The organism is Actinoplanes lutulentus (assembly GCF_003259845.1).
Lineage (GTDB): Bacteria > Actinomycetota > Actinomycetes > Mycobacteriales > Micromonosporaceae > Actinoplanes > Actinoplanes lutulentus.
The window spans coordinates 1-57,671 of record NZ_QLMJ01000030.1 but is presented as its reverse complement, the minus strand read 5'-3'; the positions used below and the strand labels follow the sequence as shown (position 1 = coordinate 57,671).

At 67.3% G+C, this 57,671-nt stretch carries 52 protein-coding genes and 1 tRNA gene (1 of these 53 running past the window's edge); 29 read left to right on the top strand and 24 right to left on the bottom strand.

Going from position 1 to position 57,671, the window contains the following annotated elements; all coding sequences use genetic code 11:
- Positions 1 to 2,244, bottom strand: the 5' portion of a protein-coding gene (locus tag B0I29_RS43095) for a DUF4082 domain-containing protein (protein WP_220091588.1). It extends 1,515 nt beyond the left edge of the window; only the first 2,244 of its 3,759 coding nucleotides appear in the window; it begins with the start codon at positions 2,242 to 2,244; its stop codon lies off the left edge, out of view.
- Between B0I29_RS43095 and B0I29_RS46470 the strand changes: the two genes are divergently transcribed.
- Positions 2,234 to 2,473 carry a hypothetical protein gene (locus tag B0I29_RS46470; protein WP_220091587.1) on the top strand — a complete coding sequence of 80 codons (240 nt, stop codon included), beginning with the start codon at positions 2,234 to 2,236 and terminating at the stop codon, positions 2,471 to 2,473. The two genes, B0I29_RS43095 and B0I29_RS46470, sit on opposite strands and share 11 nt — an antisense overlap.
- Positions 2,474 to 2,568: 95 nt before the next feature.
- On the opposite strand, the gene B0I29_RS43090 is transcribed toward B0I29_RS46470, so the two are convergent.
- From B0I29_RS43090 to B0I29_RS43075, 4 genes are all read right to left on the bottom strand, one after another.
- On the bottom strand, positions 2,569 to 3,945 hold the full coding sequence (locus B0I29_RS43090; RefSeq protein WP_111654966.1) for an O-antigen ligase family protein: 1,377 nt from the start codon (positions 3,943 to 3,945) through the stop codon (positions 2,569 to 2,571).
- A complete protein-coding gene (locus tag B0I29_RS43085; protein ID WP_146617092.1) occupies positions 3,942 to 4,952 on the bottom strand; it encodes a GumC domain-containing protein in 1,011 nt (336 codons plus the stop codon). Before B0I29_RS43085 ends, B0I29_RS43090 begins: the two co-directional genes overlap by 4 nt.
- A 232-nt stretch (positions 4,953 to 5,184) precedes the next feature.
- Complete coding sequence (locus tag B0I29_RS43080) at positions 5,185 to 7,140, bottom strand: DUF4082 domain-containing protein (protein ID WP_111654964.1); 1,956 nt, start codon at positions 7,138 to 7,140, stop codon at positions 5,185 to 5,187.
- A gap of 204 nt (positions 7,141 to 7,344) precedes the next feature.
- Positions 7,345 to 8,379, bottom strand: a complete 1,035-nt coding sequence (locus B0I29_RS43075; RefSeq protein ID WP_111654963.1) for a glycosyltransferase family 2 protein — start codon at positions 8,377 to 8,379, stop codon at positions 7,345 to 7,347.
- 3 nt (positions 8,380 to 8,382) lie between these two features.
- Between B0I29_RS43075 and B0I29_RS43070 the strand changes: the two genes are divergently transcribed.
- Together B0I29_RS43070 and B0I29_RS43065 are read left to right on the top strand one after the other, a co-directional pair.
- Positions 8,383 to 9,198, top strand: coding sequence for a WecB/TagA/CpsF family glycosyltransferase (locus tag B0I29_RS43070; protein WP_245973193.1), 816 nt, complete (start codon positions 8,383 to 8,385; stop codon positions 9,196 to 9,198).
- Positions 9,195 to 10,178 carry a glycosyltransferase family 2 protein gene (locus B0I29_RS43065; protein WP_111654961.1) on the top strand — a complete coding sequence of 328 codons (984 nt, stop codon included), beginning with the start codon at positions 9,195 to 9,197 and terminating at the stop codon, positions 10,176 to 10,178. The genes B0I29_RS43070 and B0I29_RS43065 overlap by 4 nt, the downstream gene beginning before the upstream one ends.
- 679 nt (positions 10,179 to 10,857) lie before the next feature.
- Here the strand turns inward: B0I29_RS43065 and B0I29_RS43060 are convergent.
- The 3 genes from B0I29_RS43060 to rfbA all read right to left on the bottom strand — a co-directional run bounded on the left by B0I29_RS43060 (position 10,858) and on the right by rfbA (position 14,188).
- Entirely contained in the window at positions 10,858 to 12,336 is a 1,479-nt protein-coding gene (locus tag B0I29_RS43060) for a sugar transferase (protein ID WP_375790579.1), read from the bottom strand.
- Positions 12,337 to 12,683: 347 nt separating this feature from the next.
- A complete protein-coding gene (locus tag B0I29_RS43055) occupies positions 12,684 to 13,301 on the bottom strand; it encodes a dTDP-4-dehydrorhamnose 3,5-epimerase family protein (protein ID WP_111654960.1) in 618 nt (205 codons plus the stop codon).
- Positions 13,298 to 14,188 (bottom strand): glucose-1-phosphate thymidylyltransferase RfbA, encoded by an 891-nt coding sequence (rfbA, locus tag B0I29_RS43050; RefSeq protein ID WP_111654959.1) that lies wholly within the window; start codon positions 14,186 to 14,188, stop codon positions 13,298 to 13,300. Before rfbA ends, B0I29_RS43055 begins: the two co-directional genes overlap by 4 nt.
- A 45-nt stretch (positions 14,189 to 14,233) precedes the next feature.
- Here rfbA and rfbB point away from each other — a divergent pair, with 45 nt between their 5' ends.
- The 5 genes from rfbB to B0I29_RS43030 all read left to right on the top strand — a co-directional run bounded on the left by rfbB (position 14,234) and on the right by B0I29_RS43030 (position 18,044).
- A complete protein-coding gene (gene rfbB / locus B0I29_RS43045) occupies positions 14,234 to 15,211 on the top strand; it encodes a dTDP-glucose 4,6-dehydratase (protein WP_111654958.1) in 978 nt (325 codons plus the stop codon).
- Entirely contained in the window at positions 15,211 to 16,047 is an 837-nt protein-coding gene (gene rfbD / locus B0I29_RS43040) for a dTDP-4-dehydrorhamnose reductase (RefSeq protein ID WP_181558268.1), read from the top strand. The genes rfbB and rfbD overlap by 1 nt, the downstream gene beginning before the upstream one ends.
- A 34-nt stretch (positions 16,048 to 16,081) precedes the next feature.
- Complete coding sequence (locus B0I29_RS46210; protein ID WP_181558266.1) at positions 16,082 to 16,252, top strand: hypothetical protein; 171 nt, start codon at positions 16,082 to 16,084, stop codon at positions 16,250 to 16,252.
- On the top strand, positions 16,240 to 17,085 hold the full coding sequence (locus B0I29_RS43035; protein ID WP_111654957.1) for a hypothetical protein: 846 nt from the start codon (positions 16,240 to 16,242) through the stop codon (positions 17,083 to 17,085). The genes B0I29_RS46210 and B0I29_RS43035 overlap by 13 nt, the downstream gene beginning before the upstream one ends.
- Before the next feature lie 98 nt (positions 17,086 to 17,183).
- A complete protein-coding gene (locus tag B0I29_RS43030) occupies positions 17,184 to 18,044 on the top strand; it encodes an aldo/keto reductase (protein WP_111654956.1) in 861 nt (286 codons plus the stop codon).
- Positions 18,045 to 18,049: 5 nt separating this feature from the next.
- Here the strand turns inward: B0I29_RS43030 and B0I29_RS43025 are convergent, their stop codons facing one another.
- The 4 genes from B0I29_RS43025 to B0I29_RS43010 all read right to left on the bottom strand — a co-directional run bounded on the left by B0I29_RS43025 (position 18,050) and on the right by B0I29_RS43010 (position 21,389).
- Complete coding sequence (locus tag B0I29_RS43025) at positions 18,050 to 18,553, bottom strand: hypothetical protein (protein WP_111654955.1); 504 nt, start codon at positions 18,551 to 18,553, stop codon at positions 18,050 to 18,052.
- A 481-nt stretch (positions 18,554 to 19,034) separates the two neighbouring features.
- A complete protein-coding gene (locus tag B0I29_RS43020; protein ID WP_111654954.1) occupies positions 19,035 to 19,595 on the bottom strand; it encodes an RNA polymerase sigma factor in 561 nt (186 codons plus the stop codon).
- Entirely contained in the window at positions 19,592 to 19,780 is a 189-nt protein-coding gene (locus B0I29_RS43015; RefSeq protein ID WP_111654953.1) for a hypothetical protein, read from the bottom strand. The genes B0I29_RS43020 and B0I29_RS43015 overlap by 4 nt, the downstream gene beginning before the upstream one ends.
- 100 nt (positions 19,781 to 19,880) lie before the next feature.
- The gene (locus B0I29_RS43010; RefSeq protein ID WP_111654952.1) at positions 19,881 to 21,389 is read right to left on the bottom strand and encodes a class I SAM-dependent methyltransferase; all 1,509 of its coding nucleotides are present in this window, start codon (positions 21,387 to 21,389) and stop codon (positions 19,881 to 19,883) included.
- Between the two features lie 80 nt (positions 21,390 to 21,469).
- On the opposite strand from B0I29_RS43010, the gene B0I29_RS43005 reads away from it, so the two are divergent.
- The 6 genes from B0I29_RS43005 (at position 21,470) to lexA (ending at position 27,163) form a co-directional block, all read left to right on the top strand.
- Positions 21,470 to 22,519, top strand: coding sequence for a cation diffusion facilitator family transporter (locus tag B0I29_RS43005; protein ID WP_111655007.1), 1,050 nt, complete (start codon positions 21,470 to 21,472; stop codon positions 22,517 to 22,519).
- Between the two features lie 101 nt (positions 22,520 to 22,620).
- The gene (locus B0I29_RS43000; RefSeq protein ID WP_111654951.1) at positions 22,621 to 23,676 is read left to right on the top strand and encodes a GTP-binding protein; all 1,056 of its coding nucleotides are present in this window, start codon (positions 22,621 to 22,623) and stop codon (positions 23,674 to 23,676) included.
- 469 nt (positions 23,677 to 24,145) lie between these two features.
- A complete protein-coding gene (locus tag B0I29_RS42995) occupies positions 24,146 to 24,817 on the top strand; it encodes a hypothetical protein (RefSeq protein ID WP_111654950.1) in 672 nt (223 codons plus the stop codon).
- A 554-nt stretch (positions 24,818 to 25,371) separates the two neighbouring features.
- Positions 25,372 to 25,566, top strand: coding sequence for a CsbD family protein (locus B0I29_RS42990; RefSeq protein ID WP_111654949.1), 195 nt, complete (start codon positions 25,372 to 25,374; stop codon positions 25,564 to 25,566).
- A 296-nt stretch (positions 25,567 to 25,862) separates the two neighbouring features.
- Complete coding sequence (locus tag B0I29_RS42985; protein WP_111654948.1) at positions 25,863 to 26,519, top strand: hypothetical protein; 657 nt, start codon at positions 25,863 to 25,865, stop codon at positions 26,517 to 26,519.
- Positions 26,516 to 27,163: a transcriptional repressor LexA gene (lexA, locus tag B0I29_RS42980; RefSeq protein WP_111654947.1), complete on the top strand. Its 648-nt coding sequence runs from the start codon at positions 26,516 to 26,518 to the stop codon at positions 27,161 to 27,163. The genes B0I29_RS42985 and lexA overlap by 4 nt, the downstream gene beginning before the upstream one ends.
- Here the strand turns inward: lexA and B0I29_RS42975 are convergent.
- From B0I29_RS42975 to B0I29_RS42965, 3 genes are read right to left on the bottom strand one after another with little or no spacing between them, the layout of a single operon-like run.
- Complete coding sequence (locus B0I29_RS42975) at positions 27,123 to 27,944, bottom strand: metallophosphoesterase family protein (RefSeq protein ID WP_111654946.1); 822 nt, start codon at positions 27,942 to 27,944, stop codon at positions 27,123 to 27,125. The genes lexA and B0I29_RS42975 overlap by 41 nt on opposite strands.
- A 33-nt stretch (positions 27,945 to 27,977) precedes the next feature.
- Complete coding sequence (locus B0I29_RS42970) at positions 27,978 to 29,324, bottom strand: GGDEF domain-containing protein (RefSeq protein WP_111654945.1); 1,347 nt, start codon at positions 29,322 to 29,324, stop codon at positions 27,978 to 27,980.
- A 37-nt stretch (positions 29,325 to 29,361) separates the two neighbouring features.
- Complete coding sequence (locus B0I29_RS42965; protein WP_111654944.1) at positions 29,362 to 30,213, bottom strand: LysR family transcriptional regulator; 852 nt, start codon at positions 30,211 to 30,213, stop codon at positions 29,362 to 29,364.
- Between the two features lie 110 nt (positions 30,214 to 30,323).
- Here B0I29_RS42965 and B0I29_RS42960 point away from each other — a divergent pair, with 110 nt between their 5' ends.
- From B0I29_RS42960 to amaB, 6 genes are all read left to right on the top strand, one after another.
- Positions 30,324 to 31,268: a pyridoxal-phosphate dependent enzyme gene (locus B0I29_RS42960; protein ID WP_245973191.1), complete on the top strand. Its 945-nt coding sequence runs from the start codon at positions 30,324 to 30,326 to the stop codon at positions 31,266 to 31,268.
- A complete protein-coding gene (locus B0I29_RS42955) occupies positions 31,265 to 32,362 on the top strand; it encodes a M20/M25/M40 family metallo-hydrolase (RefSeq protein WP_220091586.1) in 1,098 nt (365 codons plus the stop codon). The genes B0I29_RS42960 and B0I29_RS42955 overlap by 4 nt, the downstream gene beginning before the upstream one ends.
- A gap of 10 nt (positions 32,363 to 32,372) precedes the next feature.
- Positions 32,373 to 33,407, top strand: coding sequence for an alpha/beta fold hydrolase (locus B0I29_RS42950; RefSeq protein WP_245973190.1), 1,035 nt, complete (start codon positions 32,373 to 32,375; stop codon positions 33,405 to 33,407).
- Between the two features lie 48 nt (positions 33,408 to 33,455).
- Positions 33,456 to 33,827 (top strand): PNPOx family protein, encoded by a 372-nt coding sequence (locus B0I29_RS42945; RefSeq protein ID WP_245973189.1) that lies wholly within the window; start codon positions 33,456 to 33,458, stop codon positions 33,825 to 33,827.
- 128 nt (positions 33,828 to 33,955) lie between these two features.
- The gene (locus B0I29_RS42940; protein WP_111654940.1) at positions 33,956 to 35,104 is read left to right on the top strand and encodes an NAD(P)/FAD-dependent oxidoreductase; all 1,149 of its coding nucleotides are present in this window, start codon (positions 33,956 to 33,958) and stop codon (positions 35,102 to 35,104) included.
- A 46-nt stretch (positions 35,105 to 35,150) separates the two neighbouring features.
- Positions 35,151 to 36,680, top strand: coding sequence for an L-piperidine-6-carboxylate dehydrogenase (gene amaB / locus B0I29_RS42935; protein WP_111654939.1), 1,530 nt, complete (start codon positions 35,151 to 35,153; stop codon positions 36,678 to 36,680).
- Between the two features lie 58 nt (positions 36,681 to 36,738).
- On the opposite strand, the gene B0I29_RS42930 is transcribed toward amaB, so the two are convergent.
- A complete protein-coding gene (locus B0I29_RS42930; RefSeq protein WP_111654938.1) occupies positions 36,739 to 38,142 on the bottom strand; it encodes a DUF4331 domain-containing protein in 1,404 nt (467 codons plus the stop codon).
- Between the two features lie 161 nt (positions 38,143 to 38,303).
- On the opposite strand from B0I29_RS42930, the gene B0I29_RS42925 reads away from it, so the two are divergent.
- The 3 genes from B0I29_RS42925 to B0I29_RS42915 are packed head-to-tail and all read left to right on the top strand — an operon-like array spanning position 38,304 to position 42,718.
- Positions 38,304 to 39,608 (top strand): tetratricopeptide repeat protein, encoded by a 1,305-nt coding sequence (locus B0I29_RS42925; RefSeq protein ID WP_111654937.1) that lies wholly within the window; start codon positions 38,304 to 38,306, stop codon positions 39,606 to 39,608.
- Complete coding sequence (locus tag B0I29_RS42920; RefSeq protein ID WP_111654936.1) at positions 39,605 to 41,128, top strand: HoxN/HupN/NixA family nickel/cobalt transporter; 1,524 nt, start codon at positions 39,605 to 39,607, stop codon at positions 41,126 to 41,128. The genes B0I29_RS42925 and B0I29_RS42920 overlap by 4 nt, the downstream gene beginning before the upstream one ends.
- Before the next feature lie 51 nt (positions 41,129 to 41,179).
- A complete protein-coding gene (locus B0I29_RS42915) occupies positions 41,180 to 42,718 on the top strand; it encodes a cation:proton antiporter (RefSeq protein ID WP_111654935.1) in 1,539 nt (512 codons plus the stop codon).
- On the opposite strand, the gene B0I29_RS42910 is transcribed toward B0I29_RS42915, so the two are convergent.
- From B0I29_RS42910 to B0I29_RS42900, 3 genes are read right to left on the bottom strand one after another with little or no spacing between them, the layout of a single operon-like run.
- Positions 42,709 to 43,869, bottom strand: a complete 1,161-nt coding sequence (locus B0I29_RS42910) for an alcohol dehydrogenase catalytic domain-containing protein (protein ID WP_111654934.1) — start codon at positions 43,867 to 43,869, stop codon at positions 42,709 to 42,711. The two genes, B0I29_RS42915 and B0I29_RS42910, sit on opposite strands and share 10 nt — an antisense overlap.
- A 12-nt stretch (positions 43,870 to 43,881) precedes the next feature.
- Positions 43,882 to 44,511, bottom strand: coding sequence for a TetR/AcrR family transcriptional regulator (locus B0I29_RS42905; protein WP_111654933.1), 630 nt, complete (start codon positions 44,509 to 44,511; stop codon positions 43,882 to 43,884).
- 18 nt (positions 44,512 to 44,529) lie between these two features.
- A complete protein-coding gene (locus B0I29_RS42900) occupies positions 44,530 to 45,816 on the bottom strand; it encodes a glycoside-pentoside-hexuronide (GPH):cation symporter (RefSeq protein WP_111654932.1) in 1,287 nt (428 codons plus the stop codon).
- A gap of 51 nt (positions 45,817 to 45,867) precedes the next feature.
- Here B0I29_RS42900 and B0I29_RS42895 point away from each other — a divergent pair, with 51 nt between their 5' ends.
- Both B0I29_RS42895 and B0I29_RS42890 read left to right on the top strand, forming a co-directional pair.
- Positions 45,868 to 47,097: an aminotransferase class I/II-fold pyridoxal phosphate-dependent enzyme gene (locus B0I29_RS42895; RefSeq protein ID WP_111654931.1), complete on the top strand. Its 1,230-nt coding sequence runs from the start codon at positions 45,868 to 45,870 to the stop codon at positions 47,095 to 47,097.
- A 49-nt stretch (positions 47,098 to 47,146) separates the two neighbouring features.
- Positions 47,147 to 47,695, top strand: coding sequence for a peptidoglycan-binding domain-containing protein (locus B0I29_RS42890; protein WP_111654930.1), 549 nt, complete (start codon positions 47,147 to 47,149; stop codon positions 47,693 to 47,695).
- A gap of 76 nt (positions 47,696 to 47,771) precedes the next feature.
- On the opposite strand, the gene B0I29_RS42885 is transcribed toward B0I29_RS42890, so the two are convergent.
- The gene (locus B0I29_RS42885; protein ID WP_111654929.1) at positions 47,772 to 48,128 is read right to left on the bottom strand and encodes a VOC family protein; all 357 of its coding nucleotides are present in this window, start codon (positions 48,126 to 48,128) and stop codon (positions 47,772 to 47,774) included.
- A gap of 86 nt (positions 48,129 to 48,214) precedes the next feature.
- On the opposite strand from B0I29_RS42885, the gene B0I29_RS42880 reads away from it, so the two are divergent.
- Positions 48,215 to 49,192: a helix-turn-helix transcriptional regulator gene (locus tag B0I29_RS42880; RefSeq protein WP_111654928.1), complete on the top strand. Its 978-nt coding sequence runs from the start codon at positions 48,215 to 48,217 to the stop codon at positions 49,190 to 49,192.
- Between the two features lie 36 nt (positions 49,193 to 49,228).
- Positions 49,229 to 49,316 (top strand) — tRNA-Leu (locus B0I29_RS42875).
- Here the strand turns inward: B0I29_RS42875 and B0I29_RS42870 are convergent.
- The 4 genes from B0I29_RS42870 to B0I29_RS42860 all read right to left on the bottom strand — a co-directional run bounded on the left by B0I29_RS42870 (position 49,295) and on the right by B0I29_RS42860 (position 54,610).
- A complete protein-coding gene (locus B0I29_RS42870) occupies positions 49,295 to 50,998 on the bottom strand; it encodes a recombinase family protein (RefSeq protein ID WP_220091585.1) in 1,704 nt (567 codons plus the stop codon). The genes B0I29_RS42875 and B0I29_RS42870 overlap by 22 nt on opposite strands.
- Positions 50,999 to 51,976: 978 nt before the next feature.
- Complete coding sequence (locus B0I29_RS42865) at positions 51,977 to 52,783, bottom strand: hypothetical protein (protein WP_146617091.1); 807 nt, start codon at positions 52,781 to 52,783, stop codon at positions 51,977 to 51,979.
- 172 nt (positions 52,784 to 52,955) lie between these two features.
- Entirely contained in the window at positions 52,956 to 53,684 is a 729-nt protein-coding gene (locus tag B0I29_RS45495) for a hypothetical protein (protein ID WP_146617090.1), read from the bottom strand.
- 434 nt (positions 53,685 to 54,118) lie between these two features.
- Positions 54,119 to 54,610: a DUF4265 domain-containing protein gene (locus B0I29_RS42860; RefSeq protein WP_111655005.1), complete on the bottom strand. Its 492-nt coding sequence runs from the start codon at positions 54,608 to 54,610 to the stop codon at positions 54,119 to 54,121.
- 172 nt (positions 54,611 to 54,782) lie between these two features.
- Here B0I29_RS42860 and istA point away from each other — a divergent pair, with 172 nt between their 5' ends.
- Both istA and istB read left to right on the top strand, forming a co-directional pair.
- Entirely contained in the window at positions 54,783 to 56,408 is a 1,626-nt protein-coding gene (istA, locus tag B0I29_RS42855; protein ID WP_111654925.1) for an IS21 family transposase, read from the top strand.
- Complete coding sequence (gene istB, locus B0I29_RS42850) at positions 56,405 to 57,199, top strand: IS21-like element helper ATPase IstB (protein WP_111654924.1); 795 nt, start codon at positions 56,405 to 56,407, stop codon at positions 57,197 to 57,199. The genes istA and istB overlap by 4 nt, the downstream gene beginning before the upstream one ends.
- Positions 57,200 to 57,671 lie beyond the last annotated feature (472 nt).

The following is a 57,671-nucleotide window of genomic DNA, read 5'->3' as shown; positions in this document are numbered from 1 at the left end:
GCTGGCCAGGAACATGACGTCGACGTAGTAGTTGGCGTCGCCGTACGAGCCGTTCGGGAAGCCGCCGTCGTACTTGAACAGGCCGTTGCCGGTGCTGCCGGACCGGTTCGCCACCAGCGGCGACGCGACGATGTCGGAGGCACTGAAGGCGTACGCGTCGGTGGCGTAGTGGCCGTTGGGCGCGAAGTAGGAGGCCACGTACTGGCTGCCGGCGGTCACGTTGATCGCCTTGGCGAACTTGACGGTCTGCCAGCCGGACGCGGTCTCGTCCGCGAACGTGGCGGTGCCGAGCTTGTCACCGACGTTGTTCCACAGCGTGCCGGTGTGCGTACCGGTGTTGCCCTCGCCCTTGTAGAAGCGGATGCCGGTGATCCGGCCGTCCACCTCGGGCTTGAACCGCACACCGAGCTCGACCGCTCCGCCGTCGGAGTTTGTCGTGTTCACCGGGGTGCGCTTGCCGAAGATGGTGTGCGCGCCGGTGAGCACCAGGTGGCTCGGCGTGGACGCCTCACCGATGTTGTTGCTGTCGTCGACCGCCCGGGACAGCAGGGTCTGCGAGCCGACACCGGTGGTGTAGAAGGAGTACTCCCAGTTCGTGGTGCCGTCCGCGGGGTGCCAGGTCTGTCCGCCGTCGGTGGAGACCTCGACGCCGGCGACCTCGCCGCCCACGTCGGAAGCGGTGCCCTTCACGGTGACCTTGGCGCCGTTGGCCGCGGTGGTGCCGGCATCCGGCGAGGTGATCACGGCGGTCGGGGCGATCGCGTCGGTCGACGCGGTGCTGACCGTGATGCCGTCCACGGGGATGGTGGGCTGCACGCCCATGTCGGTGAAGAGGTTCACCGTGGCCTGCCGCATCGCGGGGTCGGCCGCCGCGCCGGTGCCGCCGTCGTGCCGCGCGTCCAGGCCCCACGCCCACTGCACGGTGCCGGCGCTGAAGACCTGCGCCCCGCTCGACGCCTTGTACAGCGTGATGTGGTGGGTGGTGGTGCCGGGCGTGACCGTGTTGCCGAAGTCGCGCAGGTATTCCGGGGTGTCACCGGTCGTCTCGGAGAGCCGGATCAGGCCTTCCGGACGGTAACCGTTGTCCAGGTCCTCGTTCGACTCGTACCCGATGGTGTGCGGCGCGAGCGTCGCGGTCTCGCCCTCGCCGAGACCGGCCACCGAGCTGTTGCGCCACAGGCGCATCTTGCCCTGCGCGGCCGGCACCTTGATCGCGAGGTCGGTGTAGTTGGAGACGTACATCGTGCCGATCAGCGAGTTCTCCGGCTTGCCGCCGTTCTTCGGCGGGGTGAACCGCGGGTCACGCCAGGTGCCGGTCCACTCCGCGTCCGGGTCCAGCATCGAGTTCGCCCAGGTCTCCTTGTAACAGACCAGGGTGCGGTAGGGCTTGCCCTCCGCGTCGACGCCGTTCTCCCAGCGGGTCTTCCAGTACACGTCGTTACCGGCGAAGAAGGCCAGGTTGGTGCCGGCGTCGCGGGCCGCTTCCACGTTGGCGCGCTGCGGGCCGGACCAGTACTCGTCGTGGCCGACCGACAGGAAGACGTCGTGGTTCTTCAGCAGGTTGCCGCGCACGTCGGTGTCGATGCCGCTGATGTAGGAGACGTCGTACCCGTTCTGCTCCATGAAGCGGATCATCGGGTACTCGTTGGAGAAGAGGAAGTCACGGCCGTTGTTGTCGCCGCGGGTGGCCCAGGGCCGGTTGTAGCTCAGCTTGTACGCCCGCCCGTGCGCGCCACCGGAGTAGAAGTCCGAGCCGCCGTACCGGTTGTACGCCTGCCACGTCGGGTCCGAGGTCTGGAACACCATGTTCGAGTGGCTGGAGTCGTCGCGCACGATGAAGGGGATGTGGCTGTCGCCGCCGGTGTCGTTACGGATCAGCCGGGCGATGTAGACGCCGGACACCGCGTTCTCCGGCACGTCCCAGCTCGCCGACACGCCCCAGGCGCCGCAGTCGAACGTCTCGGTGGCGTCGGTGAACGTGCAGTCGTCGTTCGAGTTGGCCGGCAGCGGGCTGACCGAGTCGACGGTGTCCCACTTGCGGGCGCCGTCGCCGTTGTAATAGCCCAGCCGGTAGATCTCGGCCGTGAACGCGGACGGCGACGCGACCTTGAAGTCGATGGTCTCGCCGGCCTGCACGCTCATCTCGGTGCCGTAGCCCTGGATGGTGGTGTCACCGACGCCGTAGATGTCCCACGTGCTCTGCGGTGTGCCCGTCTTCGAGTTCTCACACGCGATGACGTTCACCGGCGCCACGCACGGATCGGCGGCGGCCGCCGCCGAGGATGTCGCGACCGACAATGCCCCCAGCATGATCAACGCTGCGCCGATGGCTGCCGCCCGCTTTGGACGACGCCGGGTGAACATGCTGATGATGCCGCTCACGGCACCCCTCCCCCTGATTTACCAACCCTGCGTGGGACTCCTGATCGTCCTGACACGACAGGGCGAACGCGACGCTATCAGCGTCGACTAATACAAGAACCAGACGTAGATACGGGAGCGTGTCGTGGTTGGGACGACACCGCGTCAACCGTTCGGACAACGTCGATATTTGCTAACCGACAATAGTTACTTGTCGAACCATCTCGGCGTCGCCGTGCGTACCTTGCGGGCCGGATGGGTGAAGCGCCAGACCGCGCCACAGATGCCGATCAGGAACGGCAGCGTGGTCGCCCACGTGCTGAAACTGAACGAGTCGAAAGTGGCCGCCACCGCCATCGCGACCAGCTGGCAGGCGATGAGGATGGCACACAGATGCCGGTCCCGCTCCGAGTCGGAGCGCCGGTACGCGATGACGGACAGCGTGATCGCCGTGATGTGCAGCGCGGCCAGCACCGCCACACCGAACAGACCGTTGGTGATCGCGAACGCGAGCCACTGGTTGTCCAGGTACTGGTACTGCGGTGACACCCAGGTGCCGGTGCCCCGGCCGAACCACGGCCGCTGGTTGAAGTAGTAGCCGACCATCTCGTAACGGTCCGTGCGCGCCGTGATACTCGGGTCGTCGCCGGCACCCAGGAACATCGTGGAGATGGTGCTGACCAGGGCCGGTTTCACCACCACCAGGCCGGACAGCCCGATCACGCCGATCGCCAGCATGTTGAAGCGCAGCCGTTTGTTCCACACCGGGAAGAGAACCAGCAGCACGATCGCCAGGGCCACGAACCCGGTACGCGACGTGGTGGCCGGGATCGCGGCGGCGATGAGCACCGCGAAGGCCATGAACTTCTGCCGCTGCCGGGCCGTGTCGGAGAACCGCGCGTAGTGGATGGCGAACGGCAGGGCCACCGCCATCAGCGTGCTGAACTCGATGTAGTGGAACGTCGTGCTCGCCACCCGGACGCCGCCGCCGCGGATCTCGAGGCCGACGACCCAGCCCTTGGACTCCAGACCGGGCACCATCAGGTACTGCGTCAGGTCCAGGTAGAGGAACGCCTGCAGCAGGCCGATCACCGCGACGAACGTGCAGCAGTAGACGAACACCCGCAGCACACCGTCGAGACGTTCCCAGTTGGGGATGCCGTCGGCGGCGAGCAGGATCACGCCGACGAAGCCGATGAGCATCAGCATCCAGCGGTCGGCGGAGTTCGCCTCTATCACGGTGAGCCCGCGCAGCAGGCCGACCGAGTACGAGCCGAGAACCGAGAGCAGGAAGAGCAGTACCGCCCAGCGCAGCGGCTGCGGGCCCACCACGACGAGCCGCGGGTTGAGCCGGGCCGTGACCCACCAGACCGCCATCAGGAAGGCCACGATCATGGCGGGCCGGCCGAGGTCGGTCATGCCCGGAATGATGAGCTGCGCCGGAATCAAGGTCAGCAGGCAGATCATCAAGGAGAGCAGCGCCGGAGCGTCGATCCTCGCGAATCGCCGCCGGGTCACATAAGTCTGCGCACCGATCAGGTGTGGTTCGAGGTCCGCCGGGTGGTACCCGGTGGAGACACTCAACGCCGCCCGCTCTCCCGCGGGTCCTGACCATTGACGGACATACGGCGACCGTTGTTCCGCATGGGCAGGACGATGGTGGCGTCCGCCTCCGGGGCGGGACGGGTGATGATCGCGGTCTGCTCGCCCACCACGGGCGAGTCGTTGCCGGCCGGCTTCACCGCGGCACGCGCCGCCGGCTCGGCGGCCTTGACGTTGGTGATGACCTTGGGCGGCGTGTAACCGAGGTGCTGGTTGTCGACCGACGCGCCACCACGGGCGGGGCCGTCCGGCGTCGAGTTGCCGCCGCCACCCACGTTGCCCGAGCCGCCCTTGCGGCGGCGGATGATCGCGTCACCGGCGATGGTCAGCGCGATGCTGAGCAGGACGCCGACACCGGCCACGGCGACCAGGGCGCGCTTCACCTTGGAGTTCGACTCCTCGATGTTGTCGCCACGGTCGAGCCGGCGGGTCGTGATGAAGCTCTCCTCCTTGGCCCCGTACTCGGACTGGAGGCCCTTGATGTTGGTCTCCAGCATGTCGATCACCTGGGTGGAGGTTTCGGTGGCCTGCGTCTCGCTCTCACCGACGACCTCGATCGAGAGGATCGGTGACTGGTTGTCATAGGTGACGACCACGTTGTCGGACAAGCCCGACTTGTCCAGCTGCTCGAGGACGGTCTTGTCCTGCACGGTGAGCATCGCGGCCCGGCTCAGCGAGGTGAGACCCAGCTCCAGCCACGGATTCTTCGGACCGGTGTCCTTTTTCTTCTTTTCGCCCGGCTCGACCTCTTCCTCGGCCGCGGTGGGCGGAACGAGCTGAACGTACGAGGTGGCGATGTAGTCCGGTTTGACGGACTTACCGACCATGTACGCGGCGCCTACCGAGAGCAAAAGAAGCGGCGCGGCGATATACCAGCGCCTGAACAGAAGTTTGGCAAGATCCCAGAAGTCCACTGCTGCCCTTTGTGGTGATCGGGTGTGCGGCCACTGCTGCCCGGCACTGTTGGAGAACGGCTGGCGGGCGAACACGTGTTCATCTCACGCCGGCCACAGTCTTGCCCCTAGGGCTTGACCTTGGCAAGTGACTGAGAATCTCATGACGCCCGATGAAGAATGTCAGATACGGCGGCGGCGCGGCAGCCTACAAGCCGACAGTGGACGACCACCGTAACGGTCTCGATAAAGGACCGAATCGCCGATAATGCCTTGGACATGGCGATGGGCGGGACGCTTTTGCGCCCCGCCCATCGGACATTTCACATCAAGGTGTGATCTTGTAGATGTGGTACGAGTACTCCGCCGCGAACATATCCGTGATCGCACCGTCACTGATAGACACGGTCCGGTTCTCGAACAGCACCTCGGCGGTCGCGCCGGTCAGACCGGCGGGCATCTTCAGCTTCTGCGTACCGGTGCCGCCATCACGGCCAGGCATCGCGAAGATGTAGTACGAGCCGTCCTGCGCCTTGAGCATCGTGTCCAGCTGCGGGTTGAACTTCCAGTCGTACGACTGGCTGTTCAGCACCTTCGCGAGCGAGGTGATCCGCTTGTTGGTCTCGGTGACCGCCGGGCGAACAGCGTCACCGCACTTCTCCCGCAGCACGTGCTGCGAGACGCAGTCGCCGCCGAAGTTGTGGTTGAAGTAGATGATGCCCCGCGCCTCGTGGATCAGCGAGTTCATCACGGCGCCGGCGATCTGGTTGCCGTTGATCGTCGGTGCGTCGTTCTCGGTGAACGGGTGTCCGACCTCGATGAACGCGTAAACCGGCTGGCGCTTACCGTCGGTAGCGTCGAGCTGACGCATCCGGTCCATCGTCAGGCCGTAGTTGGCCGACCGGCGGCAGGTCTCCTCCGGCACGCCGAAGCCCTGACCCTCGGCCGGAGCGGTGCAGACGTGCGGGTCGGTGTACCAGTAGATGTCGTTGGAGACGACATCGGTGTACTTGTTCACGAAGTCCGCGGCCTGCTTGTCGTTCTGCCAGAACATGACGCCCTTGCCGTAGTTGGCGTAACGCAGCCGCCCGTCGTTCGGCAGGTCCGCCGACAGATCGGACATCACGTCGTACCCGCAGGAGTCCTTGGTCTTGCAGATGTCGCCCTGACCGGGCCAGTTGCCGGTCCACTCGCCGTTGCCCGGGCCGCCCCACATGTCAGCCTCGTCGGTGACGAGCCAGCCGACCGTCTCGCTGCCCAGCGTGGGTGACTTGTGCGAGATCATGGCGCGCATCCCGTTCTTGCGCACCACGTTCATGTCGGTGTTCTCGGTCATCTCGATGTAGGTGTTCAGGCCGACGGCCTTGTCCTTCGCCACATCGGAGTCGGCCTGGACGCTCTCGAACCAGACACCGAGCGGGAAAAAGCCGGCGTCACTGAAGTTGTACGACTTCGCCTGGGCGAACTTGTCGTAGTAACTCGGCCCGCCCTCCCACGGCACACGCGGCAGGTCCAGGTTGACCGCTTCGGCCGGCGGCACCGTGCCCGGCGTGGAGCTCGACGCGCTCGGCGACGGTGTCGCACTCCCGCTCGCACTCGCACTCGCGGAAGCGCTCGGTGACGCGGTGGTCGCACTGGGCGACGCGGCCGGGCTCTGCGTCGTGGGTTTCGCCGGGGTGCTCGTCTTCGGGTCCTGCTTGAAGACGACGTCCACCCAGTAGTTGCTGCCCTTGTAGTTGTCGGTGGGGAACGCTGAGCCACCGTACTTGTACACACCGCCACCGACAGTGGTGAGCGGGCCCGCCTTCGCGGTACGCGAGGTGAAGTAGTCCTCAGTGGCGCGGTACTTCGACGTCGTGTACGACACGACGTAGTCCTGGCCGGCCTGGAGCTGCACGGCCGGCGTCAGGGTGACCTGCTGCCAGCCCGAGCGCGACTCGCTCGCCGGCGCCGCGGTCGCGAGACGCTGACCGCTGGCGTTCCAGACGCTGACCCGGTGCGCGCTGTTGTCGTTGGTGACCTTCAGGAAGCGCACGGCACTGAGCTTGCCGGCCTTCGAAGACTTGAACTTCAGGCCGAGCTCGACCGGACGGTCGTCGCTGTCGACCGGTACGCCGGAGACATCCTCCGTCGCGAAGAAGGAGTAGCTGTCGGTACTGCCGCCGGTGACCGCGTATGCGGTCACGACCGTCGCGGCCGCGAGCATGCTGAATGCCGCGGCCACGGTGAAGACGAGTTTCCCCCGCCTGCGTCTCGCGTGCCGTCCGGCATGCGAGCGTGGCATCTCATCGATATTCACGCGGTTGTAAACCCCTCGGCAAGTGAACCCCTGCGCCCTTGGTCCCGTAACACGGGTGGGCCCTCCCCCACAGAAAAGCGACGCGGTTACTCAGCGTCGCCTGGCGACCATACCCATGTGATCACCGGGAACCATAGAAACTTAAGGCTCCCTTGAAAAAATTTGCCATTTGTTGGTCGCGGATAGTAATCAATGCAGCTGGTTTGCCCGATCCTCGACCGGTTGGCGCTGCCCGGGAACCTTAACCGCCACTGTCGCAGGAGTTGTCCGGCCCCATCCGGAACGCACATCCCAGGTCTTCGATCGCCGCTTGCGCTCGGCCAGCAGGATGATCGACACGTAGACCACAGCGGACGGAAGCAGCCACGGCGCCTTCAGCAACACGTCGCGTAGCCACGAGGTAGCACTCGGTCCGGCAACCGGGTCCGGTGAGAACCCCGGCGTCGCCTCGACGTAGCGCCAGAACTCGGCGTTGCCGTCCCGGGCACGCGCGACCCGGCGGATCAGATCCCCGGCGGTACGCGGTGCCATCACCCGTACCGTCGCTCCGACCTCGACCTTCTCGGCCGCCGGAACCGACGCGTCGAGGAACATGTCGTCCGCGGTGATCTCCGGGAAGCTGGCGAACCGCGACCGGGCCTCCCGGGAGACCGCGACGACACCGCGGCCGAAGAGCCGGCCCTTGAAGACCGGCAGGCGCGCGTTGATCGCGTAGAAGGACCGCACCGGCCAGCTGCTCACCGAGGCGTCCACCACCGGGCGCGGCACCGCGGCGCCTACTCCCGGCTCTCGCACGGCTGCGGCCAGTAACCGGATCAGGCGCATGTCGGCCGGGACGTCAGCGTCCATGTAGACCACCACGTCACCGGTCGCGACCGGGTCTGCCGCGTTGAGAGCGGCCGTTTTGGACGGTGTCGGGATCTCGATCACCCGTACGCCGAACGAACGCGCCACGACGGCGGTCCGGTCGGTGCAACCGTTGGCGGCCACGATGATCTCTACATCGGGCCCAAAGTCAGAGGATTCGGTCAATGCACCCAACACGGTGCTAATGCCCGCTTCCTCATTGAAAGCTGGCATGATGACGCTGATTCGCACGCGATGATGCTTCCGTCGGGATTGGCCTGGAACAACCGGTCGAAAGGACGAGGGCCTATCGCACACCCGACAAGGTCCGCGACCATTCGTCTCTCTGTCCGCTATGCGCCCGACGGTAGGTTGCATGACGTGAAGGTGTCTCAGGAGACCTCGGAATCCCTTACGCAGCAACGGGATCCCGTGACGCTCGCAGGTGTCCAGTTTGACCCGATCTTGGAGAAAGAGGTAGTAGAAAAGGTACTCGGGGAGCTTTCCGCCGGACGCGGCGGCCAGATCATCACTCCCAATGTGGACATTTTGCATCGAGCGATGCGAAGCGAAGAGGCCCGCCGCCACATCGCGGTGTCGGAAATCACCGTCGCCGATGGCAAACCGCTCATTTGGGCCAGTCAGATCGCCGGAAACGCGCTCCCTGCCCGAGTTGCCGGATCCGATCTGATCTGGAGCCTCTCGGAGGCGATGGCCGGTGCTGGGCGATCCGTCTACCTTCTCGGTGGCGAGCCGGGCACTGCGGAGCGCGCCGAACAGGTTCTGCGCGAACGCTTCCCGTCCATCAAGCTGGCCGGCCACCTGAGCCCATCGTTCGGTTTCGACACTCGCAGCGACGAGTACGACGCGGTCTGTGACGAAGTGGTCGGTGCCAACCCCGACATGGTCTTCGTCGGCTTCGGATTCCCCAAGCAGGAGCGCGTCATCGAGCGCCTGCGCCCCCGCCTGCCGCAGACCTGGTTCATGGGTTGTGGCGCCGCCATCGGCTTCGTGGCCGGCGTGCACTCGCGCGCGCCCGAGTGGATGCAGAAAAGCGGTCTGGAGTGGGTGCACCGCCTGGCCGGTGAGCCGCGCCGCCTGGTGCGCCGCTACCTGATCGACGACGCGCCGTTCGCCCTGCGCCTGCTCGGTTCCGCCGCGGCGAGCCGCTTGAAGAAGAAGGGTGACGCCCGGTGACCAATCCCGACGTCTCCGTAGTCATCGTGTCCTATAACACCAGTGAGCTCACCCGGCGCTGCCTGCGCCTGCTGCTGGACAGCCGCACCCCGGACGTCAGCTTCGACGTCACGGTCGTCGACAACGCCTCGCACGACGGTTCCGCCGACCACATCGCGGCCGCGTTCCCCGAGGTCCGCCTCGTCCGCCTGACCGAGAACGTCGGGTGGGGACGCGCTGTCAACCGGGGCGCCACGGCGAGTAACGGCAACTACCTGCTGCTGCTCAACCCGGACGCCGCACCGGTCGGCCACCCGGTCGCCGAGCTGTTCGAATTCGCGGCGAAAAACCCGGAGCACGGCATCTACACCGGCCGGACGCTGCACCCGGACGGCACCGACGACATGTACTCCTGCTGGGGCCTGCCGACGGTGTGGAGCAACGCCTGCTTCGCGACCGGCCTCTCCACGGTCTTCCCGACCAAGGCGTGGGCCAACCCGGAACTGCTGCCCGGTTACGACCGGCGCACGGTCCGTGAGGTCCCGGCCGTCTCCGGCTGCTCCATGCTGATCGAACGCGATCTGTTCAACCGCCTCGGCGGCTTCGACCCGATCTTCTTCCTCTACAGCGACGACATCGACCTCTGCACCCGGGCGGCCGCGCTCGGTGCCCGCCCGGTCGTCGTACCCGAGGCGTCCGTGATCCACGTCGGCGGCGCGTCCTCCAGCTCGGAGGGTCAGCGCATCAAGATCCTGCGCGGCAAGGCGACCTACGTCCGCCGCCACTGGTCCCGCCCGCGCGCCACCGCGGCGATCACCCTGATGAAGACCGGCGTGGCCTGGCGCGCTTTGGCGAAAGCCATCGTCGGCCGCGACCGCTCCCGAGGCGTCGACTGGCCGAAGGTCTGGCAGGAGCGCCACGCCTGGGCCGCCGGCTGGCCCGAGGTCGACGAGCCGCGCCCACCCCAGAGCGCCCTGACCCCGGCGAACTTCGCTTCCTGAGTCAGCTCTTTCGAGACGCGGCGGCCGCTGCCCGGCCTGCACCCCCGGGCGGCCGGCCGCCGTCTCTTTCCCACGCCCTCCCTCGGGTACGCCCCAACGACCGCAATCCCGCCAGCCACCAGCCCCCAATCCACGGGCGACCAAGCCGGCCACCGCCCCGGGCCCGGCTTAACGTCACGGCGGCCATAGGTGACAGCCGACCGCCGTGACGTTAAGCCGACGACCCCGAAAGCAGCCCGGCTGTCGCTCACGGCTGCCAGCTGTCGTCTGTGGCGACCGTGACGTTAAGCCGGGATCGCTTCGCGGGCCGGCGCCGGGTCGTGGCGGGCCCAGGCCGTAACGCCATCAGATCGCGCCCGGCAGGGCCCACCCCACTGCGTGTCGACTTCGGGTCCAATCCGCACCCCAAATCGACACACACGCGGGGAGTCGGGCGCCCGTGTCGAACTGAGGTCCCATGCACGCCTTGCGTCGGCACTGGGTGGGTGTGGGGTGACCGGGGATGGCCCGGCGGCGGAGTTGGGGTGGGCTGTGGGTGGGGGTGCAGCGGGCGCCGGCGGGCGCGTAGCGGCCGGGACGGCGCGGTGGGGTCGCGCGGGACTCTCGGGGGCGCGTCGGCTGCGGTTGTGGGGCCCGGTTACGCGTACCCAAGAGGGGAGCGTGAGGGGCGCGCCTGGATTTAGTAGGCGCCTGAGCTGCGGACGACCGCGCTGACCGTGCGGGCGAGGATGGCCAGGTCCATGGAGAGGGACCAGTTCTCGACGTAGGTGAGGTCGAGGCGGATCGATTCTTCCCAGGAGAGGTCGGAGCGGCCGGAGACCTGCCAGAGGCCGGTGAGGCCGGGTTTGACCACCAAGCGGCGGAGCATGTCGGCGGGGTAGCCGGCTACTTCCTTCTCCAGTGGCGGGCGGGGGCCGACCAGGGACATGTCGCCCTTGAGGACGTTCATGAGCTGCGGGAGTTCGTCCAGGGAGTATTTGCGCAGGATCGCGCCGACCGGGGTGATGCGCGGGTCGTTGCGCATCTTGAAGAGCTCGCCGTCGGTCTCGTTCTGTTCCTGCAGTTCCTGGAGGCGCTGTTCGGCATTGACGACCATGGTGCGGAATTTGTAGAGCACGAACGGGAGGCCGTCCTTGCCGACGCGTTCCTGGCGGAAGATGACCGGGCCTTCGCCGCCCTTGCCGAAACGGACCAGCAGCGAGAGCACCAGCAGCGCCGGCGACATGATCGTGAGCAGCAGGAACGCGCCGATCCGGTCGAAGGCGGACTTGACCCAGCGGCCGCTGCCCTTCAGTTTCGGGTGCTCGACGTGCAGCATCGGCAGGCCGTCGACGGGGCGGATCGTGGTGCGGTCGCCGGCGACGTCGACCAGGGTGCTCGCGACGATCAGGTCGATCTCGTCGCGTTCGAGCTGCCAGGCGAGGCGGCGCAGGGCGGGACCGTCGATCTCCGGGCAGGAGAGGACGACAACGGTGTCCGCGTCGGAGCGGGTGACCGCGAGCGCGACGCCGTCGAAAGTGCCGTAGATCGGCGGCATTCCCTCGACGAAACGGCTACGGGTGACGCCCGGCGGAAGGCACGCGCCGATCACGCCGAGGCCGTGGTAACGCTCGCGGCGAAGGCGGCGCGCCATGTCGGCGACAGCGCGTTCGTGACCGACCAGAATGACGCGGTGCAGGCGTTCGCCGCGGGCCCAGGAACGGTGGAGCATCTGCCGGAAGATGTACCGCGCGAAGATATCGACCGCGATCGCGAGCGGGATCACGATAATCACGTATCCGCGCGAGAAACGAAGGTCGAACGAGAAGGAAACTATGGCTATACCGGCGGTGAGCGCCAATCCGGAACGGAAGACGCGGGCGTATTCGTCGGTGCCGACGAATAGGTGACGCGGCTCATAGGCCCGGTTCACCGCGAGGCATGCGATCCACGCCAGCGGCAAAACCGCGGTGAGGAGCAGATAGTCGCGCATGTATGACTCGGTGCCGGTCGAACCGAAACGCAGAACGAGCGCCCAGGACGCGGCACAGAGGCCGACAACCAGGTCGATGAGGTAGAGCCGCTTCGCGTACCGGCTCTGCCAGCTGGTACGAGCCTCGGACGCGCGTGGTCGGGAATTGAGCTGCCTGGCCGCCTCAGCGAGATCGATAGTCTCCACTGATTCGATTGTTTGCACGCTCATGCCCCCGTATCGACTGTGATCAACCTTACGTCCGTTTTCTCCTGGCATGACAGAAATACCGGAGATTCGGACATCCGACTGAAATCTTCCCTGGGCGGAAACCCACGAGACACACCAGACAGACTGCTGACCGGCGCTCGATCGCGCTACATCTTTCCGTTCGACGAGAATGCCGGATCGGATGAGGGTGGAACTCATAGCGGTGCAACGCGTCCGAATCGGACGATCCACATCTCTCGTACTGGATCATCCCACATCGCCTCCGAAAACCGCCCTCGGGGGCTATCGCTAGCACCCCCGCGGACGGGCGGTCAATCGGCCACTTAGGACGTTCGGCTGTAGTGATTCCGACGCAGGGTTTCGACGTGGTCAACGCACTCGTGATATTGGGGCAAAAGCCCCTTATCCCGGGCCTCCGCGAGCGACGGCGCCTGCGCGTCCTTCGGTGACAGGAGAGGTGTTTCCGCAGGCCAGACGATTCCCAGCTCGGGATCGAGCGGGTCGATGCCGTGCTCACGGCCCGGCTGGTACTCGCTGGAGCAGAGGTACGTCACCGTGGCGCCCTCGGTCAGCGCGCAGAAGCCGTGACCGAGCCCCTCGGAGAGATAAACGGCCTTGCGATCCTCGTCGTCGAGACGGACCGCCTCCCAGGAACCGAACGTGGGCGAGCCCACACGGATGTCGACGATGACGTCGAGCACTGCGCCTTTGACGCAGGTCACATACTTCGCCTGACCCGGCGGGACGTCGGCGAAGTGGATGCCCCGCACCACGTCACGCGCAGAGATCGAAAGGTTGCCCTGAGCAAGATCGAGCGGGTGGCCGATCGCCGCGGCCAGGTGGTCGAAGCGGTACCACTCCAGGAACGCGCCACGGGCGTCGCCGTGCTGGACGGGCGTCACCTCGTACGCGCCCTCGATGGTCAGCGGACGGATCTTCACAGCAGTCCCCCCTGCTCCAGACGACCCTGCTCAAGCAGGCGGATCAGGTATTGACCGTAACCGCTCTTGAGCAGCGGTTCCGCCAGCTCACGCAGCTTGTCGTCGGAGAGGAAGCCGAGCCGCCAGGCCGCCTCCTCGACGCAGCCGATCTTGAAGCCCTGGCGCTCCTCGATGACCCGCACGTACTCCGAGGCCTGGACCATCGACTGGAACGTGCCGGTGTCGAGCCAGGCCGTCCCGCGGTCCAGCACAGTCACGTCGAGCCGGCCCTGCCGCAGGTACTCCTCGTTCACCGCGGTGATCTCCAGCTCGCCCCGCGCGCTGGGCTTCAGGTTCGCGGCGATCTCGACCACGTCCGCGTCGTAGAAGTAGAGGCCGGGCACCACGTACGTCGACTTGGGCTTCTCCGGCTTCTCCTCGATCGAGAGCACCTTGCCGGTCTCGTCGAACTCGACAACGCCGTACCGCTCCGGGTCGGCCACCGGGTACGCGAACACGCGCCCACCGTCGGGCTGGCCGAACTTGGCGAGCTGCCGCCCGAGCCCGACCCCGTGGAAGATGTTGTCGCCGAGGATCAGGGCGACCGGCTCGTCACCGATGAAGTCGGCCCCGATGCGGAACGCCTGGGCGATTCCGTCCGGCTTGGGCTGCTGCGCGTAGGTCAGGGAGAGCCCGAACTGGCTTCCGTCACCGAGCAGTCGCTCAAAGTGAGGCTGATCCTCCGGTGTCGTGATGACGAGGATCTCCTGGATCCCCGCCGATACCAGAGTAGTCAGCGGATAGTAAATCATCGGTTTGTCGAAGATGGGCATAAGCTGTTTGGACATGGCCTTGGTAATCGGCCAGAGACGGGAGCCCGTCCCTCCGGCCAGCAAAATTCCGCGCACCGGAGAACCCTAAACAGTGGGTGCCAGCGTCTACACTCCCCACCCGTGCAGATTTTCGTAACCGGTGGTGCCGGCTTCATCGGATCGGCCTACGTCCGGGCCCTCTTGCAGGACGAGTTCGCGGGTGCGGTGGGCGCATCGGTGACCGTTCTGGATCTGTTGTCCTATTCGGGGAATCGTGAAAACCTCCCCGTGTCGGATCCCCGACTTCAATTCGTCCAGGGCGACATAACTGATTCACAGCTGTTGCGCGACCTTCTTCCGGGTCATGACGTGGTAGTGCATTTCGCCGCGGAATCACATGTCGACCGATCCATCAACTCCGCTGTGCCGTTCGTCACGACGAACGTTCTCGGCACTCAGATCCTGCTCGACGCGGCCCGCGCCGCGGGCGTCGGCCGGTTCGTGCACGTCTCCACCGACGAGGTGTACGGCTCGATCGACGAGGGCTCGTGGACCGAGACGTGGCCGCTCGCGCCGAACTCTCCGTACGCCGCCTCCAAGGCCGCCTCGGACCTGATGGCGCTCGCCGCGCACCGGACACACGGCATGGACGTGGTCGTCACGCGCTGCTCCAACAACTACGGGCACTACCAGTTCCCGGAGAAGGTCATCCCGCTCTTCGTCACAAACCTTCTCGATGGCAAGAAGGTGCCGCTCTACGGCGACGGCGGCAACATCCGTGACTGGCTGCACGTGTCCGATCACTGCCGCGGCATCCAGCTGGTCCTGGAGAAGGGCCGCGCCGGCGAGGTCTACAACATCGGCGGCGGCACCGAGCTGTCGAACAAGGAGCTCACCGGCCGCCTCCTGGAGGCCTGTGGCGCCGACTGGGACAGCGTCACCCCGGTCGAGGACCGCAAGGGCCACGACCGCCGCTACTCACTCTCGATTGACAAGATCAACAAAGAGCTTGGGTACGAGCCTCAGGTCACGCTCGACGAAGGACTGGCCGCCACCGTGGCCTGGTTCCGCGACAATCGTGCCTGGTGGGAGCCGCTCAAGGCGCGGAGCGCGCTCTGATGCGCTGGTTGATCACGGGGGCGGGTGGAATGCTCGGCTCTGATCTTCGCGCGGTGCTGGCGGGGTCGGATGTCGTGGCGTTGACCCGTGCCGAGTTGGATATTTCGGATTTATCCGCCGTGCGTGCCGCTGTTGACGGCGTTGACGTGGTGATCAACACGGCGGCGTGGACGAACGTGGACGCGGCGGAGACTTCCGAATCGTCCGCGACGGCCGTCAACGGTCATGCGGTAGCCGGGCTGGCTTCCGTACTCGGAAGCCGACTTATCCACATTTCTACGGATTATGTCTTCGACGGTTCGGCGACCTCGCCGATCGCCGAGGACACCCCGCACGCGCCGATCAACGCCTACGGGCGCGGCAAGGCCGTCGGGGAGAAAGCCGTCCTCAACGCCGGCGGTTACGTCGTGCGGACCGCGTGGCTCTATGGCGAACACGGGCCGAACTTCGTGCGCACCATGCTGCGTCTCGCCGCCGATCGCGAGACCCTCGACGTGGTCGACGATCAGGTCGGCCCGCCCACCTGGTCGTACCCTCTCGCCCAGCAGCTGGTCGCGCTCGCCCGCGCGGCGGCAGCCGGTCGCGCCGCGCCCGGCGCCTATCACGGCACCGCCGCCGGCTCCACAACCTGGTTCGGCCTGGCCCAGGCGGCTTTCGCACTCTCAGGTCTGGACCCCACCCGGGTACGCCCGACGACCAGCGACAAGTTCCCCCGGCCGGCGCGTCGTCCGGCGTACAGCGTGCTGGGTCATGACGGCTGGGCAGGCACCGGCGTGGACCCGCTGCCGGACTGGCACACCATGCTGAAAGAGGTTATGCCGGCGCTGATCCGCTGATTTTCTGTCGGAGGGTGCCGCTAGGTTTCCCGGCATGTCCACCGGCCTTACCTGGGCGGCGCTTGATGAGCGCGCCCGTCTCGGCGACCTCGCCGGGGTCACCGCCCTGCTCACCGGAGCTTCCGAGCAGCAGCGACTGACCTTCGGCGAGGACCTCCGCGCTCACTTCGCAGCGATCCACCCGGAGGACTGGTGGCCGCGCTGATGGCCGCGGTGCGCGAATTCGCCGTCTTGCACGGCCTGCTGTCGCCTTCGGCCGCGGAGATGGCGGCGTTCGCGGGTGATTACGCACGGATGCTCCCGAGCGCGCCGCCCGGGATCGCCGGGCTGGCCCAGCAGTCGCTGCGGGCCGTCGACACGGCCGGGCTGCTCGACCTGTCGCTTCTCGTCGAGGCCAGTTCGCTGGTGCTGCTCCGCACGGAAAGAGGCCTGGTCACGAAACAGTTGACCTGGCTGGAAACGGTTGCCCGGCGAGACCCGTCCCGCGCGGGCGAGGTGAGCACGGTGCTGTCCGTCGCGTTCGAGCACCCGGCGCTCGACGTGCGGGAGAAGGCAGCGAACCTGGCTCGCCGGTGGGGCACCGACACGCCGGCTCAGGTCGTGGCCGATCCCGTTCCAGGGTTGCCGCCCCGCGGGGCGGCTGGGTCGATCTCTCGTCTCGTCGTCAGCCTCAAACCCTCCCGGCCCGGCCGGCTCAGCGTGGAGGAACAGCTCTTCACGCTGGAACGCGTCTCCGTGCAGAGATATGACAGCCATCACTGGAGCCCCCGCCCCTCAGTCCTGGCCGCGGCCCTGCCCCATCATCGGGAGGCCGTGGCGGCGTGGGCGCTGTCGTCGTTCGCCGAACTCGCCGACCGTGACCGGCGCGGCGGATCAGCCCTGCTGCCGATGCTCGCCGCTCCCCACGCGGGCTCCCGGATCTGCTGGAGCTCGGTTCCCAGGTCGCAGCCGATCTCAAGGCCGCCGATCCGATCGCCGGGCTCGACGAGATCGCCGGGTTGGACGAGATCGCCGGACGCCCGACCGGCGGCCGGCTGACGAAGGAGGCCCGGCGACTACGCGCCGTGCTCTATTCCCAGCGTGAGGCAGCTCAAATACTGGGGACGAACGAGCCACGGAGGGGTAGATGTGGACACATGACTCTCTCGAACAGCGGCACCATCGATCTGGGCGGCAAGAGTGTGCACCGGCTGGGGTACGGCGCCATGCGGATCACCGGGCCCGGCGTCTGGGGTCCGCCCGCGTCACCTGACGAGGCGATCCGGGTGCTGCGCCGCTCCGCCGAGCTCGGTGTCACGTTCATCGACACCGCCGACTCCTACGGGCCGGACGTGTCCGAGGACCTGATCCGCGAGGCTCTGCACGACGGCAGCGGGTACGGCGACATCGTGATCGCTACAAAGGGCGGCTTCACCCGGCACGGCCCGAACCAGTGGCGAGCGGTCGGCCGCCCCGAATACCTGCGCCAGACCATCCTCATGTCGATGCGCCGCCTCGGCGTCGAGCAGATCGACCTGTGGCAGCTGCATCGCATCGACCCGCTCGTGCCGCGTGACGAGCAGTTCGGGGTTCTGAAGGCTTTCCTCGACGAGGGCCTGGCGAAACAGGTCGGCCTCTCCGAGGTGAACGTCGAGGAGGTCAAGGCCGCACAGGCCGCCGGTGTGCCGGTCGCCTCGGTGCAGAACCGCTACAACCTGGGCGACCGCCGGGCCGAGGAACTCCTCGACTACTGCACCGACCAGGGCATCGCCTTCATCCCCTGGGCGCCGGTCGACGCCGGCACGCTCGCTCGCCCCGGCGGCCCCTTGGAACAGATCTCACAGGCCCACCCGGGTACGACGACCGGCCAGCTCGCCCTGGCATGGCTGCTCCGCCGTTCCCCGGTGGTGGTCCCGATCCCGGGCACATCCTCGGTGACCCACCTCGAGGAGAACCTCGCCGCCGCCGACGTCAAACTGACCGACGACGAGTACGAGGCCCTCGCCAAGGCGGCCTGACCTGCTCAACCAGGGGCCAGGTCCCAGGCGGTCAGGTGGACGGTGACCTTGCCGGCATCGCCGTTCGCCGGATCCATGGTCAGCTGCACCAGGGTCTGCTGATCCGGTTCGCCGCCGACCGGGCGGACTGGGGTGAGCAGGCAATAGGTACGGTCGTCTCGCAACTCCAGCGGCGCGTCCCCGGTGGAGTCGTCGCGGATCGCCGCGGCGCACTCGTCCGGTGAGGCGACGTCCGGGATGATCACGGCCGCGGCGATCGCCGCGGCCTGCACGTCGGCGGTCGGCTCGAGGAGCAGATCGGTGGTGTCCGGAATCGCGGAGATCGCCACAGCGCCGTCGCCGCTCGCCACCGTGCGGGGCTCCTCCAGGTCGATGCTCTGCGACTGGTCGTCGCTGAGCGCCATCGTCAGCGAGTACGCCGCATAGCGAACCGGGAACGGTTCCGGTTCCGAGGGCGCCGGCGAGCCGGCTGTCGACGGCAGGCTGGGAAAATTGGTGGGAGCGGGCACCGGCGGCAGCGACGGAATCGGAACCGCGGGCTTGGGAGCGGGCCTGGCAGAGTGCGAAGGCGACCCGGCAGCCGGCCCCGGCGCAGTCCTGAAACTCACGCTCACACTGGTTCGCGCACTCGGGCTCGGCCTCGGTGCAGGAGAGGACGCCGAGACGACCGGCAACGGCCGCCCCGGAGCACTTGGCACGGCTGGCACCCTCACTTCCCGGACTTCGCTCCCCGCCTGCATCGACGCCACCCCGAGGCCACCGGCGGCAAGCGCCGTGATCACGGCAACGAACCCCGAGACCCCGAACTTGAGCCGGGCGGACCGCCCTCGCGTTACGAGCCCGGCCCTCACCCCACCCGACGACGCGGCGGCGTCCGCCAGAAGCACCCGCTCCCGCAGGTCGGCAAGTCCGGCCTCGACGTCGAACGTCACCCCGGACAGAACCTCCTCCTGGGCCAGGTGAAGGAGGTCGAGTTCGTCGGGAGTCAGCTCACCCTTCATGGCGACTGTCCTTCCAGGCTTGGAGCTCATTCGTCAGCCTCCTGCGGGCATGCTGTAGCTGGGATCTCACCGTCGAGCCGGGCATATCAAGCTGTTTAGCGATATGCCGGGGTTTGAGGCCCTCCTGCCGCAGGCACATGATCTGGTACTGGCCCGGGGGAAGCCCTCCAAGAAGTTCGACCGCTTTGATCCCGGTCAGGTACCGGTCGTCGGATTCGCCCTCGCTCTCCTCCTCCGAAGGCGGCTGCGGTTCGACCCGCAACCGCACGTCGAGCCGGTTGTCACGCACCTTTTCCTTGAACGCGTCCGAGACCGCGTTGCGCAGCATCCCCGAGGCGTAGCGTTTCCGCTCCTCAGGATTCATGGCGCCGACCTTCGGCCAGGTGCGGTGAAGATCGACCATCACCTCCTGGACGACATCCCACGCGTCATCGTGGTTGAGCCCTCGTGCGCGGGCGCGCCGATAGAGCAGCTCGCCGACCTCCCGGTACAACCCTTCCAAACCCGGGTCGAGCGAACTCGGCGCCTCGGTTCTCGCCTCGGTCTTCATGCCAGGCCGTCCGGTCCGCCCTGGCCCTCCCGGCCTTTGCGCCAGGTAATCCGGACCTCGAGCCAGCGTTCGTCCGGCGGATCCGCCGGGTCCGAGAGCCGGAACCTCACCCCACAGAGCGCGGCTGCCACCACGTTGATCGCCTGCGTGATCACCGCGCCGGCGATAGGATCCCAGAACTCCACATCAATCTCCCGTTGAGCCGTTGACAGGCCTTCAACGAAGAAACTGCGACATTTCCGAAACGTCCAGAAATCTTGTGAAAGTTCTCGACCGGGTGACGGCTCAGCCGTTGCGCGGCCTGCGAGCGACCGTCAGCAGATGCGTGTCCGGCCAGTCGAGCGAACCCCCGGACACCTCGGACAGCGACGCCACCGGCGCGATCCGGTTCTCGATGATCCAGTTGTTGCGCGACGGCGCCGACGTCGCGTCCAGCTCGAACCCGGCCTCGACCAGCAGCTCCGTCCACTCCGCGAAGCTCAGCCCGCAGAACTGCTCCTTCGTCTCCGACAGCCAGTTGTCGACGTAGTCCTTGCGCGTCAGGAAATCCATCGCCGCGCCCAGCTCGATCCGCACCGCACCGTCGCCGACAACCTCAAAATCACACCCGAACGCGAAATCCTTCGCGAATTGCTCCAGCTTCGCGCGTGTCGAAAGACCACTGAGGTACGCCTTGACAGCATCCGAAGTCAGCGAATCGAGATCACTCCGCGGCTCCGCCGGGGTGACGCCGTCATCGGTGGCGAGCGTGAGAACCACCTGCCGCCGCCGGTCAGCCGGCCCGCACACATCACTGTTGATCCAGACGCCGCCGGGTGCCGTGTGCTCGAATATCCGCCGGGCGAACTTGAGCAGCGACTCCCGCTGCCGGCCGTACGACCAGATCTCGTGGGTGAGCGCGAACGTCAGCGTGGTGTCGACCGAGCGGTCCGCGAAGATCGCGCCGCCGAGCACGTTGCGCTGGTAGAAGTAGACGTTCGCGTTGCGGAAGACCCCTTGTGCCTTCTTGTGTACGCACTCCTGGAACAGATGCCGGGCCACCTCGACGCCGATCAGGTCGCTCTCGCGCAGCGCCGGTTCCCGGTCGGCCAGTTCGAGCAGCGAACCGGCGCCGCAGCCGATGTCGACGATCCGGCCCGGCTGCACGTACTGCTTGACCGCTTTCCACTTGCGGCCGGCCGCGTCGGCGAAGGCTTCCGCGTACGTCCGGTAGTCACGGGTCGCCGTCAGCCCGCCCTCGTCGCCGACCACCGGGTCGTTGACCACGGTGCGGATCGTGTCGACGAGGCGGTACCGCTCGAAGACGTCGACGGTGGCCGGATGTGCCAGCTTGCGCCACGTCTCGTCGCCGTTCGCCAGGCGCAGCAATACGTCCCACGGGCGCTCCGGCGTCGTACGCAAGCCTGGGTCTGATTCCACGAGAGCGACCGGAAAACCGAGCCGGCGGTAAAGGTCCGCGACCTTCGGCGTGGAGCAGGCCAGCAGGGTGTTGTCCGGGGTCAGCTCGATGCCGGTGGCAACCGCGATGCTCTTGAGCGTCACGTCGGCGAACGCGTCGGTGGGCGCGGTGTCGAAGATCGGCACCACCAGCGACCGCAGCCCGCTCAGCGCACTGAGCCGCTCGATCGCCGCCTCACGCCGGTGGTACGGCACCGGGTTGCGCTTCGTGTTCTCGTGGTTGGCCGACGTCACCGCCCAGACAACCGTCACGCCATCAACGGCGAGCTGCCGCAGATAGTCGGCCTGAAAGCGGGTCAGCAGGTGATGACGACCGGGAAAGAGCACGTAAGACACACGTGATCATATCCGTTTCTGCAGCTCATTGGCATCTGCAACGTTGTCGCATACGTGCCCGAGCACATATCGTGACCGACGTGGCAGAGCATGAGCACCACCACGGGCACGGCCATGACCACGAGCACCCGCATCGGGGCCGTTGGCTCCGGCATCTGCTGACGCCGCACTCGCATGACTCCGCCGACAAGGTCGACAGCGAGCTGGAGTCGTCCCGCGAAGGCCTCCGCGCCCTCTGGATCTCGCTCGCCGGCCTCGGCATCACCGCGGCGCTCCAAGCGCTGATCGTCGCCCTCTCCGGCTCGGTGGCCCTGCTCGGCGACACCGTGCACAACGTCGCCGACGCGCTCACCGCCGTACCCCTGGCGATCGCCTTCTGGCTGGGCAGGCGCGCGGCGACACGCGCCTACACCTACGGCTTCGGCCGCGCCGAGGACCTGGCCGGCGTCGTCATCGTCGCCGTGATCGCCGGCTCCGCCGTGGTCTCCGGCTATCTAGCCGTCGACCGCCTGCTGAACCCACAACCCATGACGCACATCCCGTGGGTGCTCGCCGCCGGCCTCATCGGTTTCGCCGGCAACGAGATCGTCGCCCGCTACCGCATCACCGTAGGCCGCCGCATCGGCTCCGCCGCCCTGGTAGCCGACGGCCTGCACGCCCGCACCGACGGCTTCACCTCGCTGGCCGTGGTGCTGGCCGCCGCCGGCGCCCGGCTCGGCTGGAGCTGGGCCGACCCGGTGGTAGGCCTCGCCATCACCGTGGCGATCGTGTTCGTCCTGAAGGACGCTGCCCGCGAGGTCTATCACCGCCTCATGGACCGCGTCGATCCGCAGCTGGTGGACCAGGCCGAACGCGAACTCCGCACCATCGCCGGCATCCGCGACGTCTCCGGCCTGCGGCTGCGCTGGATCGGCCACCATCTGCACGCCGAAGCAGGCATAGTTGTCGACGCCCACCTGACCCTGCTGGCCGCCCACGAGATAGCCGCCGACGCCGAACATCAGCTGACCCACCACGTCCCCCGCCTGACCGGCGCCACCGTGCACGTGGACCCCGCCACCCACCCAGGCGACACCCACCACCCCGGCCTCTCCCACCATCGCCAAGACCGCCTGACCACCACCCCGTGATCCGGCCTGGGCGCTGAGTGGCGGTCGCTGGGAACGGTTGTGTTGCCCGGCACACCGTTCCGGAGGAGGCAACCGTCGCCCGGACACGGCAAGATCCATTCATGACGACTCTCGTCACACCCATGGCCGGCTTCTGGCCGCACGCCACCGAGGCCGCCGTGCGGCACCTCACCGGCTCGGCAGTGCTGGACCTCCGATCCACCGGGCTCACTCCCGGTGCGCTGATCACGGCGGTGGTCAAGGAAGTGCGGCGAGCGCCGGCTCCTTCACTGGTCACGCTCCTTCCCGAGCGGTACGAGCCCGACGACCTCCGTCAGGCCTGGACAGAACAGAATGTGCCGGATTCCGTACGGCTGGGCGTGGTCTGCACAGTCGTAGCCGCCGACCTGGTCCTCGACGCTCTCTCCAACGACGACCTGGTGAGCGACGTCGACCCGTACGCAGGCACCCTCGATGATCGACGCATCGGCGACCTGGTCGCACGGCAGATCGAGCAAGCGGGCAGAGTGCTGGTGAGCGGCCGCCCGGAGGGCGACGAGCCGTGGGAGGCCGAGCAGCTGCGAACGTTGCTGCACCGCCTGGCCCCATGGGCCGAAGTACGCGACATCGACGACGCCATCGACTCCTCAAGCCCGTCCTCACCGGCCCCACCCCAGGCACCGATCGCACCAGCCGTACGCGGCCTGCTCGGTTACGCCGTAGGCACGCACAGCCCCGAACCCACCAACGGCGTGGTGTCCATCGTCTTCCGCCAGAAACGCCCCTTTCATCCGCAACGACTCTTCGCCTCGCTGGAGCACATCACCCGGCGAGTACTCCGCTCACGCGGCCACCTATGGCTGGCAAGCCGCCCTGACCTGGTCTTATCGTGGGAATCCGCAAGCATGCTGAGAATCGAAGGCGCCGGCGGCTGGCTAGCCGACCTCCCCGACGAGGCCTGGCCCCAGGTCCACCCGGAACGCAGAATCGCCGCCACCCTGGACTGGGATCCCTACTACGGCGACCGCCACCACCACCTCACCTTCATCGGCGTCGACCTGGACGCGGAGACCCTGCAACAAACGCTGACCGCCTCCCTCCTGACCGACGAGGAACTGGCAACAGGCTTCGACAGCTGGCGAGAGCTACCAGACCCGTTCGCCCTCAACCTCAGCTGACCAATAACGCGCAACCAATCCCAGGCGCGACGCCCGAAGCGATATTTTCACGAATCGCAAATAGACTCACGGCGGAACACCACTGGTCCGTTTTCCGAGTTTGCGAGAAGTAATATCGGATTCGACGCCGGATACAGTTTCGAGAGCGCCATAGAATGCACCTGGCCGGCGTTCATCGCACCCACGCGATCCGACCAGACGACCAGAAGAACACAGACACGGTGGCACTGGCACTGGCACTGGCGACGGCGCCAGCACCGCCCTAGCGAAAGTTGCCACCGCGACCTCGCCCACGGGAATTGCCGGTGCAACATCGCCAGCGGTGGACGGTGTCAGGACCTCGCCGGTGAGAGCCGTCGCCGCGACTTCACCGACGAAGCATGGCGTTAGGACCTCGCTGGCGGAAGACGTTGCCACGACTTCGCTGGCGGGAGTGGCTGTCGCAACCTCGCCGATAAGGGATGCCGTCGTGACCTCGCCGATGAAAGACGGTGTCGGCACCTCGCTGTCGAGCGACGGCTCCGGCACCTCGCTGTCGAGCGACGGTGTGGACACCTCGCTGTCGAGCGACGGTGTGGACACCTCGCTGTCGAGCGACGGTGTGGACACCTCGCTGTCGAGCGACGGTGTGGACACCTCGCTGTCGAGGGACGGCTTCGGCGCCTCGCCGCCAGCGGACACTGTCGACAGATCGCCGGCACCGGGATGTTCGGCGGAGGGCCGCAGCTGCAGATGCTCGCCACTGCCGGCGGACCCCGCGGCCGCCATGCCAGGGGACACTGCGCCGGAAGCCGCCGCGCCAGGAGCAGCCGTGCCGGGGACCGCTGCCCCGGGAGTCGCCGTGCCGGAAGGCGCCGTGCCGGAAGGCGCCGTGCCGGAAGGCGCCGTGCCGGAAGGCGCCGTGCCGGAAGGCGCCGTGCCGGAAGGCGCCGTGCCGGAAGGCGCCGTGCCGGAAGGCGCCGTGCCGGAAGGCGCCGTGCCGGAAGGCGCCGTGTTGGGAGGCGCCGTGTTGGGAGGCGGCTTCAGGGGTTGGCGGGCGGCCTCCTGGCAGCGGCTCAGTTTTCGGGCGTGGCGGCGTTGTAGGCCCCAGGCTCTGTCGAGTTCGTGCTGGCGGCGGAATTCTTCGGCCTCTGCCGAATAGTTGCGTCGCCTTGTCCGGTCGCGCATGGTTGCTAATTCTGATCTGCTGAACAATTCTCGCTGCCCCCGCATGCCTAAATTGTTTCAGGCCTGGATCTGCATCGATCAGTGTTCGATCTTGACCTTTTGAAGATCTATTCCGCATGGCGCGAAATGACTTCTCTCGGTCATAGAAAAGCCCGATCGCACCCCGACAGATATTGCGGCAAGCACCGTGAGGCGCGCAGCATGGAACCGGCAAGGCAGCGCGGACGGGCAAGGCGGACAGGGCGCGAGGCAAGGGAAGACGCGAGGCACGGCGCGGGTCACAGGACCCTGGGCAAACGACGCGGCACAGGACGCAAGGCCGCGATGTGCGCAGGGCAGCGATGAGCGCAAGGCCAGGACCCCGGGCGCAAGGCAAGGGCGCGAGGCCAGAACGTCGGGCGCAAAACCAGGACGCCCGGCGCGAGCAGTGCGGGGTGCGGGGCGTGGTTGGGGATGTTGGGTGGGTTGGTTCAAGGTGGGTGGGGGCGGGTATCCCCTCTGTTGAGCGACACGACTGAGGAGGACCCCATGGCGTTCGACGACAAGGTGGACAACAAGGCCGAGGAGTTCGGCGGCAAGGTCAAGGAGGGCGTTGGCCGGGCGACCGATGACGAGCGCCTTGAGGCCGAGGGTAAGGCTGACCAGGGCGAGTCGCACGCCAAGCAGGCCGGCGAGCACGTCAAGGACGCCGGTAAGAAGATCAAGGACATTTTCAAGTCCTGAGCAAGCCACGGCACGCCCAGACCTGAGCAAGCCACGGCACGCCCAGACCTGAGCAAGCCACGGCACACCCAGACCTGGGTACGCCACGGCACACCCAGACCTGGGTACGCCACGGCAAACCCGGACTTGGGTACGCCACGGCAAACCCGGACTTGGGTACGCCACAGCACCACTGAAGGACGGCCACCGCAGGCAACACCGGCGGTGGCCGTTCTCAGTGGTGGTACTGATGACCGGGCGGTAGTTCCTTCGTAACTTCGGGTGCATTCAGCCGTACCCAAGAAGGAGCTTGAGTCATGCAGAAGATCTCCACCGCTGGGGTGCGCCGTGCGGGCGCTTATGCGGCCGCCGGCGGAGCGCTGACGGCGATCAGCGGCTTCCTCGTGCAGACCGTCGTCGTGCCGGGCAGCACCGTTGACGATCAACAGTGGAGTTATCCCTGGTCTAGTGACGCGGTCGTGCTGGTCAGTGTCGCCTATGCCGGGTTTCATCTGCTCGTCTGCCTGGGGCTGCTGGGGTTCGGGCGCAGTGGGATCGCGGGTGGCGGGACGGTCGCGCGGGGCGGGGTGTGGATCGCGTTCGCCGGGACGGTCGTGCTGCTGGTCGCCGAGCTCGCGTCGATTCCGTTTCGGGAGCAGGCGCTCGACGCCAGTGGGCCGTCGATGGTCGGGATGCTGTTCGGGCTGGGTACGGTCGGGTCCGCGATCGGCTTTCTGATGGCCGGGGTCACGACGCTAAAAGCGCAGCGCTGGCAGGGGTGGCAGCGGTTCACTCCCCTGGTCGTCGGGCTCACCCTTCTGCTGATCACGGGTCTCGTGATGACCGCGTGGATGGCGGCGAGCATTGGCGCGTACGGAATCGGGCTTCTGGGTCTTGGGCTGGCCATGCGCACCCAGCCGGACCCGAACGGGGTGCTCGCCCGCGAGCCGCAGCGAGCCCGCGCGGAGCGATGAGGCAAGATCGCTGGGTGCACCTCGACACCTCCTTGCTCAGTGACCGGCAGCGCAAGATCTTGACCGTCATCCAGGACTGGGCGGTGCGGTACGGGTATGCGCCGTCCACCCGGGAGCTGAGCGAGGCCGTCAAGCTGTCGCCGTCGACGGTGAGCAGGCAGGTCAGGATGCTGGAGGAGTACGGCTATCTGCGGCGCGGGAGTTCGCTGGCGCGCCCGATCGACGTCCGAATGTTTCTGACAAATCCCGAAACAAGCGAGAAGAGCGACACGACTGTCGGCGTCCCACTCGTCGGCACCATCGCGGCCGGCACCCCGATCCTCGCTGAAGAGGCCGGCGAAGAGGTGCTCAACCTCCCCCGTGACCTGGTCGGCCGGGGCACGCTGTTCAGCCTGCGGGTGCGGGGTGACTCGATGGTCGACGCGGCGATCTGCGACGGCGACATCGTGGTCGTGCGGCAGCAGCCGGATGCGTACAACGGCGACATCGTGGCCGCGATGATCGGCGAAGAGGCCACGGTGAAGGTGTTCCGGCGGGCACACGGGCATGTGCTGCTGGAGCCGCGAAATCCGGCCTATGACGTGATCGACGGGGATCAGGCGGTCATTCTCGGCAAGGTGGTGTCGGTGCTGCGGAAGGTCTGACCGAGGCCAGGATCTCGGCCAGGCGTTCCTGAGGCACCTCGCGGAGCAGGTCGCCGGCGTGTGGATCTCGGGCGTGCAGGGTGTGGATCACCGGGCCGTCGACGTCGATCACCGAGGCGGACGGGCCCTGGACCACGCGTACGGTGTTCGGGCCGGAGGTCAGGTCGGTGCGGTTCACGACTCCCGGGGTGACCCAGACCGGCACGCCGGCGAACATGCCGAACAGCTGCGAGTGGTAGTGACCGCACAGGATCAGGCGAACGTCGGTGCCGGCGATCGCCGCGGCCAGTTCGCCGGGGTTGCGCAGGCCCAGGACGCGCTGGATCTCGATACCCGGGACGGATATCGGCGGATGGTGGAACGCGAGGATCGTGCCGTTCGGCGCGGGCTCGGGCGCGGGCTCGGTGAGGAGCTCCCGCAGCCGGGTGGGGTCGATCAAGCCGTAGCCTTCGCCGGGGACAAGTGAGTCCAGCGGGATGATCCGATAGCCGTTGAGGACGATCGGTTCGGACGGGCCCAGTACCTCGGTGAAGGCGGTCCGCTCGTCGTGATTGCCGGTGGTGAAGATCGCCGGGATGCCGCGGCCCGTCGCGAAGGCGCCGATGAGGTCGCGGGCGATCACGTACTCCGGGATCGTTCCGTTGTCCGCGATGTCACCGGTGATGACGATCGCGTCGATGTCGGGGACGTCGCGGCAGTCGTCCAGCATCCGCCGCAGCGCCATCGCACTGAATCCCGATATTTCGGAGATGTGGGTGTCGGAGAGGTGCAGCAGCCTCATCCGGACATGATGCCTCGCCGGACGGTGGGCGGGCTATGCGGCGCGGGCCTTCTTGCCGGCGTACATCGCGGCGTCGGCGGTGCCGATCAGGGTCTCCCTGTCGATGCCGCAGCCCGGCTCCGCGCTCGCCGCGCCCACCGTCACGCCGATCGTGACCACGCCTGTCGACAACGCCATGGGCAATCGGAGCGTCTCGCGGATCCGCTGGGCCAGCTCCGAGGCGTCGACGCCCTCGCAGACCACCAGGAACTCGTCGCCGCCGAGGCGGCCGACCACGTCGCCCGGGCGCGTCACCGCGCACAACCGCGCGGCGACGACCTTGAGAGCCTCGTCGCCCGCCAAGTGACCATATTTATCGTTGATGGGCTTAAATCCGTCCAGGTCGCACAACAGGACGGTCACCCCGGCAGGCCCGGTCAGCGCGCGGTCGATCGAGGTCATCATGTGCCGCCGGTTGCGCAGCCCGGTCAGCTCGTCATGGGTCGCCTGGTGTTCGAGGGTGCGTTCGGCCTGCTCACGCTGGACGGCGAGACGGTGGAACCGGAGCAGCACGAGCGGAACGATCAGCAGTGTGCCGACCGGCAGCATCAGGCTCGCCGCCTCGTTGCCGCGCATGATCTGCACGGCGGTGAGCAGCGGGTTCACGCTGAGCGCGACGGCCAGCCAGCTCAGGTGGCCCCGGCCGAGCATCGGGGCGCCGGCGCTCGGCAGCGGTTCGGTGACTTCGAGCGCGCCGCGCTGGATCGGTGCGGCCGCGATCGTCAGGAACGCGAGCAGCAACGGCTCGGTCCAGCCGGTGACCAGCGCGGTCTGGGTGAGGATCGCGGTGAGCGTGAGGTACAGGATCGTGTCCTGGCCGGGTCCGCGCGACGCGCCCATCCGGATCAGGCAGCCGATGACGCCGCTGATCGCGAAGACGTCGATCATCAGGAGGAGCAGGCCGAGCGGCGTGGCGGCATCGGTCAGGTGCGGCTGGACGCCCCACACCCAGAGCGGGCCGCCGGCGCAGAGGCCGAGCAGGGCGGCGTCGAGCAGGCCACTGGCGTCGGACGCGAGGCGGCGGCGCAGCGCTATTGCCGTACCCATGAGAAAGAGGCCGTGGGAGGCGGAGAGGGTGAGTTCCGAGGCCGTGCCCTCGGCTTGGCCGAGGTGTCCGTCGAGCCAGCCCGGCATCGACAGCTGGCCGATGAGCAGCACGATGAGGCCGCCGACCGAGAGGAACCAGGGCCGTGAGCGCGGCAGCCGGCGGGTGGCGAGGGCGTAGGCGAACGTGGCGAGCGGCGTCGCGACGATGAACAGTTGCACGGCGGATCGGCTGTCGCCGGCGACCGTGTAAACGATCATGGCGACAGCCGCGAAGAGCAGAAACATCGCGCGCATCCTGGGATGTATCGGCGCGGTCGCCGCCGGGATGAGGCTATGCGGCAGCCGCCTTCAGCGCGTCGCGACCCGCGCGGACCGCCGGGTGCGTGCCGCGCCCACGCCGCGTCACGGTGAAGAGCCGGCGTCCTTCGGACAGCGGATGCAAGGGTACGGTCGGAGGACGCCCGTGGAAGACCAGACCGGGCAGCAGAGCAACGGCGTGGCCCTGCTCGACGAGACGCAGGTGCAGCAGCAGATCGGCGGTCTCGAAACGGACGTCCGGCTCGAAACCGGCGGCGCGGCAGACGTTTGTCGCCCAGTCGCGTGCGGAGGTTCCGGCCGGTTCCATGACCCAGGGATGGCCGGCTTCCAGTTTCTCCAGGCCGGCCAGGTGCAGCGGGTCGTCGAGCAGCTCCTCGGCATGCAGGTCAGCGGGGTGCGCGAGCGGGATGCCCGGGTACTCCTCGACGATCACCAGGTCGCAGTCATGCGCGCGCAGTGCGGACAGCGCCTGCTCCGGCTCCATCTGAGTGACCTCGACGCGGAGTCGGGGATGCAGCTCGCGCAGCCGGCTCAGCGCGGCCGGGACCAGGGCGAGGGCCGCGGTCTGGAAGGACGCGATTCGCAGCGTGCCGGCCACCTCGGTCAACGATCCGGCGATCTCGGCCCGGGCGCGTTCCAGACGTTCCAGGACGGCTTCGGTGTGCGCGACCAGGATCTCGGCCTGCGGGGTGAGGCGGACGCGGCGGCCGACCGGTTCGAGCAGCGGGACACCGGCTTCGGCTTCGAGCTGGGACAGCTGCTGGGAGACGGTCGACGGGGCGTAGGAGAGGGCTTCGGCGACGGCGGCGAGAGTGCCGCGGTGCTTGAGTTCGCGGAGCAGGCGGAGGCGGTGCAGGTCGAACATTCGGTTTTCCTGACGGTTTTCGCTCGGAAAGATGCGCTGGACCGATCTTGTCAATGAACGGCATCCTGGCGCTCGTGATCGAGACATGGTTTACGCCGGGCGGACGGGTCTTGACGAAGTCATCCCCCGATCCGGCGGTGCGGGAGTTTCACGCGGGGCTGCCGGGATATGCGCCCACTCCGCTGCATGATCTGCCGGCGCTCGCCGATGAGCTGGGTGTGCGGCGGGTTCTCGTGAAGGACGAGTCGTCGCGGCTGGGGCTGCCGGCGTTCAAAGTACTCGGGGCGTCCTGGGCGATTGACCGGATTCTGCGCGAAATTTCGGTGGAAAAGCTGGTCACCGCCTCGGACGGCAACCACGGCCGGGCCGTCGCCCACGTGGCGCGGACGCTGGCGATCCCGGCCCACATCTTCGTCCCGTCCGGCGTTCACCCCCTCGCCGTCGCGGCGATCGAGGATGAAGGCGCCCAGGTCACCCTTGTGAACGGGACCTATGACGATGCGGTGCGGGCTGCCTCGCAGGCCGGCGGCACGCTCGTGCAGGACATGGCCTGGCCGGGATACGAGCGGATCCCGCAGTGGATCGTGGACGGTTACACCACCCTGTGCGTGGAGATCGAGGAGCAGCTCGGCGGCGAACCGGACCTGGTGATCACACCGGCCGGAGTCGGATCGCTGGCACAGGCCGTCGCCGGGTATTTCCCCTCGAAGACCGTCACGGTCGAGCCGACCACCGCCGCCTGCGTGCTGGCCAGCCTCCGGGCGGATCGGCCCGTCACCACAGAAACGGACACGACCGTGATGGCCGGGCTCAACTGCGGGACACTGTCCAGCCTTGCTTGGGCGTACCTGCGCAATGGTCTTCACGCGGCAACGGCGGTGACCGACGCGCACAGCCTGCGCGCCGCGAAAGATCTCGCCGCGCTCGGCGTTCCCGCAGGTCCATGCGGTGCGGCGGCCCTGGCCGCCGCGCGCGGCCTGACCCTCCCCCACGATGCGACAGTGGTGCTCCTGAGCACTGAGGGCGCCGGCGCCAACCCGTGGGAGCTGCCGTGACCGACCCGCTCCCGCTCCTCGCCGACCTGATCAGAATCGACTCGGTCAACCCGAGCCTCGTCCCGGGCGGCGCCGGCGAAGCCGCCATCGCTGATTACTGCCATCGATGGCTCGAAGCGCGAGGCTTCGAGGTGCACCGGCTTGAGCGACGCGAGTCACGGCCGTCTCTGGTCGCCAGACGCAGGGGTACGGGCGGAGGCCGCACCCTGATGCTCAACGGACATCTCGACACGGTGGGCCTGGTGGGGTACGCCGGTGACCCGCTCGATCCGGTGATCGAAAACGGCCGGATATACGGACGCGGCGCCTACGACATGAAGGCCGGCCTGGCCGCGATGATGGCGGCGGCAGCATCGGCCGGCCCCCAACACGGCGACGTTCTGCTCGCCCTTGTCGCCGACGAGGAACACGGCAGTTGCGGCACGTCAGAAGTGCTGGAACGGTTCACCGCCGACGCCGCGATCGTCACCGAGCCCAGCAACCTGGAGATCACCCTCGCGCACAAGGGCTTCGCCTGGTTCGACGTGGAGATCCTGGGCCGCGCGGCGCACGGCTCCCGGCCGGATCTCGGCATCGACGCGATCACCAAGGCCGGCCACTTCCTGGTAGCGCTGGAGAAGCTCGGCACCGGGCCGGCGCATCCGCTGCTGGGGCACGGAACCGTGCACGCGTCGATGATCTCCGGAGGTGAGGAGGCGTCCACCTATCCGGCGTGGTGCCGGGTCACCGTCGAGTGGCGGACCGTTCCCGGCGACGACCCGGCCGGGCAGCTCACCGCGTTGCTGGATCGGCTCGGGCTGGATTATCGGCTGCATCCCGGACTGTCCCGGGAGCCGTTCGAAGCGGACCCGTCCTGGCCCATCGTGCGGACGCTGACCCGGTCTTTCGAAACGGTTCTCGGCCGGCCTCCGGTGATCCGCGCCGAGCCGTTCTGGACCGACGCGGCCCTGCTGCATCGCGCCGGGATCCCGGCGCTGCTGTTCGGCGTGGACGGCGAGGGAGCGCACGCTGCCACCGAGTGGGCTTCGATCGCGTCGCTGCGCCACCTCACCGACATCCTTACCGCGACCATCGTCGATTTCTGCGGACCGTGATACTGGACGGGTGGAGAGCCTGCGCTTCGCCCGTGCCGACGACGGGGTGACGATCGGTTACCAGATGTTCGGGCAGGGGCCGGTGCTCGTCTGGATGCCGTCGCTCAGCAACATCGTGGCGCAGTGGCGGATCCCGGCGCTGCGCGACGCCTACCTCGGCCTCGCGCGGAGCCTCACGGTGATCCTTTACGACGGGCGGGGCACCGGCAGCTCCGACCGCCGGATCGACCTCGACGATCTCGGGGTCGAGGCGCACCTGCGCGACCTGCGGGCCGTTCTGGATCATGCCGGCGTCCAGCGGGCGTCGCTGCTCGGGTACTACCACTCGGTCGCGACGGCTCTCGCGTTCGCGGCCCGGTCGCCGGCCCGGGTTGATCGGCTGGTGCTCTTCGGCGGCGCGGCGCGGATGCGGGAAGCCATGATCCCGGCGCAGACCCAGGCGCTGTTGTCGCTGGTCGACCAGGACTGGGGGCTGTTCGCCGACGCTGCCGCCACGGCCTGGCTGGGGTGGGACTCGGCGCCTTCCGGTCGCTGGACCGCCGAGGCTTTCCGCACTGCCACGTCGGCCGCCGTGGCGCGGGCGTGGTTCGACGCGGCGGAGCGGATCGATGTCACGGAAGAGCTTGCTCGGGTACGCGTACCCTCGCTGATCGTGCACCGGCAGGGTGAGGGGCAGATCCCGGCTGAAGTCTCGCGCAGGCTGGCCGCGTCGTTGCCGGATGCGCGGCTGGTGGAGCGGCCCGGGTCGACGCCGACGCTGTTCATGGAGGACGCGGAGGATGATCTTCGGTTGGTGACGGCGTTCGTCACGGGTCTTCCTCAGTCTGAGCCGGCGGTTTCCGGGGCGCTGACGCCGCGCGAGCGTGAGGTGCTCGCGCTGCTCGCCGCCGGCGGGTCGAACGGTGAGATCGCCCGGGATCTGGGCATCGCTGTTCACACTGTGGAACGCCATCTGGGCAACGTCTATCGCAAGATCGGGGCGCGCGGGCGGACCGATGCCGTGGTCTATGCGCTGCGTATGACGGAAAACCGCCACGGCGCGTGACGGATCATGGGGAAGCGGTTCCCCGGCGCTGTGCCGGACGATGAGCGCATGAGTGCTTTCGTCCGTGCCACCACACCCGCTGTTCGTGCGCTGTCCGGGCGCCGCTGGTCGCCGTGGGCGGTGGTCCAGCATCGCGGCAGGGTGACCGGCCGCGATCTGGCCGTGCCGGTCGTGGTGATGGCGACGCCGGAGGTTTTTGTCATCAATCTGCCGTGGGGCGAGCGCACGAACTGGGTGCGGAATGTGCTGGCGGCCGGGGGTTGCATTATCCGGTGGAAGGGTGCGGAGCATCAGGCCGGTTCTCCTCAGATCATCTACGAGGGCGAGGCCAGGGCTTACTACTCACGGCTGTCGTGGACGATCGCCCGGCGGATGTTCCCGGCCGACGCCTGGCTGCTGCTGCGCCGAGTGGACCGTTAGGACAGTGGCGCGGCGGCACTGCATGATGGGAGCCGGTCTCTATCTCTTCGACCTCCGCACACCTTGAAAAAGCCACCTCCGGGCCTGAGGATCAACGGAAGATCCTTCCGAAGTCTGGAGGACCGTAGATGCCCACTCCTCCCCCACCCTCCGCATCCGTCGTCATCATCGGTGGCGGCGTCATGGGTCTCAGCACCGCCTATCACCTGGCCCGCGCCGGCGTCCGGGACGTCGTGCTCCTCGACAAGGACTCCTTCGGCTCCGGCTCCACCTGTAAGGCCGCCGGTGGCGTCCGCGCCCAGTTCTCCGATCCCGTCAACATCGCGCTCGGCGCCCGTAGCCTGGAAACCTTCGCCGATTTTCCCGCCCGCTTCGGTCAGGAAATCGACTTTCACCAGGTCGGATACCTCTTCCTGCTGGACGACCCGGCCGACGTGAGCGCGTTCGAGCGCAACGTGCGCACCCAGAACGAGCTCGGCATCCCGTCCCGCATGATCAGCGTCGCGGAGGCGAAGCGGCTCTCCCCGCTCATCAACACCGATGGATTGATCGCCGCCGTCTACTCACCCACCGACGGTCACTGCACGCCCGAATCCGTCGTTCTCGGTTACGCCACCGCCGCCCGCCGCTTCGGCGCCACCCTGATCCCGCACTGCCCCGTGACCGGCATAGACATTCACAGTCAACACATCACTGGGGTACGCACAAACGCCGGCACCATCCAAACCAGCACCGTGATCTGCGCCGCCGGGGCCTGGTCCGCCGAGGTCGGGGCGTGGGCCGGCGTCGACCTGCCGGTGACCCCGCTGCGCCGGCAGATCCTGATCACCGAGCCGATGCCCGGCCTCGACCCGCTCACCCCGTTCACGATCGACTTCGGCAGCACCTTCTACTTCCACGGCGAGGGCCGTGGCCTGCTGTTCGGCATGTCCGATCCGGACGAGACGCCGGGCTTCAAGCTGGACCGTGACGACGCCTGGATGCCCCGGCTCGGCGAAACTGTCGAACGCCGCGCCCCGCGGCTCGCCGAGGTCGGCATCGCCAGCGGCTGGGCCGGGCTCTACGAGAACACCCCGGACCACAACGCGCTGATCGGCCGCGACGGCGATTTCCTGTACGCGACCGGCTTCTCCGGCCACGGCTTCCTGATGGGTCCGGCGGTCGGTGAGGTGATGCGTGACCTCTACCTGCGCCGCCGCCCGTTCGTCGACGTCAGTGACCTGAGCGCTGCCCGTTTCGCCGGGGCCGGCACCCGGCCCGAGCTCAACATCGTCTGACCCCACAAGGATCAGCCGGTGCCAAAGACCCTGAAGGAGACCGCTTGTGACCAGCCTGCCAACCGCCGAGGACCTCAGCCGCCGCGCCCGGGAAGCCGCCGAGCGCTGCGGCGTCGATCTGGCCGCGTCAGCCGGAGACCGACCGGTCACGTCGCCGGTCAACGGTGAGGTGCTGATTTCCGTACGCTGGCAATCGCGGAGTGACGCGGACGCGGCGGTGAGAAAGGCGACCGAGGCCTTCGGTGAGTGGCGCACGGTGCCGGCGCCGGTTCGCGGCGCGCTCGTGCGACGGTTGGGTGAGCTGTTGCGCGAGCACAAGGAGGATCTCGCGACGCTGGTCAGCCTGGAGGTCGGCAAGATCACCTCGGAGGCGCTGGGCGAGGTCCAGGAGATGATCGACATCTGCGAGTTCGCGGTGGGGCTGTCCCGGCAGCTTTATGGCCGGACCATCGCCTCGGAACGTCCCGGGCACCGGCTGTCCGAAAGCTATCACCCGCTCGGTGTGGTCGGCGTGATCAGCGCGTTCAACTTCCCGGTCGCGGTCTGGTCGTGGAACACCGCGATCGCCCTGGTCTGCGGCGACCCGGTGGTGTGGAAACCGTCCGAGCTGGCGCCGCTCAGCGCGCTCGCCTCGGCCGCGCTGCTGGACCGGGCGATCGCCGAGACCGGCGCGCCGGCGAACCTGAGCCAGGTGGTGATCGGCGGCGCCGACGTCGGTGAGGCGCTCGTCGGCAACCGCGGGATCGCGCTGCTCAGCGCTACCGGATCGACCCGGATGGGCAGGGCTGTCGGCCCCCGCGTCGCCGACCGGTTCGGCCGGTCGCTGCTGGAACTCGGCGGCAACAACGCCGCCGTGGTGACCCCGTCGGCCGATCTCGATCTGGCGACGCGCGGCATCGTGTTCTCCGCCGCCGGCACCGCGGGGCAGCGCTGCACCACGCTGCGCCGGGTGATCGCCCACGAGAGTGTGATCGCCTCGTTGCTCGATCGAGTCGCGTCCGCGTATCGCTCGCTGCCGATCGGCTCGCCGCTGGACGCCGGGACGCTGGTCGGGCCGCTGATCTCCGATTCCGCGTACAAATCAATGCAGGACGCGCTGCTGGCAGCGCGGCAGCAGGGTGGGGAGATCATTGCCGGCGGCTCTCGCCGCCTGGCCGAGGCGGCGCCGGGTGCGTTTTACGTCGAGCCCGCGATCGTACGCATGACCGAGCAGACCGACATCGTCCGCCAGGAGACGTTCGCCCCGATCCTCTTCGTGCTCCCCTACTCCACCATCGACCAGGCTATCGCGCTCAACAACGACGTCCCGCAAGGTCTGTCGTCGAGCATCTTCACCAGCGATCTCGGCGAGGCCGAGCGCTTCCTCGGCCCGGACGGGTCGGACTGCGGAATCGCCAACGTCAATATCGGCACGTCGGGGGCCGAGATCGGCGGCGCGTTCGGCGGCGAGAAGGAGACCGGCGGCGGCCGGGAGTCAGGGTCCGACGCGTGGCGCGCGTACATGCGCCGCGCCACCAACACGATCAACTTCTCGGGCGCGCTGCCCCTCGCACAGGGCGTCAAATTCGACATCTGACTCGTAGAACCGCGGAGGCGGACCGCACAGGTGTGCGGTCCGCCTCCGATGGTCGTGATCAGGACTGGTTGACGCTCTCCATGTTGGGGAGCGCGACATACGGGAACGTCGACCGGAACGCGTGATCGTTGGCGTCGACACCGTCGCCGAGTGTCGCCACGGCGTCCGGCGGGTCCGGCAGCAGGATTCCCTCGGCCGCCTGGACGGTGATGTCCAGGACGTCGTCGGTGAGCCGGCGGCCGTTCGGGAAACCGGCGAGGTCACCGCCGACCACGCCGAGCCGCTTGGGTTCGGCGGCCGGAGCGACCTTCATGTTGAGGCGCAGCTGCTCGGACGGCTTGAATTTCGCCGCCTTGACGTCCCGGTTGAGACGCTGGGAGTTCAGATCGGCCTTGACCGGGCCGCAGGCCTTGCAGACACCGGTGAGGAAGACCTCGACCAGGTCGTCGCGGGGTGTGGTCGGCGCCGGGATCTTGTAGATCGCCTGCATCAGCGTGGGCAACTCCGGCCGGAGGACGTGCGGCAGGAACTTGGCGTCGTCGGCCGGCTTGGCCGCGTTGAACTGGTTCTTGGCGCTCAGCGGGATGACCGCCTCGTTGACCAGTGGATTACCGAGCCGCGACACCTGCTGCAGGGAACTCGCACCACCGCTGCGCATGCTGGCACCGGCGCGTGACGTCGTGCTCCAGATACCGACGACCGGGTTGGCCGCGGAGTTGTTGTTGAGAGCGAGGTCCTGCTTGGGCACCTGCAGCGCGATGGTGTTCACGTTGTAGCCCTTGAGGGAGTCCTGGCCCACCTCGGAGAGATCCCCGCCGTACAGCAGGTCGAAGACGCGCAGGTCAGCGAAGAACGGGTCGTCGGCCTGGCCGGCGAACGACTTCGCGGTGCCCTTCGCGAACGGCGTCACGGCCTCGTCCGCGAGATGCGCGTAATTCGGCATCGAGGCCTTGCCGGTGAAGGACGGCGCTACGACCGCGTCCTTCAGCAGGGTCGTGGTGCTGTGGCTGGTGATCCGCTGGAGCGTGTACCTCTGCCGGACGTTCAGGTCCGGGTCGACGCTTGAGGTGACCGGTCCGGTGTTGTAGAGGAAGGTCTTGAGGTTCTGCCGGGAAGTCCGGAACGTCCATCGGTAGACGATGTCCGCAACGGCGTCACCGTTGTTGTCGATGTTGATGTCGTGTGCGGTTTCGGTCGCGAACGGGTAGAAGTTCGGGCCGCCGTTGGGCTCCTCGAACGGCTGCCAGTTCGCGATCACCGTCACCGCTTTGGGTGCGTCCGGGCTGACGAAGGCGTAGAGATCGGTGTTGTCCAGCTTGGGAGTATCCGAGATCAACGGAGCTTCGCGGTGGGACGAGGCGGTGCCCTGCATCGGGGCGAGTGAGGCCACCCCTGCCGCGGCGAGGCCGGCCGCGGCGACGGCGAGTAGCCGTCGGCCCGCGGGGCCTTCAACGAGATTCATGATTCTCCTGAAATGAGCGGCTCAACTTCGTCCGCGTTGAAGGCGGCCGGTTCGCGGTCGCATCGAGAATGATTTAAGGACTATCAGCTATTAGTCGTGAGGGTGGCTTATATGGTGTTTTAGTTGGCTTGCCGAGTCGACATCGACGGCAAGGACAGACGATGCGGCAACGATGGACCCGACCTGCGGTGATCACGGCTGCCGCTGTGGTGGCACTGCTCGGAGCCGGCGCGGTGCTCGGGCCGGTCACGCGTGAGGACAACGTGGTCGCGGCCGCGGTGTCTCCGGCGCACGCCCTGGATGCATTTGTGCAACGGACCACCCGTCATCTCGCCAGCACCCCGGGCGACTGGCACGCCTGGGCTCAGCTGGGTATGGCACACGTCCAGATCGCCCGGATCACCGCTGACCCCTCGCACTACGCGTTCGCCGAGACGGCCCTGAACCGGTCGCTGACCGTGTCCCCGGACGGCAACGCCGCCGCGCTGACCGGGCTGGGCGCGCTGGCCGCGGCTCGGCACGACTTCACCGGCGCTCTGCGGTACGCCCGCCGGGCCGTCACCGCCGACGCATGGTCCGCCGACGCCTACGGTGTCGTCACCGACGCGTCGGTCGAGCTCGGCCGCTATCGGGATGCGACCGACGCCGTGCAACGGATGCTCGACCTGCGCCCCGACACCGGATCGTTCGGCCGAGCCTCGTACCTGTTCGAGCTCAACGGTGACCACCGCCGGGCGCGGGAACTGATGCAGCGGGCGCTCGATATGGCGGCCGATCCCACCGAGGCCGCGTTCGCCCTGCAGAACCTCGGCGATCTCGCCTTCGGAGCGGGTGACCTGGCGGCCGCTGGAACCCACTACGCGGAGGGCCTGCTGCGCCGGCCCGGGCAACCATCACTGCTGGCGGGCCGGGCCCGCGTCGAAGCGGCACAGGGAGACCTGCGGGCGGCCATCGGTGACCTGCGTACGGCAACCACCACGCTGCCCACCGTCGAACACCTCGTGCTGCTGTCCGACATGTCGACCGCCGCCGGCGACAAGGCCGGAGCCGCTCGCGCCGACGACCTCGTCCGGGTCAGCGACAAGCTCGCCACGTCGACGACCGCGGCGACCGACATCGACCTGGTGCTGTTCTACGCCGACAGGGGACCCGCCGGTGAGGCGGTGAAACGAGGGCGGGCTCTGCTGGCCGCCCGGCCGTCGGTGTCCGTCGAGATGGCGTACGCCTGGGCGCTGCACCAGGCCGGGCAGGACCGTGCCGCCCTCGGCCACGCCAACCGGGGGCTGCGGCTGCACACTCGTCACGCCTCGGCGTACTACTACCGCGGCATGATCCGCGACGCTCTCGGCGACGATGCCGGGGCCAGGACCGATCTCGCCCGCGCGCTCAGGATCAATCCGCACTTCTCCGTCCGGTACGCGCCCAGCGCGCGGGCCGCCCTGACCCGGCTGGAAGGCGCACGGTGACTCGTCTCCGCTGGGGATCCGCGCTGCTGCTCGTCACGCTGGGCGTCCTGTCCGCCCCCGCGGCGGCCGCGGCCCATCCGCTCGGCAACTTCACCACCAATCAATACGCGGGGCTGCGCGTCGCCGCGGACGGCGTCGACATCGACTACGTGCTCGACCTCGCGGAGCTGCCCGCCTACCAGGCACAGCACGACATCGACACCGACCGTGACGGCACCCCCGGCCAGGCCGAACGCGACCGGTACGCCGCGGCCACCTGCACCGCCGCCGGCGTGGCCACCACCGTCACCGTCGACGGCAGCAGCCGGGCCGTGACCGCTAGCCCGGTCGCGTTGACGTTTCCGGCCGGTGCGGGTGGGCTCAGCACGCTCCGGCTGCAATGCCTGCTGCATGCCGATGCCCGACCGGCCGACGGCTCGCACGTCGACGTACAGGCGAACTATCTGCCCGAGCGGATCGGCTGGCGCGAGGTGACCGCGGTCGGTGACCGATACACCCTCACCCGGTCCAGCGTGCCGGCTGCGAGCGTCACCGCCCGCCTCACCGATTACCCGCAAGGGGCAGCACCGTCAGACGTACGCTCGGCGGCCCTCACCGTGCGACCCGGCGGCCCGCCCGCCGCGGAGTTCCCCGGGGAAGAGCCGGCCGCTGCCGGCCAGAGCCGCGGCGCCGACCGGTTGACCCAGTGGTTCACCGGCATCGCCGGTCACCGGGAGCTGACCTGGGGCATCGGCATCCTCGCCGTCCTCATCGCGTTCGTCCTGGGTGGAGCGCACGCGGTGGCCCCCGGCCACGGCAAGACCATCATGGCGGCATATCTGCTCGGCGCCCACGGCCGGTTGTCGCAGGCCCTCTCCGTGGCAGTCACCGTCGCGGTCACCCACACCGCGGGGGTGCTTGCCCTGGGCCTGGTCCTGTCCACGTCTCTCCAGCTCGCACCCGAGGAGCTGTACGCCTGGCTCCGCGTCGCCAGCGCCGTCCTCGTCGTCGCGGTCGGCGCCCACCTGTTGCGGCACGCGCTGACCAGGATGCGAGCTCACTCCACGCCGGACAAGCCCGGTGTGCTGGCGCACGCGGCCTCGCACGGTCACTCGCATGAGCATCACCATCACCCACACACGCACGCGCATCCGCACCCGCACCCCCATCCGCATCCGCATCCGCATCCGCATCCGGCACCAGAGCCGTTCCGGGTCAGGAACCTGCTCGCCATGGGTTTCGCCGGCGGCCTCTCCCCCAGCCCGTCGGCGGTGGTGGTCCTCCTCGGAGCGGCAGCCCTCGGCCGAGCCTGGTACGGCGTACTCCTCGTCCTCACGTACGGCATCGGCCTCGCCGCGGTGCTCACCGGCGTCGGCCTGGCCCTCGCCCGCTGGGGCGAGCGGCTTCGCTCCGTCCATGAAGGCAGACTCGCCAATCTGTTCGCACACCGGATGCCGGCCCTGTCCGCCGCGGCGATCCTCGCCGTCGGCATCGGCATGACCACCTTCTCGGTCGCTGCTCTGCTGACCAGCACGACGTGACACACCGTGTTACGGATCAGAGGTGTGCCATCCAGCCACTAACCTGATCACGTGAACGGCGTACAACTCCTGCTCATCGTCGGCGTCGGGATCGCTGTCACCGCGGTCGCGCGGCGGCACCGGATCGAGCCGGGCTGGGTGATCGTGGCGCTCGCGGCCGCGGCGTCGTTCATCCCGGGCGTGCCGCGGCTCGAGCTTGAGAGCGAGCTCATCCTCGCCCTGGTGATCCCGCCGCTGCTCTACTCGGCGACCCGCAACGCGCAGGTCAGCACGTTCGGCGCAAACCTCAAGGCGATCATCTATCTCGGCGTGGTCACCGTCGTGCTGACCGCCGGCGTGCTCGGCTGGCTCTCCTCGTTACTGCTGCCGTCGATCGGGATCGGTGCCGCGTTCGTGCTCGGCACCGTGCTCGCGCCGCCGGACACCATCACCACGGTCTCGCACGGCGACGAGATGGGCCTGCCGAAACGGGCCACGTCGATCCTCACCGGCGAGAGTCTGGTCAACGACGCGACGGCGCTGACGCTGTTCGTCATCGCGGTAGCCACCGTCAACGGTGAGCACGCCACCTGGGGCGGTGGCATCGCGGCGTTCTTCCGCAACGCGCTGATCGGGCTCGCGATCGGCGGCGTGCTCTCCACGATCACTCTGATGATCCGCAAACGGCTCGGCAATCCAACTCTGGAGACCGTGCTGGTCCTGCTGTTGCCGTTCATCGCGTTCCTGATCGCCGAGGAGTTGCACGCCTCCGGCATCCTGGCCGTCGTGGCGGCCGCGTTCTCGGTCAGCATCAACGTCACGCTCGACCCGAACTTCGCGTACCCGGGCGCCTATCGGACCCGGCTCCAGGAGGAACAGGTCTGGAAGACGCTCGACTTCCTGCTCGAGACCTTCGTCTTCGCGTACATCGGTCTGCAGTTGAAGTGGGTCGTCGAGGAACTCGCGGCGAGCGAGGAACCGGGTCTGGTCCGGACGCTGGTCGCGGCCGGCGTGCTGCTCGTCGTCGCGATCGTCTTCCGCATGGTGGCCGTTTTCGGTCTCTTCGGCAGGTGGACGCTGCGTCATCGCCGCTACGAGCGGCGGATGGCCACCGACGTCTATTTCCGGCAGACCATGGAGGCCCGCAACGCCCGGCGGCGCGGGGGCGAGCGGCTGCCGCCGCCGACCATGAAGGAGAACGTCCTCGTCGGCTGGACCGGCATGCGCGGCATCCTGACCCTGGCCGCCGCGGCCGGCATCCCCGAACACACCGCGTCCGGCGCGCCGTTCCCCGGCCGCGACGCGATCCAGGCGATCGCGCTGATCCTCACTCTCGGCACACTGCTCATCCAGGGTACGACGGTCGGCTGGCTGGCTCGGCGCCTGAAGTTCGACGTCTCGGCGGAGCGGGCCGCCGCCGAGCAGATGCGCGCGCGGGGGCATGAGCTGATCGCGGCGGCGGTGTCACCCGGTGATGCGTCCGCCGACGCCTTGTTCGACGCGCAGCGGCTGGCGATCGCAACCGCGGTGCGGGATCGGCAGATCACCGAAGAGGTGGCCCGGGAGCTGGTCGAGGAACTCGATCTGCGGCAGGCGGCCCGTCACGCCTGAGCCCCGCGCCGGTGAAGGGAGGGGTCGATCAAGATCTTGGCCGCCTTGGCCGCCCCCAACTCCTCGAACGCCGCCTCCACCTCGCTCAACCCCACCACTCTGGTGATCAGCCGGCGCGCGTCCACAGTGCCCCGCGCGATCATCCGCAGCGTCTCGTCGAAGTCCGCCGGGTCGTAGCAGAACGAGAACCGCAGCTGCAGCTCCTTGTTGCTGGCCATCGTGGGCCGGAACGTGTCCGGGCTCATGCACACCCCCACCACCACGATCGTCGACAGGAACGGCGCGTTCGACACGATGCTCTCGATCACCCCGGGCAGCCCGACGCACTCGAAGACCACCGGGCCGCGCGGACCGGCACCCAGCCGCGTCGCCCCACGCATCACCCTGCGCCACGGCACTCCCGGCACGCTCCGTAACGCGTGCAGCGCCTCCAGCCCCGCTCCGTAATACGCGCTGGCGCTGGTGATCATCCCAGCGTGGCCGAGGTCCCACGGTGAGCCCACGGCAGGGTCGACAACCACATCCGCGCCGCACAGAACCGCCAGCTCACGCCGGGCTGCCGAGAAATCGCTGGCCACGACATGGCGTACCCCAGCGGCTTTCAGCATCAAGATCACCGCAAGCCCGATCGGACCGCAACCGATCACCACCGCCGGATCACCGCGCCGCACCTCACCCATCCGGACCGCGTGATGCGCCACCGCAAGCGGTTCGGTCAACGCCGCAAGATCAGGATCAAGCCCCTTGGGTACGCGTAACAGCGCATCCTCATCAGCCAGCAGGTACTCCGCATAACCGCCCGGGGCGTGCTCGGACAGTCCGACCATGTGCACCTGACCGTCGACGCGGAGCAGCGGCAACGCCACCACGTGCGTGCCCGTCCCCCACCGCGCCCGGCACCCCGGACCGTAGGACACGATCTCGCCGACGAACTCGTGACCGAGAACGACGGACTGCTCCTGCCGCATGAAGTGGTCGTAACCCACCTCGGCCGCGATGTCCGCACTGCTGTCCGCATCGAGGCGAATGTGCAGGTCGGAGCCGCAGATCCCGGCCCGGAGCACCTTCAGCAGCACCTGCCCGCGCCCCGGCTCCGGCACCGGCCGCTCGACGACGCTGAGTGCGGTCTCGTGCACGATCACAGCCCTCATGACCGCACTCTGCTATGCCGACTCCAGACCCGCAAGATAGATCCGGGTGAGTTCGACGAGCATCAGGCGCGGGTCGATCTCCTGTTCCTTCGCGAGCTGGTCGCCGCGGCCGTAAACCCGTTGCGCCAGGCCGAGGTACGCGTTCGTCAGCGTGGACGCGGTCAGCTCCGGCGGCACCGCGAGGGTGAGAGTGCCGTCGTCCTGCCCGAGGCGCAGCACCGCGACGATCGGGGCGAGCACCTCCCGGATCACGTCGCGGTATTGACCGCCCAGCTCAGTGTCGTCGCCGCTGATCGACTGTGCGTCGAAGACCCGGGTGAAACGCAGCTCATCGGCGGCGTCGTCGACGAGCTGCCCGATGTCGGCGAACGCGGTCCGCAACTGCTGCGCGCCGGTGCCCGTCCAAGCGCCGGCCCGCTGCTGGAGCAGTGCGGACCAGCGCTGCAGCACGTCGATCTCGACAGCCAGCGCGACCTGGTCGCGGGTGGCGAAGTATCGGTAGACGGTCCGCCGGGTCACCGCGCACCGGTCCGCGATCTCGTCGATCGTGACGTGCTCGACGCCGCGTTCCAGGAACAGCTCCCGGGCCGCGGCGATCAGGGCGGCCCTGCGTCGTTCGCGGACTCTCCGGTTCTCGCTCATGCCTCGCTCATGTTTCGCTCATGCCAGCTCGCGCACCAGCTCGGCGTGCCGGCGCTCGTCGAGGTGGTACCAGACGAGCGGCAGCGCCGCCAGGACGCCGATCAGACCGGGAACGATCGTCATGGTGGCGTGCAGGCCGTTGAGCGTACCCAAGTCTTGGGTTTGACCCGCGCGATAGCCGAACGCGGCAAGCAGGGCGAGAGGCAGGGACGCACCGATCGCCGAGGCGACCTTGGTCTTGAAGATGTTGGTGGAGAAGACCAGGCCTTCGGTACGCCGACCGGTCTTCCACTGACCGAATTCGACAGTGTCGGCGAGCATCGACAGCAGGGTGATGTTGGTGATGCCGTAACCGAGCCCGGTGATCGCGATCCAGACCAGCATCGGGGTGAGCGAGTCGTATCCGGTGATCCAGCCGCCAACGGACGTGACAGTGGTGACCGCGATCCCGCCGAGAGCCGCGCGGCGTTTGCCCCACATCGCGGCAGCCCACGGGCTGAGCAGCGACCCGGCGATCGTGGTGATCGCGAAGACGCCGACGAAGAGTGGCACCAGGTTCTCCGCGCCGAAGTTGTAGCGCAGGTAGTACGCCGGGATGATGCTGCGGATCGTGAACGCGACCTCGGTCAGCAGCATCGCGACGAGCAGCAGTTGCAGCGGGCCGTTCTGCCGGAACAGGCGCAGCATCTCGACCGGCCCGTAATGCGGCGACGGAACGTAGTCCGCACGCTCGCGCACCTTACCGAACGTGACCCAGGTGAGCGCGACGGCGATCACGGCGTACAGAATCGCGACGTTGCGCCAGGACATCAGGCCGACGAGTGGCAGGGTCACCAGGTTCACCCCGATGAACCCGACGCTGGCCAGGGTCCGGGGAACCATCACGAGCGAGGTGCGCTCACGGGCGTCGAGGGTGAGCGCCGCCGACATCGACCAGTACGGGACGTCCATCGCGGTGAACGACAGCCCCCAGAACAGGTAGGTGACGTAGGCGAGCACCAGCGCTGCCGGCCCCGGCGGGACCGAGAAGATCAGGATGGTGAGCAGCCCGAGCACCGGCGGGGCGACCAGCAGGTACGGCCGGAACCGCCCCCACCGCGACGACGTGCGGTCGACGAGCATCCCCATGATCGGGTCGAACAGCGCGTCCACCACGCGGACCACCAGGAACAACACCGACGCCGCGGCGGCCGTGATCCCGAGCTCGTCGGTGTAGAAGAGCGCGAGATAGGTCGCCACGAACCCGTAGACGATGTTGTTGCCGAGGCTTCCCCAGCCGTACGCGAGCTTGGTTCGCCAAGTCATGCCGGCGAAAATAACACAGGTGTGACATTTTTCGAATGCCCATAATCGTGGATGGTCATCGATCCCTTCGCCAAGGCCGGGCTCCACGACGCCGAGGCTGTTCTCCAAGCTCACGGCGTCGACGCGTACTTCCGCGCCGTCGAAGGCTGGACCAGCGACGGATACGCAATCCTGGACGGCCGCAAGGTCCTGATGGCCGGCTCCAACGACTACCTCGGCCTCTCCCGCCACCCCCGGGTGATCGCCGCCGCCGTCGAAGCGCTCGGCCGATACGGCACCTCGGTCAGCGGCTCGCGCCCCCTCAACGGCACGATCGACCTGCACGAACGCCTCGAAGCCCGGATCGCCGCCTTCCTCGGCCAGGAATCCGCCGCCGTCGCCACCACCGGCTTCCAGGCCAACCTGGCCCTGGCCGCCGCGATGGGCCCCGGCGACGTCGCGTTCAGCGACGCCCGCAACCACGCGTCCCTGATCGACGGCCTGCGCCTCGGCGCCGGAACCGTCCGCTCCTACCGCCACACCGACCTGGCCCACCTACGCCGCCGCCTGGAAGCCGCCACCGAACCGGGCGGCCGCCTGATCGTCACCGACGGCGTCTTCTCGATGGAGGGCGACGTGGCCCCACTGCGCGGCCTCCGCGATCTGGCCGACGAATTCGGCGCCAAACTGATCGTCGACAGCGCCCACGACCTGGGCGTTCTCGGACATCGAGGCGCGGGCTTGCACGAGGCGACCGGACTTTCCTCGCGCGCCGATCTGATCACGGCGACGTTCTCGAAGGCGCTCGGCTCCACCGGCGGCGTGATCGCCGGCCCGGCCGCGAATGTCCGCCGGCTGCGCTACAACGCCCGCTCCCTGGTGTTTTCCGCAGGCCTGCCGCCCGCTTCCGCGGCCGCCGCACTCGCCGCCCTGGAGGTGCTGATCGAGGAACCGCAGCGCCGGGAACGCCTCCACACACTGTCCCGCCTCCTGCACAACGGCCTGCGCGCGATCGGCCTGGACACCCGGCCGTCCGTCACCCCGATCGTGCCGCTGTCATTTCCGGACATGGCGAGCGCAGGCACGTTCTGGGCCGCCCTCTGCGAGGCCGGCGTGCTGGTCAACCTGGTCGGCCCACCCGCCACCTCCCGCGCGATGCTGCGCATCACGCTCACCGCCACCCACGACGAAAGCCACGCCGAGCGAGTGGTCAAGGCAGTCACCGAGGTCGCGCACCGCTTGGGTACGCCCAGAGCACCGCACCCGCTACCCCCGGTCATCCACGCGACTCACTTATTTTGACGAGCATCAATTCATCTATCGGCGGCTCAATACACTTGATCATCGACAGATGTCAAAGGTTGAAGAGTCGGCCCATGCGCCGGTACCGTGCCATTGTCCGTTGCAACATTTTCTTTATCGTGGCGCATATTTTGGCGCCTGCACGGGGGTAAGAATGAGGAAATTCAAGTTTCTCGCGAGCAGTGCCGTTCTGGCGGCTGCCATCAGCGGCATCGCCGTGCTTCCGGGCACCTCGGCCGCGGCGGCCACGCCGAGCTGCACCAAGCGGGAGCTGTTCAGCACGAACGGATCCGGATTCGCCTACGTTCCGATGAACAGCGGCCTGACCACCACCAGGTGTTCACTCAGCCAGGGTGCGAACAACAAGGCGGTGACGGCGCTGCAGGAGATGATCAACGACTGCTACGTCGCCAAGGGCAAGATCAGCGGGTCGGCCCTGTCCGAGGACGGCTCGTTCGGCACCAATACCTTCAACGCACTGAAGAAGGTGCAAACGAAGATCGGGGCCGGCTCCGACGGCAAATACGGACCTGAGACCGCCAGCAAGATTGAGGCCAAGGCCGACAGCGGGTCTTGCGACACTTTCCCGGCCAGCTGACACCTGAACATCGGTGGAAACGGGATGCGTTCTTTCGAGACGCATCCCGTTTTCCGATCGTACCGGATCTGCTTTTTTAGATGGAAGCTGAAATGCAGAAAGGGTGACCGGCGGGGTCGAGAAGGACCCGCCACCGGTCGGGCTGGGGCTGGAATTCGGGTTTGGTCGCGCCGAGCGCGATGATGGCGGTTTCGCCGGCGTCGAGTTCGTCGACGCTGAGTTCGAGGTGGGCCTGTTTCGGCACGTCAGGGCTGGGCCACGTGGGCGGCACGTATTTGTCCACCTTGACGAAGCCTAAGTTGGCGCCGCCGAGGAAGACGAATTCTTCACTCGTGTACGAGATTTCGGCGTCCAGCAGTTTGCTGTAGAAATCGGCGAGCGCCTGCGGCTCGCCGGAGTCGAGCGAGACGCCGGCATATCGGGCCAGTGGCATTGTTTCCCCTTATTCGTTTCGGTCATGGCCAGTCTGCGCCCAGATGACTGACATCTTCTGTCAGTCATGTGTGGCAGTCTTCGGACATGCGTGCCAGCCGGTTGTTGTCGGTCCTTCTGCTGCTCCAGGATCGGGGGCGGCTCACCGCGCAGCAGCTGGCAACCGAGCTGGGCGTCTCGGTGCGGACCGTCTACCGCGACATCGAGGCGCTCGGCGAGGCCGGCGTGCCGGTCTACGCCGAGCTCGGCGCCGGCGGCGGCTATCAGCTTGTTGATGGTTATCGGACACGCCTGACCGGGCTGACACCGGAGGAAGCCGGGTCGATCTTCCTGGCCGGCGTGCCGTCCGCAGCCGCCGAGCTGGGCCTGGGCGCGGTGCTCACGACAGCGGAACTGAAGCTGCGGGCAGCACTGCCGGCCCGCCTGAACCGCAGCGTCGACGAGATCAAGGACCGCTTCCACCTGGACCCGGCCGGCTGGTTCCGGGAGACCGAGACCCACCCGCACCTGTCCGCTCTTGCCCGTGCCGTCTGGGAGCGGAGGCGGGCGAGAATGGTCTACCGCCGGTGGCGGGAGCCCCGCGAGGTCTCGCGGGAGATCGAGCCGCTGGGGATCGTGCTCAAAGCCGGGGTCTGGTACTTCGTCGCGAGGGTCTCGTCATCAATCCGCACATATCGGGTGGTGACGATTCTGTCCCTGGAGGTGCTGGAGGAGACGTTCGAACGCCCGCCGGACTTCGACCTGGCGTTGACATGGGCCGAGTGGGCGACCGATTTCGAACAGCGCCTGCACCGGGACACGGCGGTCGTCAGACTGGCGCCGGCCGCGCTGGACCGGATCCCGTACCTGATGAGCCGAGCGATGAACCGGGGCGTTTTCGCGGGCCTGGGCCCACCGGACCCGGACGGCTGGACGACCGTGACGCTCCCGATCGAATCGGTGAAGCACGCACACCCGGAACTGCTCAAGCTGGGCGGCGACGTGGAAGTGCTGTCCCCACCGGCACTGCGCGAGCTGATGGCGGCCAGCGCACGGGCGATGACGGCGCTGTACGACCCTGAGTGAAGGGTCCCGAAACGCCTTGCTAAATTATCAGCGCAAGTCCGAGTGGCGGAATGGCAGACGCGCTAGCTTGAGGTGCTAGTGTCCTTTATCGGACGTGGGGGTTCAAGTCCCCCCTCGGACACCAACTACTTGCCTACGGTCTGCGCCAAGATTTACATCGGCGCGGACCGTTGTTGTTTCTGGGTCGTAGTTCAGCCGTAGGTTGAGTTGCTGGTAGACCTCGGCCTTGTCGTCGGGATGGGCTCGCCGCAGGACGGCGGCGATGTCACCAAGCGCGTTGACTATCTGGCTTATCTCCTCGTGAGTGAGTCTCCGCGGAGTTTGCGGGACCTCGGCTAGTAGCCGTTGATGCATGGCACGCTCGGCCTGGACCTCGGTAATCCAGTCGGTGACGACTACGGGGTCTGCCCCGGCTTCGAGTGCCGCGCGATATCGGTCGAGCTTGGCGTCGCAGTCGCGCAGTGCCTGCCGGATCGGTTCGGGTTCGGGGCCGGTGACTTCCTCCGGCTGGGACTCGGCCATGGCGTTGATCGTGTTGTTGATGTTCGTCGGTGAGAACGCTGAGGCGAGCCAGGTGTCGATCGGCTCCACCAGCGTGTCCTCGCGGATGTAGACGTTGCCGGGATGGTCGACCTTGTTGATCTTCGCGTACTGCTTCGCGTAGCGGCATCGGTAGTACTTCACTCCGTGGGCGTAGTGCCCCTGCATGCGCCGGTCGCAGAGGGAGCAGATGACGCAGCTCGGGAACACGTATGAGTGCCGGGTGGGGTGAGGTCGCTGGTGGGGTGTGCCGGTGCGGGAGTGGACTTGCATGAGGTCCTGCACGCCCTCGAAGGTGTCCAGTGAGACCAGGCCTTCATGGCTCGGCGTCTTGGACATGACCCACTTCTCTTTCGGGTTCCAGCGCACGATGCTGGTGTTACCGAGCGCGACGTCGTCGACGTCGAGCAGGATGTCGTCCGAGCGCTGCTTGTTCCAGACCTGAAAACCGGTGTATCTCGGGTTTGTCAGGATGACGCGCACCGCGCTCTTGGCCCAGGCGAGACCGCTACGGTGCGGGTTACGTGCTGGATCGGCGGCGGACGGGCACGGGACCCCGTCAGCGTTGAGCATTTCGGCGATGGCATGGATCCCGTATTCGGCAAGGTAGAGGGCGAAGATTCGTTCGACGACCGCTGAGGTAGCCGGATTTCGCACCAAGCCCCGGAGCTGTTGGCCTTTGGCGGCCTTGCTGGGGTTGGGGTGCGGGCCCAGGTCGATGAGGTCGTATCCGTAGGGCGGCCGGCCGCCGAGGAACCGGCCTTCGAGTTCGGTCTGGGCGGCCATCGCGGTGCGAACGCGGACCCGGATGCGGTTGCGTTCGCCCTTGCTCATCCCGCCGTAGACCGACATGACCAGTTCGTGAGCCTCGTTGTCCGGGTCGACCGCTCCACCGAGCTCGGGCACCCAGAGCTGGACGCCGAAGTGGCTGAAGACGGGCATGGTGAGGCCAAACTGGTTGCCGTAGAAGGCTCGGTGCGGTTCTCCGATTACCACCGCGTTGAAGCCGCGGAGAGGGTTGCGCAGTTCCGCGAGCAGGAGCCGTGCCTGATCTCGACGCTGCCAGGGCAGAGACCGGCTTTCTCCGATGTCGAAGAATTCGTGGGTTATTTCGCCGCCGCTTGGCTCGATGAGGGCGGAGGCGCGGGTCATTTGCCATCCACGCGACGACTCCGGATCCTGGTTGTCTTCAGTGGAGACCCGGCCATAGAAAGCGAATGATGCCTTCCGGGCAATGGGAGCAGCCTTCGGCGGGTCGAGCGCCAATCGCCCATCACTTATTGTCATACTTCCTCCGCGTCGTTTGTCCTGTTAAGATCGCTGCTAGCTTTTGCCAAAAGACGCAGGAGCGCGCCTGCCGCACGGGGGTTTAATTCGGGCGAACCTATCGGGCAAATTACCTCAAATGCCGCGACTGTCCATTCATCGGAACCGTCAACGCAATTGTAATTCAGACTAGGTGTATTCCCAATTCGCGTTTCGCCATCCTTCAAATGCAAAGTCCCAATCCTCTTGAATTTCCTGCGAGGCGAATACCCTGTTTGAAATCATGGGTTTTCTCTCCTTGGCTCGGTCTTCGAAAATAGGGGTTGGATAATAAGCAAACCCGGCCGGATCAGGCAGAAATACGGAAAGCTAAACCGCATTCGAGCAGAGGCGGCGAGGTGTGATTTAGACCCGTGCCCACGTTCGTCCGATCCCGATGATGCGGGGCCTGCATCCAATACCACCTCGGCTATTTTCATCATGAGGCCGCTATGCAGCCGTCTGACCACCGCGAGTGACGCCAGCGGCCCATATTACGAGGTGTCGCCGCCGGGCTGTGGTCGCGCTCTCGAGCCGGGCTCCGTTCGCCGTCCTCGGCCTGACCGCCCTCGGTGGAACACGACTGCCAGGACCGGCCCGCGGATTCGGCAGACGGTGGCCGGGCGGCCGAGCCTTCCTAGGGGTTGAGGGATCGCCCAGAGGAGACCACCATGCCGAAACGTCAGAAGTTCCTGCAGCTCGCGGTCCTCGTGATGCTGGCTGCAGCGCTTACCGTCACCACCGCGGTGTAAATCTCGCCACCCGGCAGCAGCCCTTCACGCGCCACTGTAGCGGCGCCATGTGCGGCGACTGAGTCAGCTCGACGAGCGCACTGCGCTACCTCGACACTCTGCGGCCGCCGCTCGCCTGAAGGCCGCGCCCCGGGCCACGGAGCACCGTCACCTTTCGCGCGAGCGGCATGGCGTCGCCAGTCCCGACTTAGGAGGAGGGGTTCATTCGGGCGTCGTAGAGGGCGAAGGCACAGGTGATGACCGCTGCCGTCTCGGTGGTGACGGTCGTGAGGATGGCCGTCGATGCCGTGGCCTGGTAGGAGATGCCGTCCGACCTCAGAACGATCTCGCCGCGCTCCTGCAGACCGTACGACGCCCATTCGTCGCCATGAGCGGCACCGCTGCAGAATTTCCACAGTTTCTCAAAGTGAGCGCCCTGACCCTCCGCGATCGCCTCGCCGGCAGCCCGGACGATCTCGTGGTACTGGGGCATACTCAGGGATTGGCCGGTAAGGCCCGCCTGGTCGGCGATCTCTTGTAGCCGGGCGAGCCGCGTTGCCTTCGGCGCGGGATGTGAACGCCCGCTAAGCTCCGCGAACTTGTCCGATTGCTTGATGTTGCCGGTCTGCATACACAGGCGTCGACGCACCCGCTCGGTGCTCTCATCCGGGGCCATCAGCCATAGCGCCCGGGAGGCGTTCTCCAGCGCGCCGCGCAGGATCGAGTACGACGAGTTGAGGAACAGGTTCACCTGGTGCGGCGCGCAGGTCGCGCAATCGGTGATCGAGCTACGCAGTCCAGCCAGGTGTTCCACAGCGATGGTCAGCGCGAACCTGACCGCGTAGGACATTCGGTAAGGACCGGTGTGCTTGTCGTCCTCCGCCAGTGCACTGCCCGGTGGTGACACCACCGGCGGAGGAGCCGACGTCCGCTGTGTCCACAGGGGCACCCGGGAAAGCTCTTCTACCAACTTGTGCAGCTGCTGCTGTTCGTCACCGTGGGTCTTGAATGTCACGACTCAAGACCCTACGGATCAAGCGTTTGGCCGACCACCGCGGCCTGACTCATCCAGCGACGCCGATCGGCTTCCGGCGTTGTGGGTTGCCGGAGGGTAGCGCAAGGTCCAAACATCGAGGGCGCCCAGGTTGGCAGGAGCTCGGCCTGGGAGTGGGTGAGGCGGCGGCGGGCTACTTGAGGCGATGAAGCAGCGGTTCAAACGCGGCGGCGAGCTCATGCGAGGGGATTCGCTCCATGCTCGGCGATCCGACAGCCATAAATCGGTCAATATCCCGGAAGTACAAGACCGACCCAAGGGCGGTACGGGTTCCTGTCAAACGACAGATCTTTACACCGGTCTCCAAAGGCTCATACTTGGAGAAATCTGCGACATAGGACCTACCCGACAGAATCACGGTAGCACGGCGCACTTTGGGGCTCGGTGATGCGATATCGGTCGCGAAGGGAATCGAACTCGGCACAGCTGCCGAAGCGGCGATACTAGAAACCTGCGGCATGTGCGGTTTACCGGTGCCAAGGGAGTCTCCACCTTGCGGTGCATTGGAGGGCTCTGGCCTTGACTCCTCTACGAGCAAGGCCAGCCACGCCACCACGCACGCAATGATGATGCAGAGCACAGCGCCGCCCGCATCTACGAGTAGCCCCTGCTCGAAGGTACGAAGTAATTTACCCAGAATAAACAAGTAGAGGGCATTGATTAACGTCCCAGACCACCGGCCAAGAGAATTCCATACCGCTGCCAATCCCATAATGGTCGCAGCGATCGATACCAAAACAGGAAGGGCGACAAGCGCGAACGTGCCGACGTCGTTAATGAGCCAAAGGGCACTCTTTGCAGGCCCAGGAACGAAAATACTAAGTAGCCCGAAGGCTGCCACCGCACCAACCACACCCCGCACGATGTTCTCCTAATTCCGCACTTCCGGGCCGGGTTTACATCGTTGTTTCCAGGCCTGTTCCTATCGACGCCGCGGGTCCGGAGGTAAGAACTTCGTACGGGTTGGAAGGCGGCTAATGGTTCGTTGGGCTCAGACGCTGGTCAGAGGTAGCGGGCGCTCACACTCGGCCCACGCATCGGGATCGAGGCGGACGACGGGGGCGGCGTCAGGGCCGAGGTTAGCGCTCGAGTGAGCGCATCGAGGCGTGCCGCGGCCGGGCGAGAAACAGTGCGTCGTTAGTGCCGTTCTCGGCGTTGGTTCTGCGGGTGAGATTCGGCGCCGTTTGTAGGCGAGTCTCGGCGCCAGGTTATTTGCGAGCGAATCCGTGTCGGTGAGTTTCAGCGCCGGTGTTGCACCGGGTGACTTTCCGTCGGCTGTCGTGATGGTGTTCTGGCTTAGACGGCGTTGGCCCAGTCGTCGCCGATGTTGCTCTCTTCGTAGTCCCACCAGCCACGCTCGACGCCGTCGCGGAGCAAGCGTTTGACAGCGGACAAATCGGTGGTCGGCGGGATGTTGAGCGCGACGATGCTGAACTGCTCGATCCCTTCGCCGGTTACGCCGACGGTGGCGAACTCGTCGAGCACCCTTTGGCGATCGCCTTGAAGCGGGCCGTCAGAGAACGGGACTACCCGCACAGTGCACCGCTGGGACCACTCGACCACCTCGACAGCGGTCAGCGTGCCGTCGTCTTCGCGTACCACCCTGATGTGGTCACCGCAGGAAACCCCGCGAGCGAAGAAGGGGGTGTTGTCGAGTTCGACAATGTCGGTAGATACCGGCCTTGCCCACATGGATTCGGTGCCGACGGGTGGCCAGCCGTCTTCCACACGTATGTGAAAGAAGACTTTGACAAGGCCGCCGCTGTCGTCGGCGTCGCTCCGCTTCATGATCAACAGTGTGGCATCTCCAGGCCGCGGCTGCGAGGCGCTGAGCTGGGTTTTGTTACCGAGAAACAGAGCCACTGGCAGCGTTTCCTCGATCGGGTGGATTCGATGTCGGCCAGTTTCAGCGCCACCGGCTGCGGTGGGAGCATCGGCTGGTCGGGACGGAGGTCCGCCGATGCCGCGGATATCGAAGGTCGAGCTGTTCGCGGCGATCCGCAGGGACTCGCGGGCGGGCATGTCCGGACGGGCAATCGCGACCAAATACCGGGTCAGCCGGCACACAGTCAGCGATGCTCTGACGTCTGCCTGGCCTCGCGAACGCAAACCGTTGCCGCCTCGGCCCTCAGTTCTGGATCCGTTCAAGGACCTCATCGACGACATCCTCCGGGCAGACCTCGACGCGCCGCGCAAGCAACGGCACACCGCAAAACGAATCTTCGATCGGCTGATCGACGAACATGGCATGCAGGCCGTGTCCTACCAGGTGGTCCGCGGCTACGTCGCCGAACGCAAGCCGAAGATCCGGGCCGAGGCCGGCCGCGGCCCGGTCAATGTGTTCCTCCCGCAGACACACCGGCCGGGCGAAGAAGCCGAGGTCGACTTCGGTGAAGTTGTGATCAATCTGCGGGGTGAGCCGGTGACCTGCATGTTGTTCTCGCTGCGACTGTCGTTCTCCGGCAAGGCGGTGCACCGGATCTTCGCCTCGGGCGGCACCGAAGCGTTCTTGGAAGGCCACGTCCACGCGTTCACCACGCTGGGCGGCGTTCCGACCGGCAAGATCCGGTATGACAACCTGAAGGCTGCGGTCGCCCAGGTGCTTGGCTTCTCCCGCCAGCGTGTGGAAACAGCCAGGTGGACCGCCTTTCGATCCCACTACGGCATTGAAGCGTTCTACTGTCAGCCAGGCATCCAGGGCGCCCATGAGAAGGGCGGCGTCGAAGGGCAGATCGGTTGGTTCCGTCGCAATCACCTCGTCCCGGTCCCGCAAGTGGCGTCGCTCGAGCAGCTCAACGCCTTGGTCGATAAATGGGACGCTGCTGACGACAGCCGGCGCATCGGCACCCGCCCACACACCATCGGCGAACACTTCGCCGTCGAACAGCCTCAGCTGGCACCGTTACCCGACGAGGCTTTCGAGACCGGAACCTGGCTGACCCCGCGCGTCGACAGGTTCAGCCAGGTCACCGTCCGCACCAACCGCTACTCCGTGCCGGTTCGCCTGGTCGGCCGACAGGTCCGGGTCCAGCTGCACGCCTCTGACCTTGTCGTCTACGACGGCCGCAACCCGGTGGCCCGACATGAACGGCTGATGGCCAAGTCCCGATCCCGGCTCGATCTCGACCACTATCTGGAAGCCCTGCTCCGCAAACCCGGCGCGCTGCCTGGCGCAACCGCGTTGGAACAAGCACGGGCAGCAGGCAAGTTCACGCCGGTGCACGACGCCTGGTGGGAAGCCGTCCGCCGCGTCCACGGCGACGCCGCCGGCACCCGGGCACTGATCGAAGTTCTGCTGCTGCACCGACACATGCCCCACGACCACGTCGTCGCCGGCCTGGCCACCGCAGTCCGCGCTGGCGCTCTCACCGCCGACGCGGTCGCGTTGGAGGCCCGCAAGTTCGCCGAGACCGACGACCACCGGGCTCCGGATGGCCCGACGATGCGGCACCCGGCCGGGAACGTGGTGTCGCTGACCGAACGGCGGCTGGCGCAACTCCCGCCCGACCGGCGGCCACTGCCCACGGTCACCGCCTACGACCAACTCCTGCGCCATCGCCGCACCATCGAAGGGACCGGGTCATGACACGACACCGAGGACTCACCGAACAGGCCGCTGACGCCGCCGTCGACTCCGCCTGTCGACTGCTGCGGCTGCCCACCATCCGTTCCCAGTTCACCGAACTGGCCGAGGCTGCCGCCCACGACCAGATGACCTACCGCGGCTTCCTCGCCGAACTGCTGATGGCCGAGTGCGACGACCGGGCCCGGCGCCGCTCGGAACGCCGGATCAAAGCCGCCGCGTTCCCGCGGGACAAGAGCCTGCGCACCTTCGACTTCGACGCCAACCCAAACGTCGACCCCGCCGTCGTTCACACCCTCGCCAGCTGCGACTGGGCTAAGAAGGGCCTGCCACTCTGCCTGATCGGCGACTCCGGCACCGGCAAGTCCCACCTGCTTATCGCCCTGGGCACCGAAGCCGCGATGGCCGGCTACCGCGTCCGCTACGTCCTCGCGACCAAGCTCGTTAACGAACTCGTCGAAGCCGCCGACGACAAGATGCTTGCCAAGACCATCGCCCGCTACGGCCGTGTTGACCTCTTATGCATCGACGAGCTGGGCTACATGGAACTCGACAAACGCGGCGCCGAGCTGCTGTTTCAGGTGTTGACCGAGCGCGAGGAGAAGGCGTCCGTCGCGATCGCATCCAACGAATCCTTCTCTGGTTGGACCAAGACTTTCACCGACCCGCGGCTCTGCGCCGCGATCGTTGACCGGATCACCTTCGGCGGCAACATCATCGAGACCGGCACCGACTCCTACCGGCTCGCGCAGACCCGAGCCCGCGCCGAAGAGGCGACTCGCACCCCATCCTGAAACGGCCGGCTTATGGACACTGACGCACGCGATGACGACCTGCTGCCGCTACTTCTCGGGATCTGCGAAGAGTTCTTCGCCGACGCCAACCCAGCAGTCCACCGTGAGGTCGACGCACTCCTGCAAGCCAGGAGCATCACCGGCGGACCCGGCTGGCTGATCGACATGCTCGCACTCACCCGCCAACGCCTAGAAACCCGACCGAGCCCGCCAGGCTCAAGCCTTCGGCAAACGCCTGAATCGCACGGGGGTGGCGCTCGAACTCACCGACATTGATCATGCTAATCGGCCCGACCCGGCTCTGAAACTCGCCTACAAACGGCTCCGGTTCTCGGTTCTGTCCCTCCTTGCGTGATTGATCTTGCTTAGGCGCTCAGAAGGACCCGTTTTCGGAGCAGATCAAAGTTGGCTCTGCCGTACATCTGTCGTTTCAGGGTTTTGATGCGGTTGACGTTGCCTTCGACCGGGCCGG

Coding starts and splice junctions, on each gene's coding strand:
- B0I29_RS42910 (WP_111654934.1), bottom strand. CDS start 43,869: ATGAGGGCTGTGATCGTGCACGAGACCGCACTCAGCGTCGTCGAGCGG.
- B0I29_RS46470 (WP_220091587.1), top strand. CDS start 2,234: ATGACGTTCACCGGCGCCACGCACGGATCGGCGGCGGCCGCCGCCGAG.
- B0I29_RS42945 (WP_245973189.1), top strand. CDS start 33,456: ATGAGTGCTTTCGTCCGTGCCACCACACCCGCTGTTCGTGCGCTGTCC.
- istB (WP_111654924.1), top strand. CDS start 56,405: ATGACACGACACCGAGGACTCACCGAACAGGCCGCTGACGCCGCCGTC.
- B0I29_RS42930 (WP_111654938.1), bottom strand. CDS start 38,142: ATGAATCTCGTTGAAGGCCCCGCGGGCCGACGGCTACTCGCCGTCGCC.
- B0I29_RS42860 (WP_111655005.1), bottom strand. CDS start 54,610: ATGAAGCGGAGCGACGCCGACGACAGCGGCGGCCTTGTCAAAGTCTTC.
- B0I29_RS42985 (WP_111654948.1), top strand. CDS start 25,863: ATGCAGAAGATCTCCACCGCTGGGGTGCGCCGTGCGGGCGCTTATGCG.
- B0I29_RS42965 (WP_111654944.1), bottom strand. CDS start 30,213: ATGTTCGACCTGCACCGCCTCCGCCTGCTCCGCGAACTCAAGCACCGC.
- B0I29_RS43075 (WP_111654963.1), bottom strand. CDS start 8,379: ATGCAACCTACCGTCGGGCGCATAGCGGACAGAGAGACGAATGGTCGC.
- B0I29_RS42925 (WP_111654937.1), top strand. CDS start 38,304: ATGCGGCAACGATGGACCCGACCTGCGGTGATCACGGCTGCCGCTGTG.
- B0I29_RS43030 (WP_111654956.1), top strand. CDS start 17,184: ATGACTCTCTCGAACAGCGGCACCATCGATCTGGGCGGCAAGAGTGTG.
- B0I29_RS42990 (WP_111654949.1), top strand. CDS start 25,372: ATGGCGTTCGACGACAAGGTGGACAACAAGGCCGAGGAGTTCGGCGGC.
- istA (WP_111654925.1), top strand. CDS start 54,783: ATGCCGCGGATATCGAAGGTCGAGCTGTTCGCGGCGATCCGCAGGGAC.
- B0I29_RS43080 (WP_111654964.1), bottom strand. CDS start 7,140: ATGCCACGCTCGCATGCCGGACGGCACGCGAGACGCAGGCGGGGGAAA.
- B0I29_RS42905 (WP_111654933.1), bottom strand. CDS start 44,511: ATGAGCGAGAACCGGAGAGTCCGCGAACGACGCAGGGCCGCCCTGATC.
- B0I29_RS42895 (WP_111654931.1), top strand. CDS start 45,868: ATGGTCATCGATCCCTTCGCCAAGGCCGGGCTCCACGACGCCGAGGCT.
- B0I29_RS42890 (WP_111654930.1), top strand. CDS start 47,147: ATGTCAAAGGTTGAAGAGTCGGCCCATGCGCCGGTACCGTGCCATTGT.
- lexA (WP_111654947.1), top strand. CDS start 26,516: ATGAGGCAAGATCGCTGGGTGCACCTCGACACCTCCTTGCTCAGTGAC.
- B0I29_RS42975 (WP_111654946.1), bottom strand. CDS start 27,944: ATGAGGCTGCTGCACCTCTCCGACACCCACATCTCCGAAATATCGGGA.
- B0I29_RS42880 (WP_111654928.1), top strand. CDS start 48,215: ATGCGTGCCAGCCGGTTGTTGTCGGTCCTTCTGCTGCTCCAGGATCGG.
- rfbD (WP_181558268.1), top strand. CDS start 15,211: ATGCGCTGGTTGATCACGGGGGCGGGTGGAATGCTCGGCTCTGATCTT.
- B0I29_RS42940 (WP_111654940.1), top strand. CDS start 33,956: ATGCCCACTCCTCCCCCACCCTCCGCATCCGTCGTCATCATCGGTGGC.
- B0I29_RS42970 (WP_111654945.1), bottom strand. CDS start 29,324: ATGCGCGCGATGTTTCTGCTCTTCGCGGCTGTCGCCATGATCGTTTAC.
- B0I29_RS43000 (WP_111654951.1), top strand. CDS start 22,621: ATGACGACTCTCGTCACACCCATGGCCGGCTTCTGGCCGCACGCCACC.
- B0I29_RS46210 (WP_181558266.1), top strand. CDS start 16,082: ATGTCCACCGGCCTTACCTGGGCGGCGCTTGATGAGCGCGCCCGTCTC.
- B0I29_RS42885 (WP_111654929.1), bottom strand. CDS start 48,128: ATGCCACTGGCCCGATATGCCGGCGTCTCGCTCGACTCCGGCGAGCCG.
- B0I29_RS42900 (WP_111654932.1), bottom strand. CDS start 45,816: ATGACTTGGCGAACCAAGCTCGCGTACGGCTGGGGAAGCCTCGGCAAC.
- B0I29_RS43020 (WP_111654954.1), bottom strand. CDS start 19,595: ATGAAGACCGAGGCGAGAACCGAGGCGCCGAGTTCGCTCGACCCGGGT.